Annotated in this window: 61 protein-coding genes (1 of these 61 running past the window's edge); 17 read left to right on the plus strand and 44 right to left on the minus strand. The window is 57.4% G+C overall.

From position 1 onward, the window contains the following. The coding region (locus tag AC2FNN_RS06510; RefSeq protein ID WP_496757412.1) for a DeoR family transcriptional regulator at positions 1-335 on the minus strand (335 nt) is incomplete at its 3' end. Positions 336-497: 162 nt separating this feature from the next. Next, positions 498-1,763 carry a 2-methylserine hydroxymethyltransferase gene (locus AC2FNN_RS06515; protein WP_496757413.1) on the minus strand — a complete coding sequence of 422 codons (1,266 nt, stop codon included), beginning with the start codon at positions 1,761-1,763 and terminating at the stop codon, positions 498-500. Between the two features lie 108 nt (positions 1,764-1,871). On the opposite strand from AC2FNN_RS06515, the gene AC2FNN_RS06520 reads away from it, so the two are divergent. From AC2FNN_RS06520 to pqqE, 10 genes are all read left to right on the plus strand, one after another. Continuing rightward, positions 1,872-2,756: a LysR family transcriptional regulator gene (locus tag AC2FNN_RS06520; RefSeq protein ID WP_496757414.1), complete on the plus strand. Its 885-nt coding sequence runs from the start codon at positions 1,872-1,874 to the stop codon at positions 2,754-2,756. A 220-nt stretch (positions 2,757-2,976) separates the two neighbouring features. Next, complete coding sequence (locus tag AC2FNN_RS06525; protein WP_496757416.1) at positions 2,977-3,723, plus strand: ABC transporter ATP-binding protein; 747 nt, start codon at positions 2,977-2,979, stop codon at positions 3,721-3,723. After that, on the plus strand, positions 3,720-4,511 hold the full coding sequence (locus tag AC2FNN_RS06530; RefSeq protein ID WP_171170196.1) for an ABC transporter permease: 792 nt from the start codon (positions 3,720-3,722) through the stop codon (positions 4,509-4,511). The genes AC2FNN_RS06525 and AC2FNN_RS06530 overlap by 4 nt, the downstream gene beginning before the upstream one ends. Continuing rightward, a complete protein-coding gene (locus tag AC2FNN_RS06535; RefSeq protein WP_496757418.1) occupies positions 4,508-6,109 on the plus strand; it encodes a sensor histidine kinase in 1,602 nt (533 codons plus the stop codon). Before AC2FNN_RS06530 ends, AC2FNN_RS06535 begins: the two co-directional genes overlap by 4 nt. Positions 6,110-6,112: 3 nt before the next feature. Further along, positions 6,113-6,796, plus strand: a complete 684-nt coding sequence (locus AC2FNN_RS06540; protein ID WP_496757419.1) for a response regulator transcription factor — start codon at positions 6,113-6,115, stop codon at positions 6,794-6,796. A gap of 102 nt (positions 6,797-6,898) precedes the next feature. Next, a complete protein-coding gene (gene pqqA, locus AC2FNN_RS06545; RefSeq protein WP_117873022.1) occupies positions 6,899-7,000 on the plus strand; it encodes a pyrroloquinoline quinone precursor peptide PqqA in 102 nt (33 codons plus the stop codon). A 23-nt stretch (positions 7,001-7,023) separates the two neighbouring features. Beyond that, positions 7,024-7,920 carry a pyrroloquinoline quinone biosynthesis protein PqqB gene (gene pqqB / locus AC2FNN_RS06550; RefSeq protein WP_496757421.1) on the plus strand — a complete coding sequence of 299 codons (897 nt, stop codon included), beginning with the start codon at positions 7,024-7,026 and terminating at the stop codon, positions 7,918-7,920. Further along, positions 7,917-8,666 (plus strand): pyrroloquinoline-quinone synthase PqqC, encoded by a 750-nt coding sequence (pqqC, locus tag AC2FNN_RS06555; RefSeq protein WP_496757423.1) that lies wholly within the window; start codon positions 7,917-7,919, stop codon positions 8,664-8,666. Before pqqB ends, pqqC begins: the two co-directional genes overlap by 4 nt. Then, positions 8,666-8,938 carry a pyrroloquinoline quinone biosynthesis peptide chaperone PqqD gene (gene pqqD, locus AC2FNN_RS06560; RefSeq protein ID WP_496757425.1) on the plus strand — a complete coding sequence of 91 codons (273 nt, stop codon included), beginning with the start codon at positions 8,666-8,668 and terminating at the stop codon, positions 8,936-8,938. The genes pqqC and pqqD overlap by 1 nt, the downstream gene beginning before the upstream one ends. After that, the gene (pqqE, locus tag AC2FNN_RS06565) at positions 8,938-10,050 is read left to right on the plus strand and encodes a pyrroloquinoline quinone biosynthesis protein PqqE (protein WP_496757427.1); all 1,113 of its coding nucleotides are present in this window, start codon (positions 8,938-8,940) and stop codon (positions 10,048-10,050) included. The genes pqqD and pqqE overlap by 1 nt, the downstream gene beginning before the upstream one ends. A 2-nt stretch (positions 10,051-10,052) precedes the next feature. Here pqqE and AC2FNN_RS06570 read toward each other — a convergent pair whose 3' ends face one another. Genes AC2FNN_RS06570 through AC2FNN_RS06600 form a run of 7 tightly spaced genes read right to left on the minus strand, consistent with a single transcriptional unit; the run spans position 10,053 to position 15,226 of the window. After that, positions 10,053-10,649 (minus strand): ABC transporter ATP-binding protein, encoded by a 597-nt coding sequence (locus AC2FNN_RS06570; protein WP_496757428.1) that lies wholly within the window; start codon positions 10,647-10,649, stop codon positions 10,053-10,055. Next, positions 10,646-11,395, minus strand: coding sequence for an ABC transporter permease (locus tag AC2FNN_RS06575; RefSeq protein ID WP_496757430.1), 750 nt, complete (start codon positions 11,393-11,395; stop codon positions 10,646-10,648). The genes AC2FNN_RS06570 and AC2FNN_RS06575 overlap by 4 nt, the downstream gene beginning before the upstream one ends. A 6-nt stretch (positions 11,396-11,401) precedes the next feature. Beyond that, complete coding sequence (locus tag AC2FNN_RS06580) at positions 11,402-12,367, minus strand: ABC transporter substrate-binding protein (protein WP_496757432.1); 966 nt, start codon at positions 12,365-12,367, stop codon at positions 11,402-11,404. A gap of 20 nt (positions 12,368-12,387) precedes the next feature. Then, on the minus strand, positions 12,388-12,636 hold the full coding sequence (locus AC2FNN_RS06585; protein WP_496757434.1) for a PepSY domain-containing protein: 249 nt from the start codon (positions 12,634-12,636) through the stop codon (positions 12,388-12,390). 15 nt (positions 12,637-12,651) lie between these two features. After that, entirely contained in the window at positions 12,652-13,089 is a 438-nt protein-coding gene (locus AC2FNN_RS06590; protein WP_171170174.1) for a cupredoxin domain-containing protein, read from the minus strand. A gap of 19 nt (positions 13,090-13,108) precedes the next feature. Further along, the gene (locus tag AC2FNN_RS06595; protein ID WP_496757436.1) at positions 13,109-14,080 is read right to left on the minus strand and encodes a YVTN family beta-propeller repeat protein; all 972 of its coding nucleotides are present in this window, start codon (positions 14,078-14,080) and stop codon (positions 13,109-13,111) included. A 12-nt stretch (positions 14,081-14,092) separates the two neighbouring features. Further along, complete coding sequence (locus AC2FNN_RS06600; RefSeq protein ID WP_496757511.1) at positions 14,093-15,226, minus strand: ABC transporter substrate-binding protein; 1,134 nt, start codon at positions 15,224-15,226, stop codon at positions 14,093-14,095. 354 nt (positions 15,227-15,580) lie between these two features. Between AC2FNN_RS06600 and AC2FNN_RS06605 the strand changes: the two genes are divergently transcribed. Genes AC2FNN_RS06605 through AC2FNN_RS06615 form a run of 3 tightly spaced genes read left to right on the plus strand, consistent with a single transcriptional unit; the run spans position 15,581 to position 17,866 of the window. Further along, entirely contained in the window at positions 15,581-16,120 is a 540-nt protein-coding gene (locus AC2FNN_RS06605) for an SRPBCC family protein (protein ID WP_496757438.1), read from the plus strand. Continuing rightward, positions 16,107-17,051, plus strand: a complete 945-nt coding sequence (locus tag AC2FNN_RS06610; protein WP_496757439.1) for a YncE family protein — start codon at positions 16,107-16,109, stop codon at positions 17,049-17,051. Before AC2FNN_RS06605 ends, AC2FNN_RS06610 begins: the two co-directional genes overlap by 14 nt. Beyond that, a complete protein-coding gene (locus AC2FNN_RS06615; protein ID WP_496757441.1) occupies positions 17,048-17,866 on the plus strand; it encodes a quinoprotein dehydrogenase-associated SoxYZ-like carrier in 819 nt (272 codons plus the stop codon). Before AC2FNN_RS06610 ends, AC2FNN_RS06615 begins: the two co-directional genes overlap by 4 nt. Position 17,867: 1 nt before the next feature. Here AC2FNN_RS06615 and AC2FNN_RS06620 read toward each other — a convergent pair whose 3' ends face one another. The 7 genes from AC2FNN_RS06620 to AC2FNN_RS06650 all read right to left on the minus strand — a co-directional run bounded on the left by AC2FNN_RS06620 (position 17,868) and on the right by AC2FNN_RS06650 (position 24,114). After that, positions 17,868-18,419 (minus strand): PQQ-dependent catabolism-associated CXXCW motif protein, encoded by a 552-nt coding sequence (locus AC2FNN_RS06620; RefSeq protein ID WP_496757512.1) that lies wholly within the window; start codon positions 18,417-18,419, stop codon positions 17,868-17,870. Then, positions 18,419-19,261, minus strand: coding sequence for a substrate-binding domain-containing protein (locus tag AC2FNN_RS06625; protein WP_496757442.1), 843 nt, complete (start codon positions 19,259-19,261; stop codon positions 18,419-18,421). Before AC2FNN_RS06625 ends, AC2FNN_RS06620 begins: the two co-directional genes overlap by 1 nt. Further along, complete coding sequence (locus tag AC2FNN_RS06630) at positions 19,245-19,748, minus strand: c-type cytochrome, methanol metabolism-related (RefSeq protein ID WP_496757444.1); 504 nt, start codon at positions 19,746-19,748, stop codon at positions 19,245-19,247. Before AC2FNN_RS06630 ends, AC2FNN_RS06625 begins: the two co-directional genes overlap by 17 nt. A gap of 69 nt (positions 19,749-19,817) precedes the next feature. Beyond that, the gene (gene xoxF5 / locus AC2FNN_RS06635) at positions 19,818-21,620 is read right to left on the minus strand and encodes a lanthanide-dependent methanol dehydrogenase XoxF5 (protein WP_171637184.1); all 1,803 of its coding nucleotides are present in this window, start codon (positions 21,618-21,620) and stop codon (positions 19,818-19,820) included. Between the two features lie 134 nt (positions 21,621-21,754). Beyond that, the gene (locus AC2FNN_RS06640; protein WP_171118314.1) at positions 21,755-22,111 is read right to left on the minus strand and encodes a c-type cytochrome; all 357 of its coding nucleotides are present in this window, start codon (positions 22,109-22,111) and stop codon (positions 21,755-21,757) included. 55 nt (positions 22,112-22,166) lie between these two features. After that, on the minus strand, positions 22,167-23,000 hold the full coding sequence (fghA, locus tag AC2FNN_RS06645; protein WP_496757445.1) for an S-formylglutathione hydrolase: 834 nt from the start codon (positions 22,998-23,000) through the stop codon (positions 22,167-22,169). 1 nt (position 23,001) lies between these two features. After that, positions 23,002-24,114: an S-(hydroxymethyl)glutathione dehydrogenase/class III alcohol dehydrogenase gene (locus AC2FNN_RS06650; protein ID WP_171170153.1), complete on the minus strand. Its 1,113-nt coding sequence runs from the start codon at positions 24,112-24,114 to the stop codon at positions 23,002-23,004. A 165-nt stretch (positions 24,115-24,279) separates the two neighbouring features. Between AC2FNN_RS06650 and AC2FNN_RS06655 the strand changes: the two genes are divergently transcribed. After that, complete coding sequence (locus tag AC2FNN_RS06655) at positions 24,280-24,894, plus strand: hypothetical protein (RefSeq protein ID WP_496757446.1); 615 nt, start codon at positions 24,280-24,282, stop codon at positions 24,892-24,894. Positions 24,895-24,923: 29 nt separating this feature from the next. Beyond that, positions 24,924-25,703 carry a pentapeptide repeat-containing protein gene (locus AC2FNN_RS06660; RefSeq protein WP_496757447.1) on the plus strand — a complete coding sequence of 260 codons (780 nt, stop codon included), beginning with the start codon at positions 24,924-24,926 and terminating at the stop codon, positions 25,701-25,703. 5 nt (positions 25,704-25,708) lie between these two features. Here the strand turns inward: AC2FNN_RS06660 and AC2FNN_RS06665 are convergent, their stop codons facing one another. Then, positions 25,709-26,740: a quinoprotein relay system zinc metallohydrolase 2 gene (locus AC2FNN_RS06665; protein WP_496757448.1), complete on the minus strand. Its 1,032-nt coding sequence runs from the start codon at positions 26,738-26,740 to the stop codon at positions 25,709-25,711. Positions 26,741-26,862: 122 nt separating this feature from the next. On the opposite strand from AC2FNN_RS06665, the gene AC2FNN_RS06670 reads away from it, so the two are divergent. Next, on the plus strand, positions 26,863-27,675 hold the full coding sequence (locus AC2FNN_RS06670) for a quinoprotein dehydrogenase-associated SoxYZ-like carrier (protein WP_496757449.1): 813 nt from the start codon (positions 26,863-26,865) through the stop codon (positions 27,673-27,675). 15 nt (positions 27,676-27,690) lie between these two features. Here the strand turns inward: AC2FNN_RS06670 and AC2FNN_RS06675 are convergent, their stop codons facing one another. The 16 genes from AC2FNN_RS06675 to AC2FNN_RS06750 form a co-directional block, all read right to left on the minus strand. After that, entirely contained in the window at positions 27,691-28,044 is a 354-nt protein-coding gene (locus AC2FNN_RS06675; protein WP_171229304.1) for a hypothetical protein, read from the minus strand. Between the two features lie 32 nt (positions 28,045-28,076). Then, complete coding sequence (locus AC2FNN_RS06680) at positions 28,077-28,751, minus strand: hypothetical protein (RefSeq protein WP_496757451.1); 675 nt, start codon at positions 28,749-28,751, stop codon at positions 28,077-28,079. 45 nt (positions 28,752-28,796) lie between these two features. Beyond that, on the minus strand, positions 28,797-31,052 hold the full coding sequence (locus tag AC2FNN_RS06685; protein WP_496757452.1) for a hybrid sensor histidine kinase/response regulator: 2,256 nt from the start codon (positions 31,050-31,052) through the stop codon (positions 28,797-28,799). Between the two features lie 2 nt (positions 31,053-31,054). After that, entirely contained in the window at positions 31,055-32,212 is a 1,158-nt protein-coding gene (locus AC2FNN_RS06690) for an FIST N-terminal domain-containing protein (protein ID WP_496757453.1), read from the minus strand. 9 nt (positions 32,213-32,221) lie between these two features. Continuing rightward, positions 32,222-32,941: a response regulator gene (locus AC2FNN_RS06695; RefSeq protein WP_496757454.1), complete on the minus strand. Its 720-nt coding sequence runs from the start codon at positions 32,939-32,941 to the stop codon at positions 32,222-32,224. Between the two features lie 101 nt (positions 32,942-33,042). Further along, on the minus strand, positions 33,043-34,233 hold the full coding sequence (locus AC2FNN_RS06700) for a hypothetical protein (protein WP_496757455.1): 1,191 nt from the start codon (positions 34,231-34,233) through the stop codon (positions 33,043-33,045). Continuing rightward, the gene (locus AC2FNN_RS06705; protein WP_496757456.1) at positions 34,230-34,904 is read right to left on the minus strand and encodes a hypothetical protein; all 675 of its coding nucleotides are present in this window, start codon (positions 34,902-34,904) and stop codon (positions 34,230-34,232) included. The genes AC2FNN_RS06700 and AC2FNN_RS06705 overlap by 4 nt, the downstream gene beginning before the upstream one ends. Beyond that, positions 34,901-35,800, minus strand: coding sequence for a vWA domain-containing protein (locus AC2FNN_RS06710; RefSeq protein WP_496757513.1), 900 nt, complete (start codon positions 35,798-35,800; stop codon positions 34,901-34,903). Before AC2FNN_RS06710 ends, AC2FNN_RS06705 begins: the two co-directional genes overlap by 4 nt. Next, positions 35,800-36,759, minus strand: coding sequence for a VWA domain-containing protein (locus AC2FNN_RS06715; protein ID WP_496757457.1), 960 nt, complete (start codon positions 36,757-36,759; stop codon positions 35,800-35,802). The genes AC2FNN_RS06710 and AC2FNN_RS06715 overlap by 1 nt, the downstream gene beginning before the upstream one ends. Further along, positions 36,752-37,123, minus strand: coding sequence for a hypothetical protein (locus tag AC2FNN_RS06720; RefSeq protein ID WP_496757459.1), 372 nt, complete (start codon positions 37,121-37,123; stop codon positions 36,752-36,754). Before AC2FNN_RS06720 ends, AC2FNN_RS06715 begins: the two co-directional genes overlap by 8 nt. Then, positions 37,120-38,025 (minus strand): DUF58 domain-containing protein, encoded by a 906-nt coding sequence (locus AC2FNN_RS06725; RefSeq protein ID WP_496757460.1) that lies wholly within the window; start codon positions 38,023-38,025, stop codon positions 37,120-37,122. The genes AC2FNN_RS06720 and AC2FNN_RS06725 overlap by 4 nt, the downstream gene beginning before the upstream one ends. Next, the gene (locus tag AC2FNN_RS06730) at positions 38,022-38,978 is read right to left on the minus strand and encodes an AAA family ATPase (RefSeq protein ID WP_496757462.1); all 957 of its coding nucleotides are present in this window, start codon (positions 38,976-38,978) and stop codon (positions 38,022-38,024) included. Before AC2FNN_RS06730 ends, AC2FNN_RS06725 begins: the two co-directional genes overlap by 4 nt. Before the next feature lie 84 nt (positions 38,979-39,062). Further along, a complete protein-coding gene (locus AC2FNN_RS06735; protein ID WP_496757463.1) occupies positions 39,063-39,989 on the minus strand; it encodes a hypothetical protein in 927 nt (308 codons plus the stop codon). Between the two features lie 250 nt (positions 39,990-40,239). Continuing rightward, entirely contained in the window at positions 40,240-41,502 is a 1,263-nt protein-coding gene (locus tag AC2FNN_RS06740; protein ID WP_496757464.1) for a DUF2254 domain-containing protein, read from the minus strand. Between the two features lie 43 nt (positions 41,503-41,545). Then, positions 41,546-41,830, minus strand: coding sequence for a sll1863 family stress response protein (locus AC2FNN_RS06745; RefSeq protein WP_496757466.1), 285 nt, complete (start codon positions 41,828-41,830; stop codon positions 41,546-41,548). A gap of 50 nt (positions 41,831-41,880) precedes the next feature. After that, positions 41,881-42,381, minus strand: a complete 501-nt coding sequence (locus AC2FNN_RS06750; protein ID WP_496757468.1) for a Dps family protein — start codon at positions 42,379-42,381, stop codon at positions 41,881-41,883. A 211-nt stretch (positions 42,382-42,592) separates the two neighbouring features. On the opposite strand from AC2FNN_RS06750, the gene AC2FNN_RS06755 reads away from it, so the two are divergent. Continuing rightward, positions 42,593-42,811, plus strand: a complete 219-nt coding sequence (locus AC2FNN_RS06755) for a hypothetical protein (RefSeq protein WP_171636968.1) — start codon at positions 42,593-42,595, stop codon at positions 42,809-42,811. A 115-nt stretch (positions 42,812-42,926) separates the two neighbouring features. Here the strand turns inward: AC2FNN_RS06755 and AC2FNN_RS06760 are convergent, their stop codons facing one another. The 11 genes from AC2FNN_RS06760 to AC2FNN_RS06810 form a co-directional block, all read right to left on the minus strand. Then, complete coding sequence (locus AC2FNN_RS06760; RefSeq protein ID WP_496757470.1) at positions 42,927-44,258, minus strand: MFS transporter; 1,332 nt, start codon at positions 44,256-44,258, stop codon at positions 42,927-42,929. A gap of 121 nt (positions 44,259-44,379) precedes the next feature. Further along, the gene (locus AC2FNN_RS06765; protein WP_496757471.1) at positions 44,380-45,348 is read right to left on the minus strand and encodes a zinc transporter ZntB; all 969 of its coding nucleotides are present in this window, start codon (positions 45,346-45,348) and stop codon (positions 44,380-44,382) included. A gap of 336 nt (positions 45,349-45,684) precedes the next feature. After that, positions 45,685-47,217: a phospholipase D family protein gene (locus AC2FNN_RS06770; RefSeq protein WP_496757473.1), complete on the minus strand. Its 1,533-nt coding sequence runs from the start codon at positions 47,215-47,217 to the stop codon at positions 45,685-45,687. Positions 47,218-47,660: 443 nt separating this feature from the next. Next, complete coding sequence (locus tag AC2FNN_RS06775; protein ID WP_496757475.1) at positions 47,661-48,635, minus strand: aldo/keto reductase; 975 nt, start codon at positions 48,633-48,635, stop codon at positions 47,661-47,663. Continuing rightward, the gene (locus AC2FNN_RS06780; protein ID WP_496757476.1) at positions 48,635-49,942 is read right to left on the minus strand and encodes an L-fuconate dehydratase; all 1,308 of its coding nucleotides are present in this window, start codon (positions 49,940-49,942) and stop codon (positions 48,635-48,637) included. The genes AC2FNN_RS06775 and AC2FNN_RS06780 overlap by 1 nt, the downstream gene beginning before the upstream one ends. Beyond that, positions 49,942-50,784 (minus strand): fumarylacetoacetate hydrolase family protein, encoded by an 843-nt coding sequence (locus AC2FNN_RS06785; protein ID WP_496757477.1) that lies wholly within the window; start codon positions 50,782-50,784, stop codon positions 49,942-49,944. Before AC2FNN_RS06785 ends, AC2FNN_RS06780 begins: the two co-directional genes overlap by 1 nt. A 19-nt stretch (positions 50,785-50,803) precedes the next feature. Then, positions 50,804-51,553 (minus strand): SDR family oxidoreductase, encoded by a 750-nt coding sequence (locus AC2FNN_RS06790; RefSeq protein ID WP_496757478.1) that lies wholly within the window; start codon positions 51,551-51,553, stop codon positions 50,804-50,806. A 5-nt stretch (positions 51,554-51,558) separates the two neighbouring features. Further along, entirely contained in the window at positions 51,559-51,891 is a 333-nt protein-coding gene (locus AC2FNN_RS06795) for an L-rhamnose mutarotase (protein WP_496757480.1), read from the minus strand. Then, entirely contained in the window at positions 51,888-52,997 is a 1,110-nt protein-coding gene (locus AC2FNN_RS06800) for a mandelate racemase/muconate lactonizing enzyme family protein (protein WP_496757481.1), read from the minus strand. Before AC2FNN_RS06800 ends, AC2FNN_RS06795 begins: the two co-directional genes overlap by 4 nt. Before the next feature lie 2 nt (positions 52,998-52,999). Then, positions 53,000-54,091: an ABC transporter ATP-binding protein gene (locus tag AC2FNN_RS06805; protein ID WP_496757482.1), complete on the minus strand. Its 1,092-nt coding sequence runs from the start codon at positions 54,089-54,091 to the stop codon at positions 53,000-53,002. A 4-nt stretch (positions 54,092-54,095) separates the two neighbouring features. Then, on the minus strand, positions 54,096-54,770 hold the 3' portion of the coding sequence (locus tag AC2FNN_RS06810) for a carbohydrate ABC transporter permease (protein WP_496757483.1). It continues 189 nt past the right edge of the window; the window shows 675 of its 864 coding nt (coding positions 190-864); its start codon lies off the right edge, out of view — the gene reads right to left on this strand; it ends in the stop codon at positions 54,096-54,098.

Here is a 54,770-nt window from a genome sequence, read left to right on the forward strand (position 1 = left end):
ACAGCAGCCAGAGCCTGTGCCGCTGCCACTGTCGTTGACCCGCTGTCGATTATCACGCTGGCCCCGTCCGGGATCACACTTGCCACATAGGCTCCAATCCGTTCCTTGCCCTGCGGGTTGGTTTGAGCCCGGTCGGCCATCGGAGGTTCCCGCCTGCGAATACTGGTCGCGCCGCCCCGGACCTGATGAAGCTTGTTCTCCAGTGCCAACTGTTCAATATCCTTGCGCACGGTTTCCCGTGACACACCAAGCCGTTCAGTCAGAGAACGGATCGAGACCGCAGGCTGGCGCGAGACTTCTTCCAGTATGATGGCGTGGCGTTCGGTTGCGAGCATTGGCCGGCCCTTTGGTTTTGGACCGCACGAATATGCCAAAACTTGCAAACAGGGTACAGCCCATACACCCAATCAGGCACGCGTTGCCATGGTCGCCGCGGCAAAGCCCTCACACCAATGGTCCAGAGCGGTCAATGAACCCTGCCACCGGGTAAGCAGTGACTACGCCGGGTAGATGGGGAACGATTTGCACAACCCGGCGACCGAGGCTTTGCAGCGCAGAATTGTCGCGTCGGCATCACCCGCGGCCTCAGCTTCGATCAAATCCGCAATCACGTTTGCCAACTGGTCGAACTCGGCCTCTTTCATTCCGCGGGTCGATGCCGCGCTTACGCCCAGGCGCAATCCAACCCATTCTGGCGGTCGCGTGCTGTCATTGGGGATCGCGTTTTTGTTGGTCGTGATATTGGCCTTTTCCAGAACGACCTCGGCACGTTTGCCTGTGATACCCTTAGGGCTGAGATCCACGAGCACCAGATGCGTGTCAGTACCACCGGACACGATACGCAACCCCCGGGACTGCAAGGTTTCTGCAAGTTTGGCGGCGTTGGCTTTGACCTGCGCTCCGTAGTCCTTGAATTCATCCGTAAGCGCTTCGGCAAGGCAAACCGCTTTGGCCGCCAGAACCTGACTGTGGATCGAGCCCTGGACACCGGGGAAAACCGCAGATTGCAGCGTTTTGAACCAGTTCTCGTTGTTGGTGAGGATCAGCCCGCCACGAGGACCACGCAGTGTTTTTGTCGTGGTGCAAGTCACAATGTCCGCGTGCGGAAAAGGCGAAGAATGCACGCCCGCGGCGACCAGCCCGGCAATATGAGCCATGTCCACGTGAAAGTGCGCGCCGACCTTCCTCGCGATTTGCCCCATGCGCTCGAAGTCGATTTCGCGTGGATAGGCAGACCCACCCGCGATCAGCAGTTTTGGCCGGATTTCCTCGGCCAGTTTATCCAGCGCATCGCAGTCAATGACCTCGGATTCGGCATCGACACCATAATGATGCGGTTCGAACCAGCGACCCGACAGGTTGGCCTTCAGGCCGTGGCTCAGGTGACCGCCGGCGGCCAGATCCAGCGACAAGACCCTGTCGCCAGGCTTGAGCAGCAAAAAGAAAACAGCAAGGTTCGCCTGGCTGCCGGAATGGGGCTGAACATTGGCATAGTCACACCCGAACAGTTCTTTGGCGCGGTCGATTGCCGCTTGCTCGACGACGTCGACAAACTGACCACCCCCGTGGAACCGGTTTCCCGGATACCCTTCAAGCGTCTTGTTGGTCATCTCGTGCCCGAGGGCATCCAAGACCGCGCGGCTGACGATATTTTCGGACGCGATCAGCTCAATTTGGTCCTGCTGGCGCTTTTTCTCGTTTGCAAGTGCTTCTGCGACGACGGGGTCGGTCATCCCGACTGGGTTTTCAAAGTGCCGCGACATCCGGGCTCCTCCGATGCGATTACGTTTCCTCAAAATTCCAGAGTTCCACTGGCCGAAGCAAATCAGTATTGCTATTTATTTGCCGCAGAAAAACTAAGGCTCAAATCGATGTCACTTTCTCCTCGTCGTCCGAAAGGTCCACATCTCAACGCTTTACGAGCATTTGAAGCGGCGGCTCGGCTTGGAAGCTTTGCCGCTGCGGCAGACGAGCTATCCGTTACTCCGGGCGCGATAACTCAGCACGTCAAGACTCTTGAAGCCTGGGCCGGTACCCAACTTTTTGTCCGAAATGCCCGAGGGGTAGAGATGACGGCGCTCGCCGAAGAGCTTTTGCCCGGGTTCACCCAGGCGTTTGATCAATTGGGAATGGCCGTGCAGGAACTTCGAACCAAGGCCCTGCCGCGCAAGGTCAAGGTCGCCGCGTTGCCGTCGATCGCGCAATTGTGGCTGGCGCCGAGACTTGGAACGCTTAGGCAAATTGCCCCGGATTTGTCCGTGTCCGTTGTGGCCCTTGAAACGCCGCCAAACCTTGCGCGTGAACCATTTGACATGACTTTGTTCTTTTCCGGTGAACCGATCGGCGTCAACGAAATCAAAATAGCCGAAGATGTGATTTTCCCGGTTTGCGCCCCCTCGGTCGCGGACAGATTGAAATCTGTTTCAGATCTTTCGAGGGAAACCCTTCTCCATGACGGGGCATGGGCAAATGATTGGGACAATTGGCTGAACAGCCAACCAGATGGCGCACGTGTACCGAAGACGGGAACTGTGCACTCGTTGTATTCCGTCGCGCTGGAAGAGGCGCGTCATGGCGGTGGCGTGTTGATGGCACACGAAATTCTGGTTCAGAACTTGCTGAACAATGGCGATCTGGTTCGCCCGTTTTCGGCCTCGTTGAAACTGCCCCGAGCAATGGTGGCCAAATTCACACCCTCTTTCAGCAGATCCCCCGCCTTCAAAGAGTTCAGATCGTTTTTGCTGAACGCAAACTGAAGAGCGGTGCCCGCAAAACGGGGTGTTCCCGCCGATCAGGCCCGCCTTCCCCTGACAGTCTCGGCTGGCAAAACTTCGCGACGGATCCTTCGGGCAACACCATCAAATCCGTGAAGCTTCACATACTTAAGTCGTGGTCCAGCCTTTGACTGGAAGGTTGAGAAACGCGCCCCGACGATGCAAGCTGCTGTCAAGAACCATGGTTCGGGACGGAGGAAGAATGTCAGACGCGCGCCCCTCGGCGGAAACCGATCCTGGTCTCGCCGTACGCGACCTGAGCTTTCATTATGGCGCCAAGACGGCTTTGGATGCTGTCTCTTTTGACGTGTCGGCGGGGATGTTCTGCGGTCTGCTCGGTCCGAATGGGGCCGGAAAATCGACACTGGTGTCGCTGCTCACGCGCTTGCTTGTGGCGCCGGACGGTGAAATCACGGTCGCAGGACATGATCTGCGCCAATCCCCACGCAAGGCGCTGGCAAAGCTTGGCGTGGTCTTTCAGCAACCGACACTGGATCTGGGTTTGACGGTGCGCCAGAACATGGCCTATTTCGCAGCTCTGCATGGGTTATCGCGATCCGAAGTCCCTGGCCGTATCGACGCGGCGCTGGATCGGCTGAACATGCGTGACCGCGCCGGGGAACGAGTGCGCGATCTCAATGGCGGTCATCGCCGCCGGATGGAGCTGGCTCGGGCCCTGCTGCACGAACCTTCGGTGTTGCTGTTGGACGAACCCACCGTTGGGCTTGATGCCGCGGCTCGGCACGCGATAACTGACCATGTGCACGACCTGGCGGAACAGGGGCTGTGCGTCTTGTGGGCCACGCACCTGACAGATGAGATGCGCGACGACGACCAGCTGCTGGTTCTGCATCGCGGTCAAATTATTGCCAGTGGGCAGGTGGGCCGCCTGCGGGGGGATCAAACGTTGTCCGATTGGTTCCTGTCCCGAACCGAGGTGCCGACATGAACGGGTTCCTGGGAGTCGCCCGTGCCATCATCGGACGCGAGTTTCTGCGTTTCATCCATCAACGCGAACGATTTCTGGCAGCTCTGGTCCGGCCAATGGTTTGGCTATTGATCTTCGCAGCAGGGTTTCGCGCGGCCCTCGGCCTGTCGATCATTCCACCCTATCAGACCTATATCACTTACGAGACCTATATCGTCCCCGGCCTGTGTGCGATGGTTCTTTTGTTCAATGGGATGCAAAGCTCGCTCAGCCTTGTCTATGACCGCGAGATGGGCTCGATGCGCCTGCTGCTGACCAGCTCGTTCCCGCGCTGGTGGCTGTTGTTCTGCCGTCTGCTGGGATCAACGGCGATATCCATCCTGCAAGTCTATACGTTTCTCGGATTGGCCGCTTTGTTCGGCATTGTCCTGCCCCTGCCCGGTTATGTCGCGGTTCTTCCGGGATTGGTTCTGGGCGGTCTGATGTTGGGCGCGCTGGGGTTGGTGCTGTCCAGTTTCATCAAGCAGCTGGAGAATTTTGCCGGCGTGATGAACTTTGTCATCTTCCCGATGTTCTTCCTGTCTTCCGCCCTTTATCCGCTGTGGAAAATGGCTGAAAGCTCGCCGTTGCTGCGTGATATCTGTGCGCTCAATCCTTTCACGCATGTGGTCGAGTTGATCCGGTTTCTGCTTTACTTGCAGATCAACTGGGGGGCCCTGCTGTGGGTTCTGGCATCAACAGCGATACTGAGCGCGATCGCTGTTTGGGGGTATGATCCGGCCCGGGGCCTGATGAGGCGGAAATCATGACGGCCGCGCCACAAACCGCAAAGCGCAGTCTGCTTCTGAAAACCCGCTTGGGCCTGGGGGCCGTCGTGCTTGGATCAGGCACCCTGCTGGCGGCCGCAATCCTTTACGTCGGGATGCAGACCGTCGCCAGCCGCCTGGAAACGGCGCTGGCATCGGAAACCCGCATGGCACGCTATGCTGCTCTGTCGACCCAGGCCGCCACATTTCTTGTGATCGCAACCGAGTCGATACAGACCGGCCAAACAGTCGAGTCTCGACTCGATCGCCTTTCACCGATCCGAGACCAGATTGGGGCAACGTTTCTGAACCTTCGTTCCGATGTGGAAGATGCCGTTGCCGCGGTTCGATCCCTGGGGCTGGACGAACAATCGCGATACGGAACCCAATCCCTGGGTCTGGCCAGAATGGAGGCGCTGCTGGCCAGCACGCTGGAAGGGCTAGCCGACGCAGACGCAGATCAGGCCCAGCTGCGCGCCTATGTCGACTCGTTTGCGTCGGCGTTTGATCCTCTGCTCAGCCAGGCGGTGAATACCGAGGTACTGTTTCGAAACTCCGTCATGGCGGGAATCGAAAAGACCCGCTGGGTTCTGACCTGGGCGGCACTGGCACTGGCACTGTTCGCCTTGCTCAGCACGGCGTGGTTCTACTTTGGCCTGGTGCGGCCGCAGTTCTCTCGTCTGGATCGGCTGCGCAACGCGGCGGTTCAGGTCGGCCGATCCGAATTCGCAATTTCGCTGCCTCAAACCCGCAATGATGAGATCGGCCAGTTATATGGCGAGACCAACCGCATGGCCGCTGCATTGAGAAAACGCCAGGCCGAGGTTGACGCAGAATGGGCGCGGTTGAACGAGACCATTGCCCAGCGAACCCGCGAACTGAGCGCTGCAAATGAATCCCTGTCCAAGATCGACGAAAACCGGCGCCGTTTTTTTGCTGATGTCAGTCACGAACTGCGCACACCGCTGACGGTCGTCATGATGGAAGCTCAGATAGGCCAGAGGGATATTCAGACCGCGCCAGAGGCGTTGGCAACAATCGAAAGCAGCGCCGCAAAACTGAACCAGAGAATCGATGATTTGCTGCGCGTCGCCCGATCCGAAACCGGTGAGCTGGCTCTGGAACCAACCAACGTTGCACTCTGCGATCTGATGCAAACAGTTGTGAGCGACATTCAACCTGAAATCGACGGCGCCAACATGCAGCTTGAAACGGGCGACGTCCCGGATTGTTCGTTACACTGTGACCTGAACTGGATTCGTCAGGTCCTGCTCAGTCTGATACGCAACGCGATCCGACATGCGCGGGACGGGAAGGCGTTGTTGCTGTCCGGTCAATCGGTTGACGATGGCGTTCAAATACAGCTGACCGATAACGGCCCCGGAATTCCCGACGGTGCCCAAACCCGGATCTTCGAGCGGTTTGTTCAGGGAGGGGCGGCGAACAGTCAGGGGTTCGGTGTCGGGCTGGCACTGGCCAGGTGGGTCGTCGAGGCCCATGAAGGAACCATTTCGGTGACAAGTCCGGTTCCACGTGAAAACGCCCTGGGATCAAATGCCGGTACAAATATCTGCATTCGATTACCGCTGGTGGAGGCATAGAAAATGGTCTCCAGGCTGCTGATCATAGATGACGACCCCAGAATCACGTCGGCCCTTGTCCGGGGCCTGTCGCTGCACGGCTACTCAGCAGAGGCTGAAAACCGCGCCGACCAAGGGTTGGAGCGGTTGAAAAGCGGTGTATTCTCGGGCGCGATTGTCGATGTCATGCTGGGAACCGAAAGCGGTATCGAACTGGTCCGGGCTGCGCGTCTTGCCGGGGTCGGAATCCCGATATTGATGTTGTCTGCCCTTTCCGATGTCGATCATCGTGCCGCCGGCCTTGAAGCCGGGGCCGATGATTATGTCGTGAAGCCGTTCAGCTTTGATGAGCTTGTCGCCCGACTGCAAGTACAGGAACAACGCGTGCTCTCTCAGCGCCCGGACCCCGCGCGCCTGTCGACGCGGGAAAGAACACTTTCGATCCGCGAGACACGCATTGCGCTCACAGAACGTGAATTCGAACTGCTCACGCTGCTCAACAGCAAGGCCGGATCGCCAATATCCCGAGGAGAGCTGTTTGACACGCTCTGGTCACAGGACGGGTCCAGTAACGAAAATGTGGTGGACGTCTACATCGGATATCTGAGGAAGAAATTGGGGTTGGATGATTTTGGTTTTGAAATCAAAACCATACGCAACCAGGGGTTTTGCATTCAGGGGGTCGCCCCGTTATCGGATGACACCTGAGTACCGACCAAAGTCTAATTCATACTTATAAATTAAGAGTCGCGCCAAACGTCAAGTCCTGCCACATTGAATATCAGCACATCCTAGGAGGAGGACCCTGATATGGCTTGGAACAGACCTGTTATTCGCGAAATCGAATGCGGCATGGAAATCAACATGTACGGCCCCGATCATGACGATGAGCGTGGTGGCGGCCTGATTTGATCAGCCGCAAGCGCCAACATTAAATGACGTTGCGCGCAATAATACTTGGGGCCGCTGCTGGCGGCGGCCTTCCGCAATGGAATTGCGGATGTGAAAACTGCAATCTGGCCCGAAGCGGACATATTCCGGCGCAGACGCAATCATCACTCGCGGTCTCACCCGATGGCCAGAACTGGGCCATCCTGAACGCTTCTCCGGATATTCGAACGCAACTTGGCAATACGCCTGTCCTGTATCCGACCGGGTTGCGAGAGGTGCCGATTCAATCGGTGCTGGTGACAAATGGTGACATAGACCATGTGGCTGGCTTGCTCACGTTGCGCGAGATGCAGCCATTTACGCTGTTTGCAACCCAAAGCATTCAGGACGTCATTGCGCAGAACCCGATTTTCGACGCCTTGAACGCCTCGGTTGTGACACGTGCGTCGATCTCGTTGAATCAGACGTTCGATCTGGTTCCCGGCTTGCAGGCAACTTTGTTTCCGGTGCCCGGCAAAGTGCCTCTGTATCTTGAAGGGGAACATGTCGAAACCGAAATGGTTGGCGAACAAACCGTCGGGGTGGCACTGAGCGCGCAAAGGAAGACGGCGTATTACATACCGGGCTGTGCCGCATTGACGCCCGAGTTGCGCGCTCGGCTTGACGAGGCCGATGTTTTGTTTTTCGACGGCACGCTTTGGCACGACACGGAAATGGTGCAGGCCGGGCTGGGTCAGAAAACGGGCAAGCGCATGGGCCATATGTCGATGGACGGCCCCGACGGATCGATCGCTGGTTTCGCCGAATTGAAAATCGGCCGGAAAGTGTTCATCCACATGAACAACACCAATCCGGTTCTGCGCCCCGACAGCGCCGAGAACGCCCGGGCACGGGCGAAAGGTTGGACGATAGGCCAGGATGGCATGGAGATAACGCTATGACCCAAAGCCGCAAAGAGTTCGAGGCCCGGCTTCGTCAGATCGGAGCCGAGCGTTACCACGACCTTCACCCGTTTCATCATCGCCTGCACGGTGGTCAATGCACGCCTGACGAAGTGCGGGCCTGGGTGATCAACCGCTATTATTATCAGCATTCCATCCCGATGAAGGACGCCGCCTTCATGTCGCGTGTAGAAGATCCTGCACTGCGCCGAGCCTGGCGGTCGCGGATCGAAGATCATGACGGCACGGAGGACAACGAAGGTGGTATCCGGCGCTGGTTGCGACTGGCCGAAGCAGTCGGTCTGGATTCGGACTATGTCGCCTCATGCGACGGCGTATTGCCTGCCACCAAATTTGCGGTGGATGCTTACGTGCGATACGTCCGCGAAAAGTCGTTGCTGGAAGCGGTTGCGGCCTCACTCACTGAACTGTTTGCTCCCAAGATTCATGCCAACAGGATCGAAGGCCTGCTTCGCCACTACGATTTTGCGGATGACAGCTCACTTGCCTATTTCCGCAACCGCCTGAAGGAAGCCCCCAAGGATGTGGCCTTTGGTCTGGCATGGGTATTGGATCATGCCGACACCGCAGAAAAACAGGACGCGGCAGCCAAGGCACTGATATTCAAGACCGATGTTCTCTGGTCGCAGCTGGATGCCCTGTGGGGCGCCTATGTCGAACCTGCCCGAATCCCTCCGGGGGCTTGGAAGCCGGACACCGGTTTACGGATGCGGCAGGCGTCGTGATGTTGGCGCAAGAGGTCCCTTTGCTGCCGCGTGGTGTCCGCATCCAGTACGATTCCGTTCGGGAACAATGGGTTCTGCTGGCACCTGAACGGGCCGTGACGTTGGATCAGATCGGATATGCGATTCTGAGCGAAGTAGACGGCCAACGCAGCTTTGGTCAGATCACGGCAGGACTGTCCAGGAAATACAACGCCCCGGAAGACCAGATTGTCGAAGACAGCTCGGGGTTTCTGGATGCCCTTCGGGTGCGTCGCTTTCTGGATGTCGTCTGATGCAGGTAAAACCCCCTCCCCCCATTGCTATGCTGGCCGAGCTGACGCATCGATGTCCGTTGTCCTGCCCCTATTGCTCCAACCCTGTCGAAATGGCCAAGCTTGACAGTGAAATGGATACCGAAACCTGGGCACGTACGTTCAAGGAAGCGGCGGCGCTTGGTGTGTTGCAATTGCATCTGTCCGGTGGCGAACCCGCATCCCGCCGCGATCTGGTTGCGCTGGTCAATGCCGCGCGTGAGGCCGGATTGTATACCAACCTGATCACGTCGGCGATCGGCCTGTCCGAGCGACGCCTGCATGAATTGGACGAAGTCGGCCTGGACCATATCCAGCTTTCTCTTCAGGGCACCGACGCCGCGATGGCCGATAAGGTAGGCGGCTACCGAGGCGGGTTTGACCGCAAGATGAAAACGGTCGAATGGATCAAAAAGATCGGGTTTCCGCTGACCCTGAACTTCGTGCTGCACCGTCACAATGCCCACCAACTGCCGCGGGCGCTAGAATTGGCGCAGGAGATGGGTGCTCGGCGGATCGAGGTTGCAACGGTGCAATTCCACGGCTGGGCCTTGCGGAACAGGGATGCCTTGATGCCGACGCGGGAACAAGCACAACAGGTGACGCGACAGGTGGCCGAGGCCAGGAAAAACCTCAAAGGGCAACTGGTCATCGATTATGTTCCGGCGGACTATCACGACGACTACCCCAAGCGATGTATGGGCGGTTGGGGGACAACCGGGCTGAACGTGGCACCAGACGGTCAGGTTCTGCCTTGCCATGCGGCACAGACCATCCCGCATCTGACATTTGACCGGGTACAGGACAAACCGCTTGCGGATATCTGGTATCATGGCAGCGCGTTCAATGCCTATCGCGGCACGGATTGGATGTCGGACCCGTGCAAAACCTGCGAACGCAAAACCATTGATTTTGGTGGCTGCCGCTGTCAGGCCATGGCCGTTATCGGAGACGCAAGCGCCACCGATCCTGTTTGCATCAAATCACCTCACCATCAGACCCTGCAAAACCAGGCAAACGAACATGCCGCCAAAACGGATGCACCTTACATCTATCGAACCGCACCCGGTGCCGCGAGAGAGCCCGCGGAATGACCCTAACCAAGAACCGCCCCGCCGGGCCCGGGTACCAGGTTCAGTATCCGGTCGGAAAGCCGCTGTGCTTCGGGTTTGGAATGCGTCACGAACAGGGTCGCCGGGCGATGCCGCGTGATGAGGTCCTCGGTCAGGGTCAGCATCGTCTCGGCCGTCTCGGAATCCAGTGATACAAAAGGTTCGTCCATAATCAGAAATTCAGGCTGCCCGGCAAAGGCGCGCGCCAGAGAAAGCCGGCGCTGCTGACCCAATGACAACTGACCGGGAAACAAATCCCCCTTTCCGTCCAGGCCGACGTCTGACAGGGCGACGTCGATGTCAGCCTGCGACAGGTCACCATGGATCAGGGCGAGATTATCGAAAGCCGAACGCCATGGCAGCAAAGTGGGTTCCTGAAACACAATCGCAAGCCGATCCGGCCGCACGATCTGGCCTTCGAAATCCGGGTCAATGCCTGCCACCAATCGCAGCAGCGTCGTTTTTCCAATGCCCGATGGTCCGGTCAGCGCGACCGTTTCCCCGGCGGCAATGTCAAATGCAACGGGGCCCAGAACGGCATGTTGTTCAAAGCGCTTCTTTCGGATGTCAATTCGGATCATGCAGTTCTCCACCGTCGAGCGTTCCGCTCCAAAGGTTGAAGAACCAGCCATTCGACAACCAGCATGACGGCAATGAACGAAAACGCGTAGACCAGTACCATTGCCACATCAAACAGCTGAAAATACAAGTGGATTTGAAACCCGACACCGGATGACCGCCCAAGAAACTCGACCACGAGGACGATCTTCCAGATCAGGGAAAGCCCGGACCGTGCGGCAGCTGCGATAAACGGGGCAAGCTGCGGCAGGATCACATGGCGCTGTCGCCTTTGCCACGGCATCCGGTAGACCCGTGCCAACGCATCCAGATCCGGGCTCAGCGCCCGGCCGCCCTCTCGGAGGATCGTCGCGACATTGGGAATTTTGTTCAGCGTAACCGCAGTGATCGCCGCAGCCTCGGTCAAACCGATCCAGAGGTAGCACAGCACGATCAGAACCAGCGCGGGCAGGTTCAGGAAGACAACCAGCCATGGATCAAGCCAGCGGTTCAGCGCATCCGACCGGCCCATGGCCAGGCCAATGATCGTTCCCAAAGTCATTGCCAGCACGAACGCCCAGATCACGCGTGTCAGGGTCGCGCCAAGGCTGCGCAGCAACTCTCCTGACGCAAGCTCTTGATGAAACCGGGGGATCAGGTCCCAAGGTTGCGGCAGAATCTGAGGGTCTGCGGTCAGCGACGCCGCAACAATCCACAACGCCACAAGGCCTGCGATAGACATAAGCGGCGTGAGGCGCGCGTTTTGCATCTGATCCTATTCCACGTCAGCAAAAAGGCCCTGTGGCACAGTCGTCGCAGCGCCCACCAGTTCAGCCCCGCCCAATTCGGCCATAAGTTCCAGCATCCTGTTGGCCGCGACCGCATCAACCGGGCGGCGATCGGGAATACCGGCGATCCAATCGAGCTTGAGTTGTTCAAACTGTGCATCGGACGTGACGTTCATCCGCGGTCTTATCGCCTCCCATGCCTCGGGCGAATTGGCCAGCAGGTCCTTGGCGTCGCGGCTGGCGGCAAACAGGCTTTGCGCAAGGTCGGGGTGTTCGTACAGAAAACTCTCTTTCAAGTAATAGCCCAGCAAAGGCGTATTGGTGTCGAGCCCCAAGGCCTGCCCGGCATCCTCAACCGAGATCAGCTCTTTCATGCCGGACGCTTTCATCTTGGCCAAGAAATGCCAGAAATTGATCGCCCCGGCATAGTCGCCGTTCAAAGCAGATTTGAAGATCAGAGGCGGCGCACCGAACACCTGTTCGGTGTCGGCTTTCAGGTCCATCCCGTATTCCTTTGCTGCATAGGCGCGCAAGATCAGCCAGGATTTATCCAGCGGTCCCCCCGCGATGCCGATCTTGCCGCCCGCCAGGTCCTTCAAACTGGTTGCCGTGCTGTCGGCGGGCACAACCACGCCGCCCACGGCTTTGGAGTAAGGGATGAACACATAATCCTTGCCGGCAGCCCTTTGACGAGCAACCCAAATCCAGTCGGCAACCGCCAGATCAGCTTCATCCCCCTCGACCGCGATACGCGTTGCGCCATTATCGGCAAAAGGTTGAACATCAAGGACAAAACCATGCGTCCGATCCAGGCCGTTCCGGCGAATGGTCTCAAGTTCCCAATTCACCGTTCCGATCTTGAGTACGGCCGCGCGAATGGTCGGCAGGGTCTCGGCGGCCAAAACCCCCGAACTGAGTGCAAATGCAAGGCACGCGGCAAATAGTTTGGACATGACCCAATCCCTTTTATTCGCTATTCCGCCTTTCGGCTGACTTCATTCAAGTCTTTGTCCAGTTTGATATCGAACTGGTTGCCACCCTTGCAGATGACATCGTCCAGATCATAACCATCATCTTCAACCTCGATATCATCCGGGTCCATCTGGCATTCGACAGAGGCAAGATAGGCCTCGATCTTTGCCACCGTTTCCGCGTCAATGTCGTCGGCGAAAGCCGGGGCCGCCAGAAGCCCGGCGGTTATCAACATTGTAAATCTTTTCATGACATTATCTCTCCCTTACTGAATACTCACTGTAATGCGTTGCGTGTCACCGGTGGAACCGGGGATGCGAATTTCATGACTGCCGGGTTTGATTGCGATAAACGACAATTCGGCGACGCCGGCCTTGTCAAACTCGATACTGTCCACCGCCATTGGACGGATCTCGATCTTGTTGATCACGATCTCATTCATCCAGATCGCGCGAAAGAAAGACGGCCCCTCGATGGCCAGTTCTGCCGAACCGTCAGCGGTAATCTCAAGCTTGTAGTACGCGCCGGATTGCAGAACCACGTCCTCACCCAACGGTTGCCCCGATGCAAGCGTCAGCTTGATCGTTTCCCCGCGGTTGCACTTCGCCAGAAGCCCGGCAAATCCCAGATCATCGCAAAGCGGTGCCGCCGATATCGGCCCACCCAGCGCCGCGACCATCGCTGCGATCATAAGTTTCTTCATCCCTGTCCCTCCCAGAACTTTAGTCAATGGTCACCACACCCCAAGGCTGTTGCCCGACCTGCACCGATTTGATCGCCTTTTCAGAGGCGACATCGATGATGGTGATGTCATTTGAATTGCCATTTGTGGTCAGCAGATATTTTTCGTCCGGCGTGAAATCCAACTGCCAGACCCGCTGCCCCACCAGGATATAGTCGAGCACTTCAAGACTTTGCGCGTCAACGACGGCAACCCGGTTTGCGGGCCCCAAAGCAACGAACAGGCGTTTGCCATCCGATGTCACCTTGGCACCGACGGGCTGCAACCATTCCGGCTGCACGCCCGCCACTTCGAAGCTGATCTTGCCGACAACCGTCGGCGTTCCGTCTTCTGCAATATCCATGACAGTGACGGTTCCGCCGATTTCCGATGTCACGAACAGGCGCTTTCCATCCGCTGTATACTGGGCATAGCGCGGGCGCTGGTCGACCAGGACATTATGCTTGATGGAATAATCCTCGGTGGAAATGAAATGCGCCATGTTGGTGGTCTCGGACGTATTGACCACGAACTTGGCGTCGGGGCTGATCCCCATGCCCTCGGGCTCGACGCCGACCGGAATCTCGGCCAGAATGGTACGGGTTTCAGTGTCGGTGACCGTCACCAGATTGTCGTCCTCATTGGCGATATAGAGCCGCTTGCCCGAGGGTTCGAGAATGAAAAGCTCGGGGTCCGGACCAGAGGGCAAACTGGGAAGTTCCTCATAGGTCTCTGTATCAAATACCCGGATGATATTGTCATCCGAGGCACAGACATACAGCGTGCCGCCATCCGGGCTGACGGTGATCCCGCGCGGTCGGTTGCCGCCTGGAAATTCGGTGATCACCTCCCAGGTTTCGGTATCAACCACGGTAATCGTATTGCCCCGCTCGTTCGAGACAAAAGCCTTGCCCGCAAACACGGGACCCGCGGTCAGCGCAGCACAGGCAACGGTCAACAACAGTCGTTTCATCAAAACCTCCGGTTACTCAAATGCGCGACAGCTGGATTCCGCCCGATCCAAACCCAACGTATCGAGCGGTGAGACCTGGTGCAGAAACCCCTCTTGCGGACTGACGCTGACAGTGATCGACCCGTCATACAGAAGGATCGGCTGACGCAACTGCCCGTTCCAATCGCGGAATGTCACTTTCTGCCCTTTGAATGCAGCAAGTTCGAACTCGTCCGACAGAGCATAATCCCGAACACCTTCGGGCTCTGCCGTACTGGCACGGGTCACGGCCTCGCCGATCACGCGCAGTGCAAGCCAGGTGTTGTAGTCTTCGGGGCGGACATAGCGGCCTGTCAGATCCTCGAAACGGGTCTGGAACTGGGTCGCGCCCCATGCCTCATGCGCGCCGTGAAACGTCGTTGGGCGCAAGCCGCCTGACCCCATCACGGGGCGCGGGGTCCAAAGGTGATAGGACAGATAGCGCGCGAAATAGTCGGTTTCGTCTGCGGCAATCACAACGTCGTGCTCCTGCACATCCTGCGTGTCCAATGGCAATTGGCGCTGAACAAGAACATGACCGGAATCCGTTCTACGAGATCCCCCGGTATCCGCAAAGGTTCGATCTTCTGCAATCTTCGCGCCGAACTTGTTGGCTGCGCGGCGATACGCGTCCGCAAGCTGGACATCCTCGGGGTTGGATCCCGCCAACAGGAACCAGTCGCCCCATTTCTTCCAGACGGCAAACTGTGCGACCGCATCGGCCTTCATGGCGCGGGACGGGGCGATATGAAGCAGGTTGCCCCGGCAGTTTGCGTCGCGAAGATCGACATCAGGTGCAGACACGTTGAATACAAGCGCCCCGGACTCTGCCGCCTTATCCGTCAGGCGCAACATGTCCGGCGCCTTGGCCAAAAGGACGATCAGGCGCACGCCTCCGGCAAGGATCCGGTCCATTGCGGCGTCAGCCTCTTCCGGAGGAACGGCCATCGTGATGGTCTCATAGGTATGTCCCAGAAATCCGCCCGTGGTTCCGTTATCCTCATCCCCAAGCGCGGCACCGGCAAAACCCAGGTTGTCCGGCTTCAGATCATATCGCGAGATCGGCAGAAGCGACGGATAATCGATCCGCAGTACCGCAGCCTTTACATCGAGCGCCGCCGCGGTCATCGCGGATGCACACCAAAGAAGCGCCGCAAGCAGCGGCAGCAGGCGAATATTCAAGATGTCCTCCCGTTGCCTGAAAGTCAGAGTTCAGGTTGAAACACCCGGGGCATAGCGCCCCGAAAAACGGAACCGATACTTTTGGCCGTGTTGTAAAACAAAGCCTATCAGCTTCATCATTGAGCTCGATTCTTATTTTATAAGAATGCGCGTATACGTTTGATCTTGTTACGGTTTCCCGCGACACCCGTCGATTTTCAGGGGGTGTGACGGGCGACCGGCAAGGTGCGCTCGCACGTCAGGTCTGACAGAAGAAACGCCACGTGGGCCGACGCTCTGCGCATTCAGGGAGGACATGGAATGAATCGACGTTTTCTTCTTGCCGCAACCACCGCTCTGCTGGTTCCGGGTCTGGTTTGGGCCCACGGGCCGACCCGGCAGAAAGTCACGCTGACTGCCGAGGTCGCAGCCTCACCAGAAGAAGTCTGGGCCGTTGTCGGGAACTTTGATGACATGTCGTGGCATCCGGCTGTGTTTGCGACCGAAGGAAATGGCGGCAATAAGATTGATGCGACCCGATTGCTGACACTTGGTCAGGAAGGCGGTCCGACGATCAATGAAATTCTGTACAAGTACAGCGCAGAGAAAATGAGCTACTCCTACCGGATCACCGAGGTCGCGGTAGAGGTGCTGCCAGTCACCAACTATTCGTCGCATCTGACGGTAAAACCGCGCGAAGGAGGTGGTTCGATCATCGAATGGCGCGGTGCCTTCTATCGCGGGTATCCAAACAACGATCCTCCGGCCGAGTTGAATGACGAAGCCGCCATTGCCGCCGTAACCGGCGTCTATCAGGCGGGTCTCGACGCGTTGATCGAGCGGTTCGGTGCGGCAAGTTAGCCACCCGCTGATGTTGTTTTTGGCGCTCTCTGGCAGCCCGACACTGGCACAGACAGCATTCATCACCTGTCAGAACGGTGAGGAACTGAGCCGGATGGATCTTGCACGGATGCAGGAAACGGCCCGTTGGCCCCTACCTGGCAAGCCTGCGGGTGTGGCGGTTGGTCTGGATGAAACGCTGTTCACCGTGTCCCCGGACAGCAAGATGGTCAGGCGTCTGTCTGCCGAGACCGGTGAAACGATCGCGCAAGTCACGCTTGAAGGGGGGCCGATTGGAATCGCTCTGGATCAGGATCGCGGGCGGGTTTTCGTCTCGGACTGGTACAACGCCCGACTGTGGGTGCTGGACGGTGAAACCCTGAAAGTTCAATCCGAGTTGCCCACCGGAGCCGCCCCGGCGGGTATTGCGATATCAAAAGACGGGCGTTTTCTGGCGTCGGCCGACAAGGACGCGGACCAGGTGTCGGTTTTCGATGCCGACACTCTTCAGCCTCTGCACCGCAGCCCGGTTGGATCACGCCCCTTCGGGCTGCGTTTTGACCCGGATGGGCGTCTGTTCGTCGGCAATGTCGGCGGCAATGATGTCAGCGTGGTCGATGCGGAAACCGGCACTGTCCTCGCAACGGTCCCGGTCGGGGAACGCCCTTACGGCATCGCCTTCGCCCATGGCCGGGCGTTCGTCACGAACCAATATGCCAATACGCTCAGCGTCATATCTCTGGCGACGCTCGAACATGAGGCCGTGATTGATGTTGGAGAATACCCCGAAGGCATTGATGCGACGGCGGGCGAAGATCTTGTGGTCATCGCAAACTGGTTCGACAACACCGTCAGCATCGTGGACCCGCAGGCACTGTCGGTGGTAGAAACAATGGAAACCTGTGACGGGCCCCGTGCCTTTGGCCGGTTCCTGCAAGGAGGACGACCATGAAAGTTTCTCATCTGATTGCAGTCCTGTTCTGTGTGCTGGCGGCTCCGGTTTGGGCATCCAACGAGGCATGGGAAAATGTCCGAGCGATGTTGTATGGCGACCGACCGATGCAAAACGGAGATGCGTTCATCGCGATTGATGCCCCCTATCGCACGCCCGATGATGCGCGGGCTCAACTGGCGGCTCAGGTTGCGGCCCCGCGGGGAACGAAGGTGGCCAAGGTGACGCTGGTGCTGGACGAAAACCCGATGCCGGTTTCTGCCGTGTTCGAGTTGGAAGAGCCATTGCCGGGTTTCTACTTCGACGTGACCATGCGCGTGAACGGCCCGACCCCGATGCATGTCATCGCCGAAACCACGGATGGCCGCCTTTGGGTATCGGAAACTTTCGTCAAAACCTCGGGTCTTGGCGCCTGCGCGGCACCCCCCGGGACTGATCCGGAACTGGCGTTGGCAAACCTTGGAACGATGGAGGCCGAACTGGTGGGCCGCGTCCCTGCGTTGAACGCGCGGGCACGATTGTCCAGCCTGGGGGCGGACCGGGCCAACAAGATGGATCTGAACATTGATCACCCGTCGCATTCCGGAATGCAGATGGATCAGATTTCCCTGCTGTTCATTCCGATGCGATATGTAGAGACCGTGGATATCGATCTGGATGGCGCGGGGTATGTCCAGATGACGGGGTCGATTTCACTGTCCGAAAATCCACGGGTCGGCATCTCGGTTCCAAGCAGGGCGCAAGCGGTTGATGTGACCATGACGGACACGGACGGCACGGTCAGTCATTTACACAAGAAACTGGCGGGTTTTTAGATCAACCGCCTCCGGCAACGGGTTGGCCCGGGGCTGGCTTTACCCGTTCCAGTTGATAGCCCCACAAGGCCCAGCCATCGGTGCCTTCCGGGAACCAATAGACTTTGGTGTATCCCCATTCGATTGCGCGTCGGGCGGCATTCCAGCTCATCCAGCAATCTTCCAGGCAAAAGAACACGAGACCGTGGTTGATATCGCCCTCAGTGCTGGCCTCTAAACCGGATCGAAAATAATCTGCCGTAACTTCGGCAATTGCGCCGTAGCCGACATTGGGCAACCACAGTGATCCCGGAATGCTGTCGCGCGGCTTGTCGCGCCAGATCGTGCCTTCAGGCAGATTGGCAGGTTTGGGCGGCTGCGGCAAAACGTCGATGAACGCGACGCTTTGTTCCTGCCACAGGCCGTACGCCTCTTCCGGGCCGATGACCGTCCCGCCGGTTACCTGATCCGGCACCGGCGCGCGGTAGTGATCCATGCGGTAGTCACTTGGTTCGGGTACTGTCTGCGCTATTGCGGCCGTCGAGATCAACGCAATTGCCACCGTTGCCCGCATCATTGCGACAGGTCCAGAACCTCGGTCCCCAGATCATTCACCAAGGGAACACCGGCCTCAGCCAATACAGAATTGATCTCGTCCTGGTTGCGTCGGATCAGGGAATTCAGCTGTCTCTGCCATACCTTCTCACCCGGCCGCACGCCCATGGTGATGCGATAGAACAGGCGCGGCGGCAGCTCTTCCTTGACCAGCGGGATCACCTTGAAATCAGGATAATCCGCCTTGACCAATGGTCCGCCCAGCGGACCCCAGAGAATGGCGGCATCGATCTCACCTGTTTGCAGGTCATCCAGCATGTCGATGGCCGGGCTTTCCACACGTCGGTCAACGAAGAGGTTATAAGGCTTGGCTTGCCCGATCAGCCCGTTCCGCGCCATATGAGCCGCGGGCGGTGTACCCGCCACGATCCCGATCCGTTTTCCCTTGAGCATCGGATCGTTCAGCCCGTCCACCTGGGCCAGATCACTGTCCATCGGAACGATCAGCGCATAGGCGGACGTATAGTAGTGGTTGGTGTTCTGCACCAACTCATGACCTTGCGCATAGCCGATCACCACATCGCATCGTTTGGCGGTCAGCGTGTTCCGTATGAAGCCCGTCGCCTGCGGAAACCAGACATATTGCACGGGCAATTCCAGCTTTGCGGCAATCAATTCGGCCAGTTTGTTTTCAAATCCCGATCCATCCTCGGATGACATGGGATAGTTGGCCGGATCCGCACAGACGCGAAAAGCCGTTCTTGAAACCAGGTCAGACGTCTGCGCCGACACGGGCACTGCCTGACAAAGCCAGACGCAAAGTCCGAAAACCGGCAGGCAGGCCTTAGCCCATACACGCATCTTCATCCTCGCGGATCACGTCAGATTTCGCCTCTTTCTTGGGCGGGCGGCCACGCGGGATCGCGCCCGATCCATGGGCTTTGAGATATACATAGATATCATTCAGAAAGCACATCACATTCGGGTTGTCGCCAAATCCCGGCATCACCGAGTTTTCAGCGGCGTTCACCACCTGGCGGCCATTGGTGACGACATCAACGAAGTCATAATAATCCATTTCCAGCGCAGACTCTTTCAGAGCCGGCGCATAGGTCGAACCCTCGCCATCCGGGCCGTGACAGACATGGCATTCCGCGTGATAGCGCCGGAAGCCCGAAAATGTCATCCAGTCCACGGTTCCATCCTCGGCCACGTTGAATGTCGGGATATCGTCTTCGGTGTAATACCGTCCATCTTCGGAATACGCGACTGCCAGATTGTCAGCGATCGCGGCAACAGGAAGGCAAGATGCAAGAATTGATGCCAGAAGACGTACAGAATGGTTCATGGAACGCTCGTTTCTTTTCAAGTGAAAACCGGCGCGGTCCGATTGAACCGCGCCGGCCGGATCTTTGGCTTAGTTCGGCAATGCGAACACGGTCAGCTGACCGCCCAGCGCGGTATAGTCGCTGAGTGCGGCATAGCCACCCACGGCGCCCAGACCATCATTCGGGTTGGTCAAACCAGCCGCCAGACCGATACCGGCCCAGCCACCGACACCGGACAGGATGCCGATATACTGCTTGCCACCTTGCTCATACGTCATCACGTTGCCGATGATGCCAGAGGGCGTTTTGAACTTGTACAGTTCTTCACCTGTTTCTGCATGAACAGCCTTCAGATAACCTTCGAGCGTTCCATAGAAGACAACGTCACCCGCTGTCGCCAGCGCACCCGACCAGACCGAGAACTGCTCGGGCAGTGACCACTTGATGCTTCCATCAGTGTTGTCCCAGGCAATGAAGTTGCCCATGCCACCATGGCTGTCCGGTGCCGGATACATCGCCAGAGTTGCACCCACATAGGGCTGACCAGCGGTATAGGACACGCGGAACGGTTCATAATCCATGCAGACATGGTTGGTTGGCACATACATCAACTGAGTCTTCGGCGAATAGGCCGCAGGCTGCTGGTCCTTTGTGCCCAAAGCCGCCGGGCAGATACCGGTCGAGTTCACGTCCTCGCCGTTCTGTTCCGTCGAATACTGCGCAACCACGGCCGGGCGGCCATAAGTTTCGCTGTTGGGATCCATGTCGACGCCAGTTGTCCAGTTCACAACCGGGTCGAATTTTTCGGCCACCAGCAGCTCACCCGTGACACGGTCCATAGTGTATCCCAGACCGTTGCGGTCGAAATGGGTCAGCAGCTTGCGCTGCTCGCCATCAATTTCCTGTTCCGTGAGGATCATTTCATTGATGCCGTCATAGTCCCATTCATCATGCGGCGTCATCTGGTAGAACCATCTTGCCACGCCGGTGTCGATATCACGCGCCATGATGGTCATGGACCAGCGGTTGTCGCCCGGGCGCTGCGCCGGGTTCCAGGTCGATGGGTTACCCGTGCCATAGTACATCAGGTTTTCGTCCAGATCCGCAGAATACCAGCCCCATGTGGTGCCGCCGCCAATCTTCCACTGATCGCCTTCCCAGGTATTTGTACCCGAGTCCGCGCCAACAGGCTTACCCAGATGGGTGGTCTTTTCCGGATCGACAAGAATGTCCGAATCCGGCCCCATGGAATAGGCCCGCCAGACCTGCTCGCCCGAGTTCATGTCATAGGCCGTAACTGACCCGCGCACACCGAATTCGCCACCCGAGATGCCGACAATGACCTTGTCCTTGATTGGCAACACCGTGGCCGTGTTGGTTTCACCAATCGCCGGGTCGCCATTCTGGACTTCCCAGACGACATCCCCGGACTTGGCATCAAGCGCCACAACCTTGGTGTCGGCCTGATGCAGGAAGATCTTGCCATCCGCATAAGCCACACCGCGGTTCACCGTGTCACAGCACATGACCGGAATCACGTCCGGATCCTGCTTGGGTTCATACTTCCAGACGATTTTGCCCTCATTTGCCAGATCCAGAGCATAGACAATGTTCGGGAACGGCGTGTGAACATACATCATGTCACCAATCACCAGCGGTGAGCCCTCGTGCCCGCGCAGAACACCGGTCGAGAAGGTCCACGCCACTTGCAGGTCACCAACATTGTCTGCGTTGATCTGATCCAATTCGGAATAGCGCTGATTTTTGTAGTCACCCGTCTGGATCGCCCATTGTTTCGCGTTCTCCATCTGGGCAACCAGGTCGTCATTTGCATAGGCCGTGGTGGCCAGCGCAATGGCAATCCCGGAGGTCCAAAGCGATAGATTTTTCATTCAATCTCCTCCCTTTCGTGCAGCGATCTCTCTCTGCATTGCAACACCTCACCCAGGTCGGATTACGGTGTCTGTTGATGCTCGCCCCGACCGACGGTTTTCCGGTCGCTTCGATGGGAGAGCAATGCGATCTCCTACGACCCGCTGTCCTCAAAGGTCGCAAGATATGCGATGATGTTGGCCCGATCGTCCTCTTTTCGCAGCCCGGCGAAGGTCATCTTTATCCCCTTCGCATAGTCGCGCGGTTTCGTCAGAAACGCGTCCAGTTCTTCAGGTGTCCAGACCAGCCCTTCTTCGGACAGCGAAATCAACACCGGTGAATAGCCAAACCCTTCGACGGTTGCGGCCTGACGTCCAACAATGCCGTTCAGCATCGGCCCCACCTTGTTTTCAGCCCCCTCGCCCACCGCATGGCAGGCCTTGCACTTGCGAAAGACTTTCTCACCCGCTTCGGGGTCGCCATCGGCACTTGCGAAGGCGGGGGAAAGCATGAGGCAGGTTGCTGCGAATACCGTTCTGATCACTATCAATCTTTCCTTGCTGTTTTCATTGGCAGAGACGTTCCGCGTGCCATTCGACATGGTCGCGCGCAAAACTGTTCACGAAGAAATACGAATGGTCATACCCCTCCTGAATTCTGATCTGTCCGGGCTGTCGGCGCTTGGCCATCATGTTGGCCAGAGCTTCGGGTTTGAGCAGATCAAGGAACTGATCATCCGCGCCCTGATCGATCAGCAGGTCACCTTTCCAGCCATGTTCTTCCAGCAGCAGGGTGGCGTCATGTTCGACCCAGGTGTTTTCGTCGTCACCCAGATAGCTGCTGAGCTGTTTACGGCCCCAATCCGACCGCGTCGGGTGTGCAATCGGCGCAAATGCCGAAAGAGACCCGAATTTGTCGGAATTGCGTATCGCGATCGTAATCGCTCCGTGCCCACCCATGGAATGGCCCGTGATCCCGTGGCGATCCTGCACGGGGAAATTCTTCAGTACGATGTCGCGCAGCTCGTCGACGATGTAGTCATACATTCTGAAATGGGCCCGCCACGGGTCCCGGGTGGCGTTCACGTAGAACCCGGCCCCCTGCCCCAGATCATAGGCGTCATCATCGGCAACATTGTCGCCACGCGGGGACGTATCGGGAAATACGACCGCGACACCGTAATCCGCGGCCGCCTCCTGAAATCCGCCTTTGGTCATCGCGTTTTCATGGGTGCAGGTCAGGCCGGACAAGTACCACAACACCGGCACCGGCCCGGATTTGGCCTGAGGCGGCAGGTAGACGGCAAAGGTCATCTCGCAATCACAGGTCTCGGACGAGTGGGAGTACACGGTCTGCTCCCCTCCGAAACTGCGGTTTTGCGAGATGGTTTTCAAACCCATGTCAGTACTCCACGACCGCGCGGATCGATTTCCCCTGGTGCATCAGGTCAAAGCCGTGGTTGATTTCATCAAGTGTCAGCTTGTGCGTGATCATGGGGTCGATCTCGATCTTCCCGGCCATGTACCAATCCACGATCTTCGGAACATCCGTCCGGCCCTTGGCACCGCCGAACGCGGTTCCGCGCCATGATCGGCCGGTGACCAGCTGGAACGGACGCGTTGAAATCTCGGCACCAGCAGGTGCCACACCGATGATGATGCTCTCACCCCAACCTTTGTGTGCGCATTCCAAAGCGGTTCGCATCACGCCGACATTGCCGGTCGCGTCAAAGGTATAATCCGCGCCACCGCCGGTCAGTTCGACCAGATGCGCCACGATATCACCGCTGACGTTCGAGGGGTTCACGAAATCGGTCATACCGAAATGAGTCGCCATTTCGGCCTTGCCGTCATTCAGGTCGACACCAACGATCTGGTCACAGCCCGCCATGCGACAGCCCTGAATGACGTTCAGGCCGATCCCGCCCAGACCAAAGACCACGCAGCGCGACCCAATTTCGACCTTGGCGGTGTTGATGACCGCCCCGATGCCGGTGGTCACGCCGCAGCCGATGTAACAAATCTTGTCAAACGGCGCATCCTTGCGCACCTTGGCCAACGCTATCTCGGGCACAACGGTGTGATTGGCAAAAGTCGAACAGCCCATGTAGTGGTGGATCGGTGTGCCATCCAACATGCTGAACCGCGTCGTTCCATCCGGCAACAGGCCGGCACCCTGAGTCGCCCGCACTTTCTGGCACAGGTTCGTCTTGGGGTTCAGGCAATATTCGCATTCGCGACACTCGGGTGTGTACAGCGGGATCACGTGATCCCCGACGGCAAGGCTGGTAACGCCGTCCCCGACCTCCAGAACAACCCCGGCACCTTCATGGCCCAGAATTGCAGGGAAAATCCCTTCGGGGTCATCTCCGGAACGGGTGAACTCATCCGTATGACATAGACCGGTCGCCTTGACCTCGATCAGGACTTCACCTGCTTTCGGGCCATCCAGCTCAACCTCCATGATTTCCAGAGGTTGGCCTGCCGCCACAGCAACCGCCGCGCGTGTTCTCATCTCCGTCTGTCCTCCCATGGCACCGGAATCAACCGCAGTCCGGCAGCTTGGGTCGAGTATGGGGGCGAGCACCACGTGCTAACAATTAAGACAATGGTGTGTATTGGGTTGAATGGACTTCGCGCGCAGAGTCCATGCATGATGTCCGCGTGGAGGAAAGCTGTGATGTCAAACGGCAAGCTGATTGTTTTGGCGCTGGCCTGTCTGGGCGCGGCTGGCCCGGGCCTGGCAGCGGATTTCTCCGACCCAACATGGCCGTGCATTCAGCGCAAGGTCGAGGACCTGTCGCTGGGTCTCATGTGGCCGTATGAGGTTGTCGATGACGAAACCGCCGAAAACACTGCCGACATCGACGAAATCGCTGGGCTATTGGCCCTGAGGCGGATCGAACTGGAAGACCTTCGGCCCCAGGTTGCAGAGTTCGCCGCGCGGCACAATGGGGATCCGGAAATTCTGGGTCAGGTGTTCCAGCGCGTCTTTGACACCCTGTCCAAAAGGCGCAAGCACATCATCGCGGGGATCGGAGAGTTTTCGCTGAAGCAGATCGATCTGGCCGAAAAGATTGATCTGGCCAGGGTGGAAATGGATCAAGCCCTGTCTTCCGACCCGCCCGACTATGACCGCGTTGACGCCCTGGAAGAGCAGCTGGATTGGGATCAGCTGATCTATTCTGACCGTCAACGCTCGATCACCTATCTGTGTGAAACGCCGCAAATCATCGAGCGGCGCCTGTTCGCGATTTCGCAAATGCTGCAACAATTGACCTCAGACCAGGGTTAACGCAGCGACCTCGGGGCAAGGAGGGACACATGAAACGCATATTGATTATCTTCCTGACGCTGTCGCCCCTCTCGGCCCTGGGCCAGTCGCCACTCAGCGGCGTTGACATGACTCTGCCCAAAATGACCCAAGCGCAAATGACCCGCGCCGATGTCGTGGCCCGGCTTGCGGCTGCAACGGCCGAAGCGCCTGCCGATTTCACCCGGGTCTGGCTAAACAATCTCGACTTGTCCGGGTTGGATTTCAGCAACGCGATCCTGCGGGCGACGTCATTGAACGGCACCAATTTGTCGGGATCCACTCTGGACGGCGCGATTCTCAGCCAATCCTGGATGATCGGCGCCAACCTTTCAGGTGCATCTCTTGTCGGGGCCGAGCTGTTCCAGACCCAGCTCAGCCGGGCGGATCTGAGCGATACGGATTTCACAAATGCCAGAACTGCCGCCGATTTTACCAAGGCCAATCTGAACCGGGCTGTATTCAAAGGGGCGGATTTCTCGGCCGACATGCGCAACCAATCCATGGGGCTTATGCGCGGCGTTCTGTCCTCGGCTCGTGGATCGGACGTGGATTTCACTGACGCGCAAATGTCCCGCGCCGATCTGGAATTTGCCAAATTGCCCAACGCAAATTTCACCAATGCGGATTTGTCGATGGCCACGTTGGGCGGGGCGGACCTGACAGGGGCCACACTGTCCGGTGCCGATTTTACGAATGCCGATTTGACGGCAACGCGGCTGAGTGATGTTCAGGGCGCAGATCAGGCCAATCTGAACGAAGCGAAAAACCTGAATCGGGCTATTCGCTGACCGGGCTATTCCCATTCAAGCTCGGTGAATGCCACCGTTGCATTGCGCGGGTTGTAGGCGTCAAACAAGTCCCAGTGCACCGCTTCTTCCAGAGCGATCGTTTCAACCGCATCCCCCAGCCGCTGACCACTGTCGATTGCTTCGCGCGTGTCACTTTCCAGCACGTTCAAATAGCGCATCATATCCTCGGCCCCTTCAGGCCACGCCAGGATCGGTCCACCATGGCCCGGCACGATTTGGGTGACGTCAAGCCCGGTCATCTGTTTCAAAACGTGTTGCCAGCCGATCAGTTGACCATCCAACGCCGGGGTATGCCGGTGAAATACTAGATCGCCCGCGAACATGACGCCGGTGTTTGCATCCATGACGGTCAGGTCATTCCCGGTATGTGCCCGGGGCCAGGCCCGCAGGATCAGTTTGCGCCCACCCAGATCGATCTCGTCCTTGGTTTCGACGGCGATGTCGACGGAAATCGGCCCGACACCCACATAGGCGCTGTCGCCGATCGCGGCGCTCAGGCTTTCGACATAGTTGCCCAACCGGTCCAGCAGCGCTCTCTCCAGCCCCACATGGCCAACAACCTGCGCACCTGAAAGGGCCAAAGGCTCTGTGCCCAATGTGTGATCGGGGTGCATGTGAGTCAAAATTACGTGACTGACCGGCTTGTCCGTCTCGGCCCGAATGGCCCGCCAGACAGCCTCTCCTATCCAGGGTGCCGTTCCCGTATCAATCACGGCGACACTGTCCTGACCGATGACAAATCCGATATTGGACACGTCGCCCAGATTGTCCGCGTCGGGTTCCGCTATCAAGCCGCGATGCACGAACAGACCCGGCGCAGCTTCTTCAAATTCCAGAGCCTGACCAATGGGTTGGCAATAGGGCGCGCCGCTGTGCCAATCGGACAGCGGCGGAGGAGTTGTTTTCAGCTTCTGCTCGCAATCAGCCTGTGATCGGGATTCGTAACCCGGCAAAAGCTTTTCTCTGCAAGGCTCTGTCGCAACCTGCGCGCATAGCAAAATCACGGCTTCAAACATGACGGCCCTCCGACCGGAACATTGGCATAGATCTCTGCCAGAACCACCGCGCCTTTCGTCGGCATGTATTTTCCCCGCATTTTGTGGCACATTCTTGGCCACCGGTTGCCGGAGGAGACACCATGGCCAGAGCACTTGCACCCGCAGCGATCCTTTATCTTGCGCTATCCCTGCCTGCATGGGCACAGCAACCGATCAAAAATCCGCTGGTCGACGGCGAAACCTGGAAGGATCTGCAATACGATGTCGTGGGCGACGCCCAGATCGGGAACGCGGACACGCTGCTTTCGCTGGATGCCCCGTACCGGGCGCATGATGCCGCAACGGTGCCGATCGTTTTGAAGCAGCTTGATCCCGATGCCCGGATTTCTGCTGCCACCGTCGTGATCGACGAAAACCCGGCCCCGATTGCAGGCGTCTTCAGCTTTTCACCGGCCATGGGTCAGTTGGATTTCGAGATGCGCGTTCGCGTGAACCAATATTCGAATGTCCGCGTGATCGCTGAAACGCCTGACGGTCTTCATATGACAGGGCGATTTGTCAAAGCATCGGGCGGCTGTTCGGCACCGGCCAGCAAAGACCCAGAGGTCGCATTGGCGTCCATGGGCAAGATGAAGTTGCGCAGCTTTGGGGAAGAGGCGCAGATTTCCACATCACGCCGAGAAGCGCAGATCATGATCCGTCACCCGAACTATTCCGGCCTGCAACGCGATCAGGTCACGCAACTGTTCATCCCCGCGCATTTCATCGACCATATCGAAGTCTGGCAAGGGGATGAGTTGCTGTTCACGATGGATGGCGGCATCTCGATCTCGGAAAACCCGGCTTTCCGTTTTGCCTACAATGACAACGGCTCGACCATGTTGACGGTCAAGGCGACGGATACCGAGGGCAACACGTTCGAGAAAGACCTGCCCAAAGCCGCGGCCAGCTGACGGACGAGCCTGCGTTTATCGGAAACAGACAACCTCGGCTTCGGCCTGCGCGCGGCGCAGGTCGGCCACCATGTTTTCGGCCAGCACCGCGCTTTTGAAAAACGCCATACGTTCCCCCCCGACCCGACGCATCGACAGAACAGTTTCCGCCTGTTCATATTGCTCATACGGCAGGATCGAAGCGATCAAATCGATCGAGCATGAACACCTGTCCAGCATCTCGCGGGTTTGACCGTTGGTGACCATGCATGCAAACACGTAATCCGCGCGCGCCGCGGTCGGGTAGTCATTAAGCCGATCCGCAACGCTTTGTGCTGACGCTGCAATGGGCGCGGCCAGAATGCCCGCGACCAGGGCTTTAAAGGTCATGGGGCCACGTTCCCGAATTTGGCCTGGCATTTTCATTCGCGACCCTCCTGCATTCCTTCAAATCGCATTTCCGATCGATAAACGGCCGTGCCGTCACGTTCGGAAACAGCTTCCGCCACGAGGCTCAGATACCAGCCCGGAACCTCTTTTGACACCGTGACGCGAAGAACCAGGTCTGCGAACCCTTGCATCCGGTCGCGGTTCGGATCCTCGGCGAAAGGACGCATGAAAATGGTCCGAACGGGGACGGTTTTGCCATCGATCGCCGCCTCGCCCTCGACGATCTCGGCAGGTTGAACCAGCGCATCCTTGATACGATTTCGGATGTAAAACGGGCTGCCTCCGGCGGACTCGGCCATATCCCGGATGGCGCTTTCATAGAAAACCATGATCATCGGATTGCCGACGCTGGCCGGAAAAACACCCATGGCGCGGTGTTTGTCATCTTGGCGAAATTCCAGATGGGCCATCTCATTCCCGTCATCCGAAAAACTGAGAGAGATAAGACCGGTATCACGTTCCGCCGCATCGGGTCTTATACGGTTTGTGACGGTACGTTGATAAATCAATTCCTTGTCACGTTCGATTGTGTCCAGAACGCCATTTTGAAACAGCAAATCATAGGCTTGCTCGGCATCGACCGATTCCGCGGAAGCCGAATTCAAACTCAGAAACAAAACGGCGATACCGCAAAGAAGCCTTCTCATGACCTGGCCCTCCCAAGGATGAGAGTATGGGCAAATCGCCCCATGTCATCGCCGACTTTTGTCGGTGTTGAGCGTTTGCGCGTGCAAGGCATTCTGTATCTTCCAGAAGATCAAGGACCGCAGCCGAGGCAGCTTGACCGGTTTTGCCATAACCGAAATGTCATGCCGCAATCCGTCTTTGCGCAACGCTTCGCTGCGATCAGCCGTTATCAGAATCGCCGGAACTTGGGCCTGGGTCATCTCTCGGATCCGGTGAATGGCCATCACGCCAGTTTCCCCATCATCCAATTGATAGTCGGCCAGAATAATATCCGGGGGCATTCCGATATCTTTTATGAATTGCAGCGCTTCCTTCGGCGACTGGGCCGGCAGAACGCTGGCGCCGTTCTGTTCCAGCCACTGCGTTGTTCCAAAAAGAACGTCGCGGTCGTTTTCAATCACCAGAATGATGAAATCCAGCGGCACGTCGCCCGTATTGGCCAGAAGATCCAAGGGTTCGACGGTGCTTGGCCCGGTTTCGACCCTGTCCATTTCTATGCTGAACACCGAACCAATGCCAGGTTTGGACCGCAGCGACAGCTTGTGACCCAACAGCCGGCAGGCACGATCCACGACGGACAAACCCAGCCCCATGCCGGACCCCAATGGCACGTTTTCGGCCCGCGTGAATTCCTCGAACACGCGTTCCTGGTCTTTGCGTGCGATCCCGATACCCGTGTCCCAGACCTGCAAAACGACCTTGTCGCCACGCCTGCGGCACCCCACCAGAACCCGACCGCCCGGTTCGGTATACTGTATGGCATTCACGACCAAATTCTGGATCGAACGCAATAGATAGACCGGATCGGATTTCACGATTTCCGAACACGGAACCACATCAAGCGTCACATTCTTGCTCTCGGCTACCAGCGTTTGATCACCCTGTATCCCTGCAATCATCGTTGCGAGGCTAACTTCTGTAGGTGAGACCGTATCCGGATCGGCGGTTTCGAGCCGCGATATATCCAGCAATGAGTGCAGCAGTTGTTCAGCAGATCCAAACGCACCATCCAACCGCTCCATCATCTCATGAAGTTCGGTTTCACGCGTGATCTCCAGCAGGGTCGAGATCATGAGTTTTGCGGCGTTGATCGGTTGAAGCAGGTCGTGGCTGGCTGCCGCAAGAAATCGTGTCTTGGAAGAAACCGCCGCTTCGGCGCGTTCCTTTGCGATCCGCAGCGCCTCTTCCACCTGCGCTTTTTCTTCGTATTCCTGAACCAGCTTGGCGTTCGCATGGGTCAGCTCTGCCGTGCGTTCCATAACCCGGTTTTCCAGGGTTTCGGTCGCGCGTGCTTCGAAGGTTACGTCTTTCAGCTCAACCAGAAAACCACCATCCGGCAGTTGGTTGACTTGAATGTCCAATACACGGTCTGATCCGTCGCGCACACGTTTGCGCAACCAGCCTCGGCTTTTCAACTCGTGTTGCCACTTGCCGATCCTGAGTTCATCATCGGCCTTAATCAGCCCACGCGCCCGCATCAGATCCAAAAGCGTTTGCACAGGCATTTTTGCCTGTAAGACGGATAGCGGCAGGTTCAGTATTTCCCGGAACCGCGCATTGTGCATCATGATCTTGGTATCTGATGAAAACGTGCAAACGCCTGAGCTCATGTTTTGGAAAACCGCCTGAAGGTAGTCCTCCTGACGGTCAATAAGGGTTTCTTTCTCATCACGGTTCCTGCGAACAACCGATGTGATATCGGTCAGCAGAATGACCACATTCTGAGGCGACGTGTATTGTGCGCTGAGTTGATACCAACGATCCCCGCGCAGTTCGATCACGTCGCTGGACACCATCCCGGTATGGCAATTGCGCTCAAGCGTATCCAACATTTTCGATATGCCATTGTCGGACGATACGAATTCGGGGCTGTTCTGCACCAACAGAAAAAACCGACCCAGGCTGAGGCCGGGTCCGACAATATCAGATATATCCGGGAAGATCGCCTGAAACAGCTCGTTACACAGGTTCAATTCACCATCCGTGAACAGCGCGAACCCTTCTTCCATGGAAGACAGGGCCTTGACGAGGCTCTTGCGGGTTTGTTCGCGTTCGTATCTGGCGCTTTCAAGTTCGGTGGTCGCGCGTTCCAGATCGCGACTCTGCTTCATCACCTGCTGCTGCAACTCTATCGCCGACTGAAACGCCAGAAAGGCGGACGGGCCGACATCTTTCTGACGGTTGGCACGCCGCATCAGCGCATCAATGATCTTGGCCTGTTTGGATATCTGGATCTCTGGCGGGTCGTCCGGATTAAGCATGGTCAGCTCAGTTCCCGTTTTTCGGGCTCAAAGAAAGCGACCCCTACAAAGGTCTGGTTCATGTGTACGCCGGATTGCTGTTCGCCGTAGGTGTTGAAGCCAACCACCCGGTGGGATTGCAGAACATCCGAAACCTGTTTGCTCAACTGCTTCTGTTCGATTTCGAGTTTCCGCAGAATACAATCGAATCCAAGAATGAAATCCGGGGCCGTCCCGGTGTTGTCGCGCACATTCAGCCCAGCTTCGAGCGTTTCAATGATCTCCTTCCCGCGCCCCAGTGTCATGATCAGGCCGTCATCGATCGCCGCGAGGAAAGACAGGGATCCCCCCTCCATCGGTTCACGAATGGCACGTACGTAGTAATTGAGGTTCTGCCTGAGAAGCAGCGGGTTTTCCGCAAATACCAGTGGCGAAAGATCTTCGGCCGCGCACCCGACCAGTCGTGCATATTCCTGCGCCGCCGGCGCCCCGTTGATCTCATAGACCACGCGTTCTTCCGGGTCGGCGTCGGTGATGATGATCTCTGACCCGATGGGCAGGAAATGATCAAAACCGATACCCTGAAAACCAAGGTTGGTTTCAATCAACAACAGGACGGCAGCATTGTTGTGCGCGCTGCCACCGTGAAAAACGAACGTCTCTTCATATTGAAGGCCATCCCCGGCCGAGCCGCCGAAAATCGGCAATCCATCCAGAACGGTTTCCAGCGTTGAGACCAGCAAGTCTTCCTGCTTGGACAATCCATCCGTAAACACCAGAGCCAGCCTGTTCCACCCCGCCGTGTGGCGGAATCTTTCGGCCAGTCGCTGGGCTGCGGCAGCGATTTCCGTTGAATTGAGCGGCCTGAGCGACTCGAACAAAATGGACGAGCATCGAAAGTTGGACTTCGGAAAGGCCAACAGCAAAAGCGCATGCGATTCATAACCCGATCGCGTGATTTGACCTGCGGTGGTGCAGCCAAAGACAGGAACACCCGCAAGTCTTTCGTTCAGGCAACGTGACACTTCTGCCGGATCAAGAGTGCTGGGAACAAAGGCCAGGACAAAGCAAGACGACAGATTATCGATTTCCGCGCAGGCTTCTTCAACGGCGGTCGTCGGGTCCAAATCATCGGAACGGCCAATCGCAATGAAATTCGGTTCGTGCTCCAGGTCCCGCATGTGTCCCCCCTAGTGTTGAAGAAAGGATTTGACCTCCGGTTCGTGTCGCGACTGCCTGGCGACAACCGAGTCGACCAGAACAGCGGCCTGGGTCCGGTTGCGCACCCCAAGGCGGCGCAGCAAAGCGGTGATATGCGCCTTTACCGTCGCCTCTGCCAACGACAGCTCATATGCAATCTGTTTGTTGGATTGTCCCACGCAGATAAGCTTGAGAATTTTAACCTGCTGCGGCGTCAATGATGAAAGCTCGGGGCTGGACTGGTAGACGGTGCTTTCGGATGGCTTCAGCTCTTCAACCCGGTTGTATTCGGTGGGCACGTATCTCCGTCCAGCGGTGATCTCCTGAATGGCGTGTTTCAGGGTTTGCGCCGGCGTGTCTTTTGGCAAAAATCCCATCGCACCGTGATCCAGCAAAGATCGCACCAGCTCTCCGGATGCAAGGGACGATATCACCAGAACCGGCGCATTCGGGCAGCGCTGCCGCAGCTGCTGAAAACCCGAGATACCCGTTACGTCCGGCAATTTCAGATCGAACATGATCAGATCTGGCTTGAAGCCTGCGCCAAGAATCTCGAGTGTCTGCTTCAGCGTGTTGGCTTTTTCAATTCGGCAGTTTTCGAAGCTCAGCTGCAACGCTGCGGCCAAGGCATCGCTGAACAGCGGATGGTCATCCACGATAAGCACGCTGGACACCTGGTCCACCGGTTTAGGGCATCCCGCAATGTGCATTGCTTCTCCTCCAACAGGAAAAGTACAGCATTTCCCGATCAGTTCAACTATTTCATTATGAGACACGCGAAAGATACCATAGATAACAAATGCTTGATGTCTCAGTCGGCCCGGTTCCCGAGGAAGACCCTGGCAAACGCCTTCAAATCGGGCGCCGCAGCCTTGGGATCAAAATACTGCCTGTCAAAATCTTGCACGTGTTTGAGTCGACTGGATGAAGGGCCGTCGCGGCGCAGGATGGCAGAAGCCGCATGCCGCAGTCTGTCTGCGCGACCAGCCCTGACGCTGCGCCGCAATTCCCGGGCCAACGGATCAAAAATCCCAAAGCGACGCAGTGCCCTTGAAGCGACCAATTTGTGACCGGACAGTCCCAATCCCAAACCAGTCATAAAAACGACAATGGCGATTGCGGCCATTGGCCAACCCAACAGCGTTGCAGGCGGCGCATCTGCCTCTGCGCCGCCAAGGCTTACGTCTTTGATGGCCGTGCCGTAGGCAATGCGTTGTGGTGAAATGATGACTTCTCGGGCTTCGCGGGCCACGGTATCAAAGTAACTGAATCGCAAGGGTTCAACGATACCGGACGTGTCGTTCGAAGGGCGGATGGTCCAGCGCCAGAACGCATGGGTGACCGGCCCTTGCGGGGTCAGTTCGACAAGCCGTTTCTCAGGATGCGCGAAGATCAGGGCCGAAGGCGAGGTCAACTCAGGCATGGGCGGGATCATCTCGGGTGTCGCGCCCAGGGCTTCCAGTCGAATGACGCGCAAGACCCCCTCACCCGGTGCAAGTTGATCCGGCGCATTCGACCACTGATCCGAAATCTGCAACTTGCGAACCGGAAACCACCACTCCTTGGTGGCCGGGGCTTGCGCCACCTGAATGGTCTGCGGCTCTGATTGAATTTCGTGTTCGAACCAGTCGTCATTTTCGTCTGTCAGGGTCAACCTGTGCACAAACGGGCCAATTTCAAGCTTGCCTGCCTCGACAGGATAGATCGCCATCCGTCGGGTGAACACTTTGTATTTCCGGCCATCGATCCTTTCTTCCGACCAACTGTCCGGCCCCAGCTGCGCCCAGCTGAACCCGTCCAAACGGGGTTGGATCAGCTCTTCGCGCGTGATGTGCCGACGATAGACACCGCGGATCGTCAACAGCACCATCTCTCGGGTGAAGGGAACCGAGGCATCGTCGGCAATGGTGACTTCTATCGACGCCTCGGACGGCAGCACTGTTTTGGACTGCGCCAAAACCTGCGTCGGAAGAGCAATCAGAAACAGAAACAGCCACTTCATTCCGGATTCTCCGCTTCTGGAGGCGAAAGACCAAGCTTTTCCCGGCGCTTATGTTCGTGTGCGATCCGGGCCGCCATGAACTCACCCGGAACATCGGAAAGCTGGTTGAGCCAGCGCAGATCGGCAACCATGAACTTGTCATCAAATATGCGGCGCACGCCCAGTTGCCCGCGGCTGTCCAATTCCGCCAGTCCCAGCATCGTGTTCGCGTTCGTGACCTCACTGCCGGTTCCCGCCGCCCGTGCATTCCCGCGCGCGACAAAACTGTCGGCCTTGGGGCCGGATTTGCGTTCGGGGAACAGGCTCAGCGCCTCTGGGGTGATCTGCTGCCCTGCGTAATAGGCAGCCAGCACATCGAAATTCGCCTGAGCATCCAGGTTCCCCCGGGCCATGGCCTGATCATAGGCTTCCAGCGCGGCGGCCAATTGGCCGTTCCGGGCGTAAGCATTGCCAAGGTTATACTGGTTCCCGGCGCGCTCGAAAGCACTGGCTGCTTTGTCAAAATCCCCGGCACGGTAGAAGGCAACACCTTGCCAATCAGGGTCGGAAAACAGCTTTGCAGCCATTGGATACAGACCGATTGCCAATGCGACGCGACCAAAGGGGGCAGAGCCGCCCAGCGCAAAGGCAACAGCAATACATGCGGCACCTGCAATCGCGAACCACCTCATGCCGCTTGCCTCCAGAACAAAAACAGCAGGGGGAGCAGTGCGAAAAACAGCATGTACCGCCCCAGATCATGCCAGAACAGCACCGGATAGTCCGCCCGTTTCAAGCGGGTTGCGGCATCATCTGCCAGCCACTTGGCCAGATCATCTGACTGGTCCAAAGTGAAAACAGCGCCACCGCCAAGCGCGGCGTGAGTTTGGATTTGCGCAGTCGGAGGGTGAACCGACACCAAAGACACGCGCACCTCTCGTGAGGCAAGCGATGCGACCCCCTGCAATGAGGGTGATCCAAGCCCATCCCCGTCAGTGAATATGACAACGTCCCCGGCCAGGATGCCCGCCTCTTCCATCCGCTGCCATGCCAAAGCCAGTGCGCGTTCGGGTCGCGACCCCTTGTCCGGAACGGTCTGCCCATCGATGAGCGAGAGCGTTTGACCCAATTGGCGGTGATCGGTGGTCATATCCGTGGCGACATAGGCATCACCCGCGTATACGATGATGCCGCCGGGGCGGGACCCAAGCGCACTGACCGCCCAGCGCCCCATGCTCAGCACCTGCGGCCAGCGGTCGCCTTCCGCCACGCTGTCTGATGCATCCACAAGGAACAATACGCCATCCAGATTGCGATAGGTCTGCGCGTCGCGCCGCTCGATTGCCGGGCCGGTCAGGGCAATTGCGATGATGCCGGTGGTCAGCAGCAAGGCGGCCGGTTTGAGCGGAAAGGAGCCGCCTTCGATCCGGCCAATCGCGACCATTGCTTGGACAAGCTGCGGGTCGGTGATCTTGTCCCAGGCTCCGAACCCTCCGGCACGGGAAAGCAACCACCACCCTGCCCCGCAGACGACGGGCAACAAAAGCCCCCAGACCGGCCTGAGCAGAGTGACTTCAAGCTCAATCATCACGCTTGCCTCCAGGCCGCCAACAGGGCAAGCGCGGCCGCCATTGCAGCGGGCCAGGTCCAAAATGATCGGTAGACCTCGGCCGTAAGTCCCGCGCTGTCCGTCGCTTCCAGCCGATCCAAGGCTTGCGTCACGTCGACAAGATCATCGGTGGTTTTGACGCGAAACGCTTCGCCACCGGAAGTTTCGGCAATGGCGCGCAGGGTTGTCGCGTCGACGACGCCGCGCTCACCGGGTTCGGCGCTTTGCAGGTCTTTCGGGCCCAGAGCAATCGTATGGACCCGCACCCCCATCTCGGCCGCCAGTTCGGCCACGCCACCGGGATTCGTGGCACCCGCGTTGTTCACCCCATCCGACAACAGAATGACGACCCGCGACGCCGCCTGGCTGTTGGCCAGGCGCTTCAAAGCAAGGCCCAAACCATCGGAGATGTTTGTCGCACGGCCCGAGATACCGATCGTGGCCTCCTCGATCCGTCGCGCGACAGCCTCGGTATCGAAAGTGAAAGGCGTGGCGAAATAGGCTTCGGACCCGAAAACAATCAAGGCCACCCGGTCGCCGGCGCGGCGTCGGGCGAACTCGGATCCAACACGGGTTACCGCCTGCAAACGGGTGATCTGGCGCTCATCGAGATAAAAATCATCCCGCACCATCGATCCGGAAAGATCCAGAACAATCGCAAGGTCCCGTCCGGACACTTTCAGGGCGCTGACGGGTTGCAGTTGGCGCGGACCGGACAGTGCAAAAATCATGAGCCCCCAAATGATCCACAAAATCAGGAGGTCCGCCAAAGTCCGGGTTCTGGCCTGAGCCTGTGGGCTGGCCGCCATAAGCATTCCGCCTATGCGGTCCGGAACCGGGAACCCCCGCTCGAAGACCGGCCGCGGCTTGACCAGACGCATGATGACAAAAGGCAATGGCAGCGCCAGCAAGATCCAGGGGTCAGCAAGCTCAAACACGACCCGCGACCTCCTCTTGCAGGGTCGCCAGATCCGGTTCACCGCCGGGTTGATAAAGATCACCCGTCAACTCTGCATAACGCTTCGGATTCTGAGCGCGCAGTTTGTGCAAAAGAGCCACCCTGCGGCGATCCACGGACCACCCCGTTTGGTCAACAGATTGATCAGGTGGGCCCGGCCGCCTGTATGCTGCGGTCCTGACACTCAGCAACCGCAAGATGGCGACACAGCCGACCGAGGCCAGCGCCGAGATTCCAAGAACAGCCGCGTATTCGGCGACCGCCCCGCCTGCGGCCTCGGTGGGCAAATGGATATCCCGCAGGCTGGCCAGCATCGTGGCTTCAGAGAGTGCTTTCTCACTCATGCCATATATCTTGCCGCGAAAACCGACGAAATGCGACGAGAGGTTTGTTCGACCGGGTCACTGGCATTCACGACAAGCGCAGGATGTGTTGCGACCTTCTGAAACGCAAGTTCACCGGAAGGCTCTGCCTGGGCCAGATAAACCCGCTTTTGCTGCCCATCTGAAAGACGGATCGGATACCAGCCTCTTGGCATCTCATGCGCTTTGCTTTCGGTCACAAGCAGCAGTCTTGTGGTGCGGCGATGATTGAGCCGGTCCAGCACGTCCGAAAAACCGTCTCCCTGCTGATCGAAGCCAGACGCGATGATAATTTCGGCCCCCGTCGGCGTCAGGCGTTCAACGCCAGCAAGTGCCTGTTCCAGCGTCCAGCTTTCATCCTCACCCTTTTGCAGAGCGGTCAGACTGCGCGCATGAGCCTGAACCAGGCCACCGATCACATCCAGCGTCCCGCGCGTTTTCCCTCGCAACGGTACGATGACGGGTGCGCCGGTTGTGAGCGCCAACAGACCAACACGACCGCCGCTTTCAACCATGAACCACCCGATCAGGGTCAAGGCTTCGGCGGCAGCGACTGACAGAAACGCCCGCTGGATGCCCCAGAACATCGGTGCACGAAAATCCGCGACCAACAGGGCGACACGGTCCTGTTCCTCTTGAAACTGCCGGATATGCATACGCCCCGTGCGGGCGGTTGTTCCGCGATCCAAATGACGAATGTCATCCCCGTCCACATATTCGCGTACATCAGCAACCTCGACGCCCTGCCCGCGCTTTCGGGTCAGAAATCCTCCGGGCAGGGCCGTCATTGTCGGGTTGCCGTGGTCGGTCAATGCGATGTGCCGCAATGCAATCAAGGCCTCGGTCGTCAGGCGAACCCCCGCATGTTCCAGTATCCCCGTCACAGCGGCTCGACCGCATTCAGAATGTCAGCCACCAGCTTGCGCGGCTTTTTCCCATCTGCAACGGCTCTCCAGGTCAGCACCATGCGGTGGGCCAGCGCATCGGGCGCAACAGCGGCGACATCTTCAGGCAGGGCGAAATCCCGGCCCCGCAGATAGGCCCGCGCGCGCGATGCCGAGGCCAGGGCCAATGACCCACGCGGCGAGACAGCGTGTTCAATATATTCGGAAAACGGACCTTCACGGGTCGCAAGCACAAGCCGCACGATATAGTCCCGCAATTCTGGCGCGACGTGAACCGACTGCGCTTCGGTGCGGGCAATCTTCAACTCTTCAAGCGTCATCCGCTGCGCTTCCGGAGGCCCATTTCGGGTTTCGGCAATGACCAGATCAAGGATCTCACGTTCCGTTTCCAGATCCGGCAATGTCAGTACGACATGCAGCAGAAACCTGTCCAACTGCGCCTCGGGCAAGGGAAAGGTTCCATCATGTTCAATGGGGTTCTGGGTCGCCACGACCAGAAAGGGATCCGGCAGGGTATAGGTTTCATTGCCTACCGTAACCTGATGTTCTGCCATGGCCTCCAGCAAGGCGGACTGCACCTTTGGCGGCGCGCGGTTGATCTCGTCAACTAGCACCAGCGTGTGAAACACCGGCCCCGGAACAAACTCAAACCGGCCTTCCTGAGGCTGGTAAACAGGTGTTCCGGTCAAATCAGAGGGCATCAGATCAGGTGTGCATTGAATACGGGCAAAGCCGCCCTCGACGGCGTTTGACAGCCATTTGACCGCTCGTGTCTTCGCCAGCCCGGGCGGACCTTCTACAAGAAGATGGCCACCTTCCAGCAGCGCGATCAAAAGGGAGTCCACCAGATGCGCGTGACCAATTAGCCCCTGCGACAGATACGCGGACAATCCCGCAATGGCGCGTGGCGGGTTTTCAGGCCTCGTATCCATATGTCCTCCCATAGCCTCTGAGGGCGCATTGCCTGCGCTCAGGCTACCCGGAGTCACCCGCCCGACAAAACACGTCAGATGGTATTACCTGGGCACACGAACCGAATTGGTGCAGCCTTCATCAAAAAGGGCTGCAAATCTGGGATTGGCCAGGGTTTCGTCCGTCTGCGCCCATAGGCTGTCATATTCGGCGTCAATGTAATCGATAAAGCCGGGGTCTATGGTTTGATCCACCGGGGATTGCGCGACAGCATGCATCATGAAGACGTCAAAAGCACAAAGACCGCTTGGGTTCGAATCCAGCAATGCGCGCATGAAGGCGTGCGAACTCCAAGTCAGGCGCTGCAAGTTTACCGGCGTTTCCTGCAATTTGGACAGAAACCCTGAAGATTTGTCATATAGCAGGATGTCCATGCCGAAGGTGAAGGATTGAAACAGCTCTTCCAGCAGGATCGATTTGTGAAAATCTCTTTCCAGCTTGCTGGTTCGATCATGCGCCGGTTGTTTCACCAAGATATGGGTCCCCTGCCCCCGATGACCAAAAAAGGTCTGTGCCATCGCCGGTGATGTCACCACATAGTTTCGACCCGCAGGCAAACCAAGTTGGTGGAGTTCGCTGAGCCAGTCGATATCTGCGGAAAGGTCCCGGTTGGGAGGGTACCCGGAATACAATCGCAAAACCACGGTTCGACCGGTCCCACAATCTCGCGCAGATGGGCCAGCGTACCGCATGGGTGTCGGGTGGCCGAAGCTGTGTTTCAGCAATGCCCGAAAGGTATCAAGAACGACGAGCGTTTGCGGATGCGGTTTTTCACCAACCAGGCACAAGGCTGCACCGGCCTGATCGCGGCCATTGATGTGAACGGGGATCGCCATATCACGCCCCAGCATCGTGGACCGCAGCTCATACCCCCACCCTCTTTGTGCAAGTTCGATGTAATCGCTCTTTTCTGCGCAAAGCGCGCCTGCAAAAGCGACAATCGCCAATACTTGCAACAACAGATAGCGCATTCTGCCCCTCTCAACGTGACGCGCATTCTATCCGGGATACGGGTCTTTCGCAAAATTCTTTGGAATCCGCCTCAGTGGGAATGGCGATCCGCCAAATCACCTCTTTCGGAAAATGCGCGCCCTTGAATGAGATCGGCATGGTCCGCTCCTGTCATTTTGAGCACGCGCTACCAAAACATGCCTGATTTGACAGGTGGGAACAATGTTTGCGAAAGAACCGAACTGGACTGCAAATGCCCAGGGCGGTTGACTAAATCCCTTCAATTGCGGTTTCGACTTGGCCACAAAACTCTTCAATATCGCGCTCGAGCATATCGCTTTCTCGGGTCTCATCTCTGACCGCAGTTAGTTCATCTACAACAGCCCGCAAATCTTCTTCTGGAGCTGCTTCAGCAATACGTGCCAAAGCTCGTATGAGGGCTGCTGTTACGAGGCCATTGCCCCTGGCTGCGCGTCTCAGTGCCGGCATCGAATCCTGAAACAATGACCCTGCTGTGATGGATGGATACACCACCCGCACGACCCCGTCGTCATCCCGATATACACCCGTGCAGAGCTTGGACGACCACGCTCGAGCCAGAGACGCCGAAAGCCGGTCGATGCAGACTATTGCGGTAAACGTGTCGTTGACACCCGGTGACAAAGCACGAAGTGCGATTTCGACGAGAAGATGGACAGAAAAGCGGATATCTCCATTGGGATCTCGCGCGGGGATTAACGGAGCTGCTGCTTGCACCAGATCATTGAGGCTCTCGTCAACATCACCATAAACATTGGCCAAAGTGTCCGTTGGAACCATGAAGTCACCTGGTTGCACATCAAAAACGACGACGGCTCCTGCTTCCTTGGCCGCACCCACCAGACCTTCGGTATTGATCGAATTCACATATCCTGTTCCCGAAGCCGAGACTTGGCTCTTGTCTCCCTCCTCAGGGATTGCCTCTGAAGATGGAATATCTGCACTGTTTTCGATTGCGTTGCTCACTTGGCGATCCAAGGCTTTGGAGATCCGCGCCGCCTCCTGATCAATGGTTACGCGCGTCGAAACTGTCTGAACGAAGAGCAACAGCAAAAGAACTGAAGTGATCGAATAGATTATTCCAATCGCAACGGCCAAATTGACGGATGTGTCGTCGCGTATCAGCCACAGGATCATCAAACTGTATAAAAACGTTGCTCCAAGTGAGCCAACTGCAATCTGATTTACCCTGTCTTCGCCAAAACGCTGCAAGAGCCTGGGTCCAATAGATCCTGCTGCCAAAGTGTAGACCAGCAGAACAATGGAATAGACCATGACCAACGCGGACATGGATGCTGCCGAGATTGCGCTCAGTACATCGCTCGCAGTGCGATTGGAAACGCTGAGCCAATCGGAAGCGGACCAACCCCAACCAACGAGCGCTTGCTCGGTCTTGAAGACAATCCCGGCCACCAAAAGCCCTGAAAGACTTATGGCAGCAGGGATGGTTAGGAACCCGCGAAAGTTTCTCACTAATTCACTAGGTGTTTGCATTCCGGTCCCCATTCACGACACGACCTTTTTAACGAACCCAGCTTCACGCGAACCGGTCGGCCGCTTTTTTCAAAGCGTTCTGCATATCGCCCCATGCGGCCTCGTAGCCTTCTTTGACATCTTCCCAGGCCTCGTCGCTGGTCGATTTCAACTCTTTCAACTGAGCCTCTGCATCGGACCTTACCTTGTAGAGCTTGCTGAGCTGTTCCTCGAGCTCAAGCTTGGCGTCCGCTTCAGCCACCTTCAGCTTGGCCTCGAGAACATCAATTTGAGCATTCCAGCTATCCAGTTGCAGCTGTGCCTTTTTCTCGTACCCAACACGTGTCATCGTTTTTCCTTTCTTCGCAAACTGTGGTTCAGATCGAGATGAGCCGCCCATCAGGCCGCAACAATTGCCTTGAGCATCCAGACCGCTTCCTCATGCTTCGCCATTCTGGCGTTCATCAGATCCTCTGTAGCCCCGTCGCCATAACGGGCGGCGGTCGCGGCAGTCTCACGCAGGTTCCGGGCGATCGCTTCGTGGTCTGCAACCAATTGTTTGATCATGCCCTCGGCATCTTTGACCGTCTCTTCTTCGGTCAGATTGGCTTGGCTAACCATGTCCGTGAACGAGATCGGGGCCACCTGACCCAGAGCGCGCACACGCTCGGCCAAATCATCAGCGGCCTCGAACAGGTCACGATACTGACGCTCTGTCAGCTCATGGATCGGCAGGAATAGTGGGCCCACAACGTTCCAATGTGTGCCTTGGGTTTTCACCATCAGGATCATTGTATCGGCCAATACTTCGGTCACCGCGTTGGCGATCCAGGCGTTCTTGTCGATGCCTGTGTCGTTCGTTTCTTCCTGAACTTCAGACTTCAAGACTTGCTGTATCATTTTCACTCCGTTTCGTTGCTTGTGGAGTAAAACCTAAGGGCGATGCATGAAATTACAAATAAAATCATATACTTATCATAGGTATCCGACGCATCATGCGGCGCTTCATGATCCTGGGTATCCTGCCCAACATGCCAACATTGCTGTAGACACGCAGGCCCAATGCCATACATGCTTGGAGTAACTGACGTAAGCTACTGAGGTCATGCCAGTGTCCGATCAAAATCGACCACCAAAGCGCACCGAAAAACTGCAACTGATGCTCGACCTCGAAGAGCTTAAAGTCATCGATGATTGGCGGTTCGAGAACAGACTGCCCTCCAGAGCGGCCGCCATCCGAGAGCTCATCCGTCGCGGTCTGATTTCCAATGAGTTTGAAGAACCACCTACTGATGCGCCTTCCGGCGAGTTTCGTGTTGTGGATGAGTGACAGGAGCACTCACAGAGCCATGTGCGAAAACCATGTTTGATCAAGGTGATGTTCAATTCTCACCTTCGCGCCGGTAGTTGACCAGTATGGCGCGCCGCGAACACATTGGGGACGATTAGGAAGGGCTGTCTTCAGAATTAGTTCTTGGCGCCAGACTATCCTTCATATCGGGGCTGGCGCCCAGCCCGCTCTCGGCGTCAGCAAGCGAAATTGCCTCATCTTCACCGACAGCAAGGACGGCAGTTTCAGGCGTAACCACCCTTGCAGGAGCGCTGACGCGAAATGCGGTCTTGTCACTTTCAGGTACGGCTGACTTTGCCATAATCCGCCAGAACGTAAATACGATCATCAGGCAATGCGCTGCCACAGTTGTCATGAACAGGCCCTGTGGCCCTAATCCAGTCATTGCTACACCTGCTATCAGCGGCCCGACAATCGATCCCAGCCCGTAGACCATCAGCAACCCACCTGATACCTGAATCGAGGTGCCCGGCGGAGCATGGTCGTTCGCGTGCGCAACGATGATTGGATACATCGCAAAAATTGCAGCGCCGAACATCCCAACCAAAGCAAGGTTCATGACGCGCGACTCCGGCGCAAGAAGGACGAAAGCCAGGTCTGAAGCGAGAGCCACACCCGCTGTAAACAGCAAGACTTTACGCCGGTCCATACGATCACTTGCAAAACCAATCGGGACTTGCGCAAAGGCTCCGGCCAAAACCGGAATACTCGCGAACAAGGCAATTGCAGTAAGTGATAGCCCGACGCGATCCGCATACACCGCAGCAAGCGTCCCAAATGCTGCATTTGAAATGCCAACAAGAAAGACCGCGGCAACCGCAACTGGTGAGTTTCGCCACAACGCCGGTAAATCGAGACGCACAGATGTCAGGGGTGCGGGCGACTCCGAGGTTGACAGGGCTGTTGGTATAAGCGCCAAACAATAGACCATCGCACCAATGGCAAAGAAGATGAAACCTGTTGCATCTCCCAGTGAGATAGCCATCTGACCGGCTGTCACCGCACCCAAGTTAACCATCGTGTAGACGCCAAAGACTGTACCACGCGTATTGGGTTCAACCTTATCGTTGAGCCAGGATTCGACGATCATTGCCGCGCCAGCAAAACAAAATCCTGAAACTGCGCGCGACGGTATCCAAGCCCACGATTCTACTACCACAGCCTGGAAAAGGATCGTTACGGCGGCGAGAGCACACATTACGCCGAAGGTTCGAATATGTCCTACTGCTCCAACAAGCCTTGGTGCAACAAGGCATCCTGCAACATAGCCAACTGCCCACCCCGTTCCCAAAAGACCCAGAGAGCTGGCGGAAAAACCCTCGAAAGAGCCACGAACGGGAAGTATCAGACCATGGACACCACCTGCGAACAGAAGAAGCCCTGATCCAAGAAGTAGCGCTGATATCGGTAAGAGCTGTCGGAACATCGGGTCCAGCCTAATGTCAAACTGAGAAATGAGAAGCTATTTTGCTCGCAATAGCGATTTGGCGAAGGTGATCAAGGCTTTTTGAACAGCAGTTTGGTCAACCTTTGGCAATCTACTTTCGCTACAACCACTTCGAGAGTTTGAATACGACGTAAAGTGCAATTCCGATGGCAACCGACGCCAGTGTCAGCGCCCAAAACGCAAAGGGCGCACTCAAGCCGGGCATGCCAGCAATATTCACGCCAAATAGACCAGTCAGAAATCCAAGTGGCAGAAAGATCGCGGCCACGACAGACAAGAGATAGCCGTTTCGAGCCAGCGCATTCGCGTGTTCGGCGTCCATTTGCTCCTGAAGGGCTGTCAAGCGATCCCGGCTTGCATCCAGTTCCTCAAGCGTACGGCGAGTGCGGTTCGCGGTTTCATTGACCAATACGGATGCGTCGCTGTGAATTACGCTACTTCTTAATGAGGACAAAGCATCGAGCGCGTCGCGTTGCGGACTGATATAGCGCCGAAGTTTGATCACCGTTTGCCGCAATCGCGCAATGCTCTCTGGTTTGATTTCATTTCCTGAAAGCCCAACCTCTTCGAGAGAATCTGTTTCGTCTTCAAGTTCAAGGGAAACAGCCTCAATCCGCTTTGTGAGCCCCGCAGCAAGTTCAGCCAAAAATGCACCGACACTTTCCGGCCCCGTACCGCTTTCGGCTTTTAGACGAAGATTGTCTGCTGCCCAGACTTTGCGCACGCGGGCAGATACGATAGTTCTTTCTGTGGCCCAGAGCCTTAGAGAAACCATATCCTCCGGAGACGCATCAGGGTTCAGGTTAACGCCGCGCAGGTTCAGGATGATGCCATCCTCGTGCAGATCACATCGTGGTCGCGTTTCGGATTGAAGCAATGCTTGCGCGGCTATGTTCGGCAGTTGTTCCGATGCCCATTGCTTCAAGCCGCTGTCGGCAAGGTCGAAATGAATCCAGCGGTAGCCGTTTTGCTGCCTTGCGAAGGGTTCTGGCCAATCTGAAGAGACAGGGACTGCTTGGCCAGCTACTATATCAAACGCACAGATGGGAGTGACTGTTTGTGTGTTCATTGGCGATCCCATTTTTCGTCGATTGCGAAGCCAATGCATGCCAAAGACTGCGCGCGGACAATTCCCTAAACTGGACGGACCATAAATGGTTTAGCGACCTATGCCACTATCGGTTACGGGCAGAACAAGGCGCATTGAACACTAAGAATACCAAAACGCGTTCATCTTATGAAAGGTATCAGATGTGCGATCAATCCGATGTGTGATGGGTCATTTCCCCCTGCGCTTCCAGTTCAGCTTTATCATCGTCGTGAATACGCGCGAGGATTTGCACCGATGGCACAGTGGAAAAAGCCAGAACAAGTTTGATGTGTTTCCCAAGTCCTCTTCAAAACTCTAAAGCTGAGAACCGATGGGCAGAATACCTAGAAAGCCGGCGACTATGTGATCCCAGGCAGAACCCGTCGGTTCTGAGCTATATTCGAGGACTTTTCCATCTGCGTCCTTTGTGCTCCATTTTAGCTGCCCTGCCTCCTCCAGTGTCACGTGATAGGTGTATGCCGACAGTGCTTCGTCCAAAGCGCCTAAGGTTTGAATGGTCAGAGCTGGCGAGTCGATCAAAATGCCCATTTCTGTATTGATGTTGACCGAGCGAGGGTCCCAATTGAACGAACCGATGAACAGATACCGGTCGTCAACAGCAAACGCTTTAGAATGCAGGCCAGACCGAGACTGAGCCCAGTTAATACCACGACGTTGGACCTGATAGGCGTCCGGCCGCAATTCATAAAGCTCAACCCCGCTACGCAGTAATGCTCGGCGTTTCTTTGCGTAGTGCGCGTAGACTGGTGCGACATCGTTTGAAGCCAGTGAATTGGTTACGACTTTGACGTCGACACCGCGGTTTTCCAGTTCGTTCAACCACCTCACGCCTTTGTTGCGTGGCACGAAGTAAGCAGAAACGATATTCACCTCACTTTCAGCGCTTTCGAAATACGGCAACAGTTGCGACGCAAGAATTGGACCTGAGTTCTCAAGCCCCGCGGCCTTGGACGGTGGATCAGCGTAGAGTTTTGCGGGCACCCAATCTAGTGACAGCGCGCCGTCTGCAAAGTTTTCCCTCGCCGATTTTCTAAGGGCCGCGCCGTACCGAGTTTGTTTTGCTTCCTCTACCAATTCACTCAACCTGTTTCTCGCTTCGCTAAGTGTGAAGTCTTCGGGTTCCCCGACAACCACGCGGGCCGGAACAGCGAACTCGCTGTTCCAGTATGCGTCAAAGCTCTGCGATACTTCATTCACGACGGGACCGACGGCCAAAACGTCCAAATCTGCATAGTTCATTTCTTCCCGTGCCAGGAAGTATTCGGCCCCGATATTTCGACCACCTACAATCGTGAACACGTTGTCTGCGGTCATCGACTTGTTATGCATTCTGCGATTGATGCGTTTGAAATCCGTTAGTCCGGCAACGACTAGGCCTTGGTCACGCCAGAAAGGATTGAACAAGCGGATTTCAATATTCTCATGGTGATCCAACGCGGCTGTCATCGCGTCATAACCGGATGTATCCATGTCATCCAACAGCAGCCGCACCCGCACGCCTCGATCCGCAGCCTGCAAAAGGCTAGCCGCAAAAAGGTGACCTGTCGGGTCGTTGTGCAGAAGGTAGTATTGAGCGTCAATCGTTCGCTCAGCCGCAGCAGCCAACAAAAGTCGTGACACCAGAGCTTGTTCACCATCACTGATTAGTTTGACGCCTGAACGACCGTCTTTGGGATCTCCCAGCCGATTGGCCGCTTGAGCCAATTCAGTGCTTGTGGCGGCGGGCAACGAGGTCGTTACCGTTTTTTCATAAATGCGAACTTTAGGAGCGCAAGCGACGAGAACAAGCGTGCAGCAGGTACAAAGAGCTATAGTCCATGACTTCATCGGCTTCCTCCAACAGTCACTCTTAGGTGACTACGCTTGAGGTCACGATTGCAAGTTTGTTCTATGAAACTTCAGGTGGTTTCATCGCATAGTGAAGATTTAACGAAACCTTGGTCGTCATCCTGTCTATTGGTGTTTACAACACTTTCAAAAGCCAAATACCTGCAATTTCAAAGACACCTGACTTAAGGGGGCCGGGGACATTCCTAAGGTCCAGCATCATGTTGGCAGCCGTCGCGCTGACCACGAACCGAAGCATGTACCCGAAGGATCTCAATCGAAGGCCGTGACAGAAAGCAGGGCGGACACAAACGAAGAAAAGCTATACCGCCTTGGCGGATCAATTATTCTGCGCAAAACAGCTTGACTGAAACGGCCCCGTTACCGAAGTCCTGAGCTTAGGTTATCGGCTAGGCGGCTTCAGCCTGTCATCATTGTGCACGTCAAAATCCTCGCCTGAAATGACTGTCAAACTCATCAGGCGTTGTTGCATCCAACGCAGTAAGGTTTCGTTGCAATGACCGCGCGCTAGCTGTTCCCAACAGGACAGAGGCTGCTAACTCATGCCGTTTGGCAAAGTGAAGCGCCGCAGTTGCCAGTGGCAGCCCAAGCACCTCGGCTCTTGTCTGAAGGTTTTTAACCTGCTCGATGACTTCCGGTGATGCCGGGACATAATCATAGGTTGCTCCTTCGACCGGGCCAGTAGCGAGGATGCCCGAATTGAACACGCCGCCCAGTACCAGGCTGGTACCTAGCGCTCGGCATTTGGCGGTGAGCTCTTGTTCTGCCGATCGATCCAGGAGTGTTAGCCGACCAGCCAACAAGATCACGTCAATGGGGCCATGGTCCATTACGTCGAGACAAACCTGGTTTTCGTTCACACCCAGCCCGAAAGCCCGGATTTTGCCCTGCTCCTTCAGCCTTACCAACCGTTCATATCCCGACCCGAGGAAGGCTTCCATATGGGCGCTATTGTTCTGTCCGTGAGTGTATTCACCGATATCGTGGACATAGACGATATCTGCGTAATTGGTATTCAGAAGGCCGAAACTGTGTTCCAGCGAAGCTTCGATCCCATCGCCTGAATAGTCATAGCGCACCGCGTTGGGCAGCGGATCGACAAAGCCATCGACCTCGTCCATCGCTGGTCCGGGTGACAGCACCCGCCCGACCTTGGTTGAAATGACGTATTCGTCGCGGGGATGCCGCGTAAGGAAGCGGCCCAGTCGCTTTTCGGACAGGCCGCGACCATAATGCGGTGCGGTATCGAAATAACGGATACCCGCGTCCCAAGCGCATTGCAGCACCTCATCCACCTGCGCGTCGGTCGCTGGGCGGTACAGGTTTCCGATACTCGCACAGCCAAACGATGCCTCGGTCACGCGCACACCGGTATTCCCAATGAGGTTCTGTCGCATCAGGCCGCTCCTGCTTCGGCTGTTTGCGTTGCAGATGGTTGATGTTGATAACCGGCGATCGAGCTTGCCTTCATCTCGATGGAAAACCCCGGCGCCACAGGTGCCTGATAGGCACCGTTCTCCACGATGCAGGGGTCGACGAAATGCTCGTGCAGGTGATCGACAAATTCGATGCGTTTGTCGTCTTTCTCACCGGTGATCGCCACATAATCGATCATCGACAGATGCTGCACATACTCGCACAGGCCCACGCCGCCGGCATGGGGCCAGACCGGCAAGCCAAATTTTGCTGCCATCAGCTGCACCGCAAGCACTTCGTTCAAACCGCCCAGACGACAGCTGTCGATTTGCACGAAATCAATAGCCTCGTTGGCAATGAACTGTTTGAACAGAATGCGGTTCTGGCACATTTCACCCGTCGCCACCTTGATCGGGGCAATTGCCTGACGGATTTTCCTGTGCCCAACCACATCGTCGGGGCTGGTGGGTTCCTCGATGAACAAAGGCCGCGCAAATGACAGTTCCTTGACCCAGTCGATAGCCTGATCGACCTCCCATACCTGATTGGCGTCGATCATGATGTTCATGTCCTCGCCCAGCTCCTCGCGGGCGATGGTCAGGCGGCGGATGTCGTCGGCCAGTTCGCGGCCCACCTTGAACTTGGTATGAGTAAATCCGGCCTCGCGTGCTTCGCGGCACAAGCGGCGCAGCTTGTCGTCGGAATAGCCCAGCCATCCTGCCGAGGTGGTATAGCAGGGATAACCTTCGGCCCTCAGCTTTGCGATCCTGTCCGCCTTGCCCGGTTCGGCCCTGCGCAGGATGTCCAGCGCCTCGTCCCTGGTCAGAACATCGGTCATGTAGCGGAAATCGACAAGTTGCACGATTTCCTCGGGCGTCATTTCCCCGACCAGTTGCCAGACGGGCTTGCCGGCCTCTTTCGCCATCAGATCCCAGACCGCATTGACCACCGCACCGGTGGCCAGATGGATGGCGCCCTTGTCCGGCCCGATCCAGCGCAACTGGCTGTCGCCGGTGACATAGCGCCAGAACCGTCCCATGTCCTCACCCACCCAATCGAGGTTGAGACCGACCAGCAGGTGCCGTATCGCCTCGATAGCGGTAATGCAAATCTCATTCCCTCGCCCGATGGTGAAGGTCAGGCCATGGCCCTGGTGCGCGCCATCGGTTTCCAGCACCACATAAGCGGCGGAATAATCCGGGTCGGGGTTCATTGCGTCTGACCCGTCCAGCGAGTCTGAGGTCGGGAACCGCAGGTCGAAGGTTTTCAGGTCGGTAATGGTAACCATCAGCCCGCCACCACGTTCTGACGTTGAACACCCAGCCCTTCGATGCCAAGTTCAACAACGTCGCCAGGCTTCAGATAGGTCTGAGGGTTCTGCCCCATACCGACACCCGGAGGCGTACCGGTCGAGATTAAATCGCCGGGCTGCAGCGACATGAATTGCGACAGGTGTGAGATAACGGTTGCCACGTCGAAATGCATGGTCCGGGTCGAGCCGTCCTGATAGCGGTGGCCGTTGACCTCTAGGTACATGGGCAGGTTCTGCGGGTCGACAACCTCGTCCCGTGTCACCAACCAGGGGCCGATCGGGCCGAACGTGTCCGCCGACTTGCCCTTGACCCATTGGCCCGAGCGGTGCAGCTGGAAATCGCGTTCCGACAGGTCATTGATGACGCAATAGCCCGCCACATGGTCCAGCGCCTCTTCGACGCTGACATATTTGGTATGCTTGCCGATCACCACGCCCAACTCGACCTCCCAATCGGTCTTGACCGAGCCGCGCGGGATTTCAGTGTCATCATTCGGTCCGCAGATCGCCGAAGTAGCCTTGAAAAAAATCACCGGCTCCTGCGGCAGTTCCATGCCGCTTTCGGCTGCGTGGTCAGCATAGTTCAAGCCGATACAGATGAACTTACCGACCTGGCCCACGCAGGCGCCAATACGCGGGTCGCCATCGACCAACGGCAATGAGACGGGGTCGATGCCACGCAACTTGTCCAGCGCGGCGTCGCTTAGAGTGTCGCCCGAAACATCATCAATAACACCCGACAGGTCGCGGATGTTCCCTTCGGCATCCAGCAATCCCGGTTTTTCGGACCCGACCGGGCCAAAGCGCAACAGTTTCATCTCTCAATTCTCCTGCAAATCAAATAGACCAGCCGCCGTCGATGGCGTGGTTCTGTCCTGTGGTAAAGGCGCTGTCATCGCTGGCGAGGTACAGCGCAAGCGCCGCGATTTCCTCGGCGGTTCCGATGCGGCCCATCGGCTGGCGTGCGATGAAGTCCTTCAGTGCCTGTTCATAGTTGCCGGTGGCGCGCAGCCGTCCGTGCATCGACGGGCTATCGACAGTGCCCGGGCAGATCGCATTGCAGCGGATGCCGCGGGTGACATAGTCGGCGGCCACCGCTTTGGTCATGCCGATCACCGCCGCCTTGGACGCGCAATAGGCAAACCGGTTCGGCACACCCTTGATTGAGGATGCGACCGAGGACATGTTGATGATCGATCCGCCACCGTTGTCCAGCATTTCCGGCAGGGTCAGACGGATCAGCCGGTACATCGCCTTGACGTTCAGATCAAAGCTGAAATCCCAGTCCTTTTCGTCACATTCCAGAATAGTACCATTTGCCACATAGCCCGCGCAGTTGAACAAAACGTCCAGCGGGCCGATATCCGCAACGGCGGCCTCGACCGCAGCGCCATCGGTCACATCCAGCTTCAGCGCAGTGACACGCGGGATGTTATCCAGTTCCGCCAGCGCATCCTCGTTAATGTCGCTGGCGATGACCTCAGCCCCTTCAGCGGCGAACAGCTCGGCAGTTGCCCGCCCGATACCTTGCCCTGCGGCGGTGATAAGTGTCTTTTTTCCGGCCAGACGGCCCGTTGCTTCTGTCATAGCTTTTATTCCGTGTGAAATACTTCTTGCATTATCGACCATTGCTCGCCCTCGGCGCGGCTGGCCAGAGGCGACTGGCAGGGGTCGGTATGGGTCCACCATTCCCGCGTCACCGGGTCTTTGGCCATCTTAGCCATATCCGCCGCGAAATCCTCGCCATGGTATTCCCAGTACCCGAACAGCAGGTTTTCCGGCTCGCGCAGGAAGATGGTATAGTTGCGAATGTTGCTGTTTCTGATCTGCGTCAGAACCTGAGGCCAGACGGCGGCGTGCAGGCGTTTATATTCTTCGATCATGTCGGGTTTGACCCCGATTACCATGCCCATGCGCTGCATCATGCACCATCCTTGACGGTTTTGACCTCGGAAAGCCGCGAAATCGCATCCCAATCCCAATCGATACCCAAACCGGGTTCATCAGAGGGGATGGCGTGACCGTCCTCAATCCGGATCGGGCCGTTGGTCACGGTGTCCAATTGCGGGATGTATTCCAGCCATTTCGCGTTAGGGATAGCGCAAACCAGCGGCAGGTGCAGTTCCATCAGGAAATGCGGGCAAACCATGACGTTGAACGCCTCGGCCATGTGCGCCACCTTCAGCCACGGGGTGATGCCACCAATCCGGGCCACATCCACCTGCACGATCGAGGCCGCGCCCAATTGCAGGTAATCCTTGAACTGGCTCAGAGAATACATACTTTCGCCCACCGCAATCGGCACGCTGGTGTGTTGCGCTAGTTGCACATGGCCTGCCACATCATCGGCGGGCAGCGGTTCTTCGAACCAGCCTATCCCGTGCTCCTCGAGAACACGCGCCCGGCGGATCGCTTCGGACAGCGTAAAGCCCTGATTGCCATCGGTCAAAATCTCGTACCCGCCACCCAGGGCAGACCGGACCGCCCCCAGACGCGCGTCATCTTCGCTCAGGTGATCGCGGCCGATCTTGATTTTTGAACCGCGAAAGCCCTGCGCCTGCATCGCCAGCGCGTCATCGACCAGCGCCTGCGTTTCCAGATGCAACCAGCCGCCCTCGGTGGAATAAAGCGGCACTTTTTCGCGCGATCCCCCGGCGGCTTTCCAAAGCGGCAGACCCTGCTTGCGGCAACGCAGATCCCAAAGCGCGGTGTCGATGGCGGCCAGCGCCAGCGAGGTGATTGCGCCCACCGCTGTCGCGTGAGTGGCAAACAGCAGGTCGCGCCAGATGCCTTCGATCCGGTCCGGGTCGCGCCCGATCAGCGTCGGGGCCAGCGTGTGTTCCAGCAGCGCCATGACAGATGGGCCACCGGTGCCAATGGTATAGGAATAGCCCGTACCACTGACGCCGTCGCTGTCATAGACGGTAAGGATCGGCGTTTCCTGACTGACAAAGGTCTGAATGGCGTCGACCCGTTTCACCTTGGGCACCAGATCGATCATGCGCAGTTCAATATGAGTGATTGTCGCCATGCTTACCCCCGGATCGCCTTGCCCGATGCCGCGTCAAAGACATGGGTCTTGTCCAGCATCAGGCGGAACTTCATCGCCTCGCCCGGAGCGACGGGGCGCGGGTTGAACATCTTGGCCTGAACCTCGACCCCGGCCAGTTCGGCGAACAGCAGCGTCTCGGTGCCAAGCGGTTCGGTCAGCGTGACGGACAGGTCCAGCTCTGTGGTCTCACCTTCTTCCTCGACCGAATGGCCTACTGGCATCAGGTTGTCGGCGCGAAAACCGAACCGCACCTTTTGGCCGTCGCGAACAAGCGACCGCGCGGATGCGGGAACGGGCAGCTCGATACCGCCATTCAGACGAAGGGTGCCACCGGAGACCTCTCCATCGACAAGGTTCATCGGTGGCGAGCCGATGAAGGTCGCCACGAAGGTATCTACCGGCGTGTTGAACAGGTCCAGAGGAGTGCCGACCTGCACAATATGGCCGTCGCGCATCAGAACGATTCGATCCGCCAGCGTCATCGCCTCGACCTGATCGTGGGTCACGTAGATGATGGTGTTGCCGACCTTCTGGTGCAGCTTCTTGATCTCGACCCGCATCTGGGTGCGCAGCTTGGCGTCGAGGTTCGACAGCGGTTCGTCAAACAGGAACACGTCCGGGTGCCGCACGATGGCGCGGCCCATTGCGACGCGCTGGCGCTGACCGCCCGACAGTTCGGCGGGCTTGCGCTCCATCAACTCGTCCAGTCCCAGAATGCCCGCCGCCTCGGCCACGGAATTGGCGATCTCATCCTCGGGGCGCTTGGCGATCTTCAGGGAAAAGCCCAGATTTTCGCGCACGGTCATATGCGGATACAGAGCATAGTTCTGAAACACCATCGAGATGTTACGTTCGCGCGGGGGCAGGTCATTGACGACACGGCCGCCGATGGCGATCTCACCGCCGGAGATTTCTTCGAGTCCGGCAATCATCCGCAGCGTCGTCGACTTGCCGCAGCCCGAAGGGCCGACCAGCACGACGAACTCTCCGTCATGGATGCCCAGGTCGATGCCGTGCACAGCCTGATGCTTGCCATATTTCTTGACGACATTGGAAAGGGTAACTTCGGTCATTTTCTTATCCTTTGACGCCGCCGAAGGTCAGGCCGGCAATCAGGTGTTTCTGGACGATGAAGGTCAGGACCAGCGCGGGCACGATCATGAGAACCGCAAGCGCGCACATTCCCCCCCAGTTGATGGTAAATTCGGCGGTAAAATCCAAAAGACCCACAGGCATCGTCTTGGACCCGACCGAGCGGGTCAGCTGCGAGGCCAGCGCGAATTCGTTCCACGAGGTGAGGAAGGCAAAGATCGCCGCCGAGGCAACGCCCGAGCGCGCCACCGGAAATTCCACCCTCCAGAATGCCTGCCAGCGGGTGCAGCCGTCAATTTCTGCCGCTTCGTGCAGCTCTTTCGGGATCTGGCGGAAGAACCCGTCGGTCAACCAGATGGTGAACGGCACGTTCATCGCCACATAGGCCAGGATCAGGCCGATATGGGTGTCGATGATGCCGACCCGGGCAAACACGATGAACAAGGGCAGCGACAACGCCACACCGGGAACCGCGCGGAACAGCATCAGCCCGACAAAATAGCCCGATTTGCCTTTGAAGCGGTAGCGGGCAAAGGCATAACCGCCCGACATGCCGATCAGGATCGCGATGAGGGTCGAGACGACCGAAACGATCAGCGAGTTGCGGAAATAGCTGAACACTGGCACACCGCCCTCGCCCGCGCCGCCGAACATGGCGCG

The sequence above is a fragment of the Ruegeria sp. BHSA118 genome (assembly GCF_059613405.1).

What these genes read in the sequence shown, in the direction of transcription:
- AC2FNN_RS06515 (WP_496757413.1), bottom strand. Translation starts at nt 1,763, where the DNA reads ATGTCGCGGCACTTTGAAAACCCAGTCGGGATGACCGACCCCGTCGTC.
- AC2FNN_RS06520 (WP_496757414.1), top strand. Translation starts at nt 1,872, where the DNA reads ATGTCACTTTCTCCTCGTCGTCCGAAAGGTCCACATCTCAACGCTTTA.
- AC2FNN_RS06525 (WP_496757416.1), top strand. Translation starts at nt 2,977, where the DNA reads ATGTCAGACGCGCGCCCCTCGGCGGAAACCGATCCTGGTCTCGCCGTA.
- AC2FNN_RS06530 (WP_171170196.1), top strand. Translation starts at nt 3,720, where the DNA reads ATGAACGGGTTCCTGGGAGTCGCCCGTGCCATCATCGGACGCGAGTTT.
- AC2FNN_RS06535 (WP_496757418.1), top strand. Translation starts at nt 4,508, where the DNA reads ATGACGGCCGCGCCACAAACCGCAAAGCGCAGTCTGCTTCTGAAAACC.
- AC2FNN_RS06540 (WP_496757419.1), top strand. Translation starts at nt 6,113, where the DNA reads ATGGTCTCCAGGCTGCTGATCATAGATGACGACCCCAGAATCACGTCG.
- pqqA (WP_117873022.1), top strand. Translation starts at nt 6,899, where the DNA reads ATGGCTTGGAACAGACCTGTTATTCGCGAAATCGAATGCGGCATGGAA.
- pqqB (WP_496757421.1), top strand. Translation starts at nt 7,024, where the DNA reads ATGACGTTGCGCGCAATAATACTTGGGGCCGCTGCTGGCGGCGGCCTT.
- pqqC (WP_496757423.1), top strand. Translation starts at nt 7,917, where the DNA reads ATGACCCAAAGCCGCAAAGAGTTCGAGGCCCGGCTTCGTCAGATCGGA.
- pqqD (WP_496757425.1), top strand. Translation starts at nt 8,666, where the DNA reads ATGTTGGCGCAAGAGGTCCCTTTGCTGCCGCGTGGTGTCCGCATCCAG.
- pqqE (WP_496757427.1), top strand. Translation starts at nt 8,938, where the DNA reads ATGCAGGTAAAACCCCCTCCCCCCATTGCTATGCTGGCCGAGCTGACG.
- AC2FNN_RS06570 (WP_496757428.1), bottom strand. Translation starts at nt 10,649, where the DNA reads ATGATCCGAATTGACATCCGAAAGAAGCGCTTTGAACAACATGCCGTT.
- AC2FNN_RS06575 (WP_496757430.1), bottom strand. Translation starts at nt 11,395, where the DNA reads ATGCAAAACGCGCGCCTCACGCCGCTTATGTCTATCGCAGGCCTTGTG.
- AC2FNN_RS06580 (WP_496757432.1), bottom strand. Translation starts at nt 12,367, where the DNA reads ATGTCCAAACTATTTGCCGCGTGCCTTGCATTTGCACTCAGTTCGGGG.
- AC2FNN_RS06585 (WP_496757434.1), bottom strand. Translation starts at nt 12,636, where the DNA reads ATGAAAAGATTTACAATGTTGATAACCGCCGGGCTTCTGGCGGCCCCG.
- AC2FNN_RS06590 (WP_171170174.1), bottom strand. Translation starts at nt 13,089, where the DNA reads ATGAAGAAACTTATGATCGCAGCGATGGTCGCGGCGCTGGGTGGGCCG.
- AC2FNN_RS06595 (WP_496757436.1), bottom strand. Translation starts at nt 14,080, where the DNA reads ATGAAACGACTGTTGTTGACCGTTGCCTGTGCTGCGCTGACCGCGGGT.
- AC2FNN_RS06600 (WP_496757511.1), bottom strand. Translation starts at nt 15,226, where the DNA reads ATGACCGCGGCGGCGCTCGATGTAAAGGCTGCGGTACTGCGGATCGAT.
- AC2FNN_RS06605 (WP_496757438.1), top strand. Translation starts at nt 15,581, where the DNA reads ATGAATCGACGTTTTCTTCTTGCCGCAACCACCGCTCTGCTGGTTCCG.
- AC2FNN_RS06615 (WP_496757441.1), top strand. Translation starts at nt 17,048, where the DNA reads ATGAAAGTTTCTCATCTGATTGCAGTCCTGTTCTGTGTGCTGGCGGCT.
- AC2FNN_RS06620 (WP_496757512.1), bottom strand. Translation starts at nt 18,419, where the DNA reads ATGCGGGCAACGGTGGCAATTGCGTTGATCTCGACGGCCGCAATAGCG.
- AC2FNN_RS06625 (WP_496757442.1), bottom strand. Translation starts at nt 19,261, where the DNA reads ATGCGTGTATGGGCTAAGGCCTGCCTGCCGGTTTTCGGACTTTGCGTC.
- AC2FNN_RS06630 (WP_496757444.1), bottom strand. Translation starts at nt 19,748, where the DNA reads ATGAACCATTCTGTACGTCTTCTGGCATCAATTCTTGCATCTTGCCTT.
- xoxF5 (WP_171637184.1), bottom strand. Translation starts at nt 21,620, where the DNA reads ATGAAAAATCTATCGCTTTGGACCTCCGGGATTGCCATTGCGCTGGCC.
- AC2FNN_RS06640 (WP_171118314.1), bottom strand. Translation starts at nt 22,111, where the DNA reads ATGCTTTCCCCCGCCTTCGCAAGTGCCGATGGCGACCCCGAAGCGGGT.
- fghA (WP_496757445.1), bottom strand. Translation starts at nt 23,000, where the DNA reads ATGGGTTTGAAAACCATCTCGCAAAACCGCAGTTTCGGAGGGGAGCAG.
- AC2FNN_RS06650 (WP_171170153.1), bottom strand. Translation starts at nt 24,114, where the DNA reads ATGAGAACACGCGCGGCGGTTGCTGTGGCGGCAGGCCAACCTCTGGAA.
- AC2FNN_RS06655 (WP_496757446.1), top strand. Translation starts at nt 24,280, where the DNA reads ATGTCAAACGGCAAGCTGATTGTTTTGGCGCTGGCCTGTCTGGGCGCG.
- AC2FNN_RS06660 (WP_496757447.1), top strand. Translation starts at nt 24,924, where the DNA reads ATGAAACGCATATTGATTATCTTCCTGACGCTGTCGCCCCTCTCGGCC.
- AC2FNN_RS06665 (WP_496757448.1), bottom strand. Translation starts at nt 26,740, where the DNA reads ATGTTTGAAGCCGTGATTTTGCTATGCGCGCAGGTTGCGACAGAGCCT.
- AC2FNN_RS06670 (WP_496757449.1), top strand. Translation starts at nt 26,863, where the DNA reads ATGGCCAGAGCACTTGCACCCGCAGCGATCCTTTATCTTGCGCTATCC.
- AC2FNN_RS06675 (WP_171229304.1), bottom strand. Translation starts at nt 28,044, where the DNA reads ATGACCTTTAAAGCCCTGGTCGCGGGCATTCTGGCCGCGCCCATTGCA.
- AC2FNN_RS06680 (WP_496757451.1), bottom strand. Translation starts at nt 28,751, where the DNA reads ATGAGAAGGCTTCTTTGCGGTATCGCCGTTTTGTTTCTGAGTTTGAAT.
- AC2FNN_RS06685 (WP_496757452.1), bottom strand. Translation starts at nt 31,052, where the DNA reads ATGCTTAATCCGGACGACCCGCCAGAGATCCAGATATCCAAACAGGCC.
- AC2FNN_RS06690 (WP_496757453.1), bottom strand. Translation starts at nt 32,212, where the DNA reads ATGCGGGACCTGGAGCACGAACCGAATTTCATTGCGATTGGCCGTTCC.
- AC2FNN_RS06695 (WP_496757454.1), bottom strand. Translation starts at nt 32,941, where the DNA reads ATGCACATTGCGGGATGCCCTAAACCGGTGGACCAGGTGTCCAGCGTG.
- AC2FNN_RS06700 (WP_496757455.1), bottom strand. Translation starts at nt 34,233, where the DNA reads ATGAAGTGGCTGTTTCTGTTTCTGATTGCTCTTCCGACGCAGGTTTTG.
- AC2FNN_RS06705 (WP_496757456.1), bottom strand. Translation starts at nt 34,904, where the DNA reads ATGAGGTGGTTCGCGATTGCAGGTGCCGCATGTATTGCTGTTGCCTTT.
- AC2FNN_RS06710 (WP_496757513.1), bottom strand. Translation starts at nt 35,800, where the DNA reads ATGATTGAGCTTGAAGTCACTCTGCTCAGGCCGGTCTGGGGGCTTTTG.
- AC2FNN_RS06720 (WP_496757459.1), bottom strand. Translation starts at nt 37,123, where the DNA reads ATGAGTGAGAAAGCACTCTCTGAAGCCACGATGCTGGCCAGCCTGCGG.
- AC2FNN_RS06730 (WP_496757462.1), bottom strand. Translation starts at nt 38,978, where the DNA reads ATGGATACGAGGCCTGAAAACCCGCCACGCGCCATTGCGGGATTGTCC.
- AC2FNN_RS06735 (WP_496757463.1), bottom strand. Translation starts at nt 39,989, where the DNA reads ATGCGCTATCTGTTGTTGCAAGTATTGGCGATTGTCGCTTTTGCAGGC.
- AC2FNN_RS06740 (WP_496757464.1), bottom strand. Translation starts at nt 41,502, where the DNA reads ATGCAAACACCTAGTGAATTAGTGAGAAACTTTCGCGGGTTCCTAACC.
- AC2FNN_RS06745 (WP_496757466.1), bottom strand. Translation starts at nt 41,830, where the DNA reads ATGACACGTGTTGGGTACGAGAAAAAGGCACAGCTGCAACTGGATAGC.
- AC2FNN_RS06750 (WP_496757468.1), bottom strand. Translation starts at nt 42,381, where the DNA reads ATGATACAGCAAGTCTTGAAGTCTGAAGTTCAGGAAGAAACGAACGAC.
- AC2FNN_RS06760 (WP_496757470.1), bottom strand. Translation starts at nt 44,258, where the DNA reads ATGTTCCGACAGCTCTTACCGATATCAGCGCTACTTCTTGGATCAGGG.
- AC2FNN_RS06765 (WP_496757471.1), bottom strand. Translation starts at nt 45,348, where the DNA reads ATGAACACACAAACAGTCACTCCCATCTGTGCGTTTGATATAGTAGCT.
- AC2FNN_RS06770 (WP_496757473.1), bottom strand. Translation starts at nt 47,217, where the DNA reads ATGAAGTCATGGACTATAGCTCTTTGTACCTGCTGCACGCTTGTTCTC.
- AC2FNN_RS06775 (WP_496757475.1), bottom strand. Translation starts at nt 48,635, where the DNA reads ATGCGACAGAACCTCATTGGGAATACCGGTGTGCGCGTGACCGAGGCA.
- AC2FNN_RS06780 (WP_496757476.1), bottom strand. Translation starts at nt 49,942, where the DNA reads ATGGTTACCATTACCGACCTGAAAACCTTCGACCTGCGGTTCCCGACC.
- AC2FNN_RS06785 (WP_496757477.1), bottom strand. Translation starts at nt 50,784, where the DNA reads ATGAAACTGTTGCGCTTTGGCCCGGTCGGGTCCGAAAAACCGGGATTG.
- AC2FNN_RS06790 (WP_496757478.1), bottom strand. Translation starts at nt 51,553, where the DNA reads ATGACAGAAGCAACGGGCCGTCTGGCCGGAAAAAAGACACTTATCACC.
- AC2FNN_RS06795 (WP_496757480.1), bottom strand. Translation starts at nt 51,891, where the DNA reads ATGATGCAGCGCATGGGCATGGTAATCGGGGTCAAACCCGACATGATC.
- AC2FNN_RS06800 (WP_496757481.1), bottom strand. Translation starts at nt 52,997, where the DNA reads ATGGCGACAATCACTCATATTGAACTGCGCATGATCGATCTGGTGCCC.
- AC2FNN_RS06805 (WP_496757482.1), bottom strand. Translation starts at nt 54,091, where the DNA reads ATGACCGAAGTTACCCTTTCCAATGTCGTCAAGAAATATGGCAAGCAT.